Below are 52,676 nucleotides of genomic sequence, written 5' to 3' on the forward strand. Positions count from 1 at the left end.
TCAATCACCGCCGCCTGATGCGCCCCATCGGCGATATCCCGCCCGCCGAAGCCGAGGAGCGCTACTATGCCATGCTGGACCAGGCAGCCATGGCCGCATAACTTAACCCAAAAGGCCTCCGGCGAACCGGGGGCGGTTCACTTTTGCCAAAACGTCCTGGAGCATGGCCTTGTCGAGCGACAGGTCCGCGACGATCCTCTTCAGTCTGGCGTTCTCTTCCACGACCTGCCGCAGCCGCCTCATCTCCGACGGCATCAACCCGGCATACTTCTTCCGCCAATTGTAGAAGGTAGCGTCCGAGATCCCCTCCTTCGGTAGACTTCCGCGATCGGCGCACCGTCCTCCGTATGCTTCAGCACGAAGGCGATCTGCGCCTCCGTGAACTTCGACGTCATCATGGAACTCTCCCCGTCCCCGATCGGGGGCATCAAAAGTGAAAAATTCCAATTCAGACTGGCCTAACAGGCTGGAAGCACGTCACAAACTCAAATCTTCCGGCATTCTCCAGTCGACGGTTGGCGGCTATCGAAACCGGATCGCATTTGTTCTAACACCCTTGCCCGTCGAAGGCTCCAACACCCCGACCGCGAACGATCTGCTCGAAGGCGGCTTTCCCGGGGTCGGAAACCATAGGCATTGGACTGTGCCGTCTTCGTCAACCCGCTCCACCGTCATCGTCGGGCCTCCTGATCTCAGGCGAACCAGATCGCCAACCTGAAAGGGCATCGACATCAGGTTGACTGCTGCCAATATCTAGCTCCTCCGCCCTCGGATCTCGAAGGTTCCGCGGCCAACATAAGCGCCCGCTTCAAGACGGTTGCGTCATGGACCAGCCGAGAGGTTCTCTTGCGGAGCGCCGCGAACTTGCGACGCCATTCGATCATCTGGTCACCAGCTGAGGCCTCATCGTCAAACACCCAAACTAGAAGGAATTCCGCCGCAACCACATCGTCCTCCAGCCAGAGTGTGAAGCGATACTCTTCGCGAAATGAAGCTTGCAAAATCTGACAATTCACCCCGCGCTCGAAGGCCCACGTACCAAGTTCATCAAACATGAACAGCGAGCATACGGAAGAGCCAAAAACCCGAGCTCGGACCCGCAGCCCCAGGTCGTGGTTTCCTTCGGACAACGAAAGCCGAAACCTCAGGCCCGGGAATCTCGAAGGTGAAACGACAAACCGCATCTTGGCAAATCCCCGGCGACGACAACTGCATCAGCAATGAGCCGCCTGCCAAACAACCCTCCAGCGGGTTCGTCCCAACGGATTCAACGGAAAGCAGGCCAAATGCCGCGAAGCATTTTGTGGACGATAGTCCGTGGCGTGCATGCCGACAATCCCATTCCGTCGACGCATGGACATCCGGAAAGTGGTTGCGCGCAATCTCAGGCGAGCTCGCCGAGCCGTTGGCCTGTCGCAAGAAGCGTTGGCCGAGAAAGCAAGCGTCGATCGATCCTACGTCTCACGGGTAGAAACAGGCAAAGTGTCTGTCGGGGTCGATACACTCGCGGAACTCGCGCGGGCCGTAGGCGTCGCACCGAGTGAATTGCTGAGGGACGGCTAGGAGCTCCCGAGCTTCGTCTGCGTGCCGCCTATCCAGCTTATTTAGCCTGGCCTTGACGCCCCCAGCTGGACGAGAACTACGTCATCAACATTGGTCTGGAATCACACAAAGCCCCGGCTGAGCAACCCCGACCAGCTCCGCCGGGGCTTTGTGTTTCGGCTGGTGCCCTCAAAGGGAACACTTTCGTCCGCTCCTAATGGCGATCTTCTTCCGCGGCGGCTACGCCATCCACGGCACCAACATGGTCGGCCGCCTTGGCCAGGTGGATAGCCACGGCTGCATCCGCCTCGCGCCCGGCAATGCCCGCACCCTCTTCGAGATGGTCGCCCGGCAGCGCGGCTCCACCCGCATCGTCATCGAGGGGGCCTCGCCCCGCCAGGCGCCGCCGGCCGCTGTCGCGAGCCGCGCCACCCGCAGCGCCGCCGCCGCGCCCCGCACGGCACAGATGCGCCTTGCCCAGCCGGCGAGCCGCCAGGTGGCGGTGCGAACCGCGGTGCCGCGGACCGTCCAGGGCGGCGCCATCCCCAGTGCCCAGCGTGTCGCCGCCCGCCCGGCGTCCCGCGTCATGGCACCGGCCGGCGCCTCTGATAGCCGCTACTTCACCGAGTGGTTCCTGCGCCGCTGAGCCGCTCCACCGCGGTTCGATCCGGACTGTCCGGCGGCTGCCGGACCGCGGGGTGTCATGCGCTTGCAATTCGGCGGCAGCGCCTTTATGCAGCGCCCTTCGTGGACAGGTGGCCGAGTGGTTGAAGGCGCACGCCTGGAAAGTGTGTATACGGGCAACCGTATCGCGGGTTCGAATCCCGCCCTGTCCGCCACTCAATAGCATCTAAGTCTCTGACGTAGCGACATTTCCCAAAAGTCGCCATCGGCCGAACCCAACATCGGCCCCAACTCAGAGGCTCACATGACCGCTATCAGCCGTCGTTTGACCATCGCCGCCCTTGCGTCGAGTGTCGCCGCTCCCGCCACCATCGCCGCTCCCTTGGACCCGGCCTTAGACCTTGTTCTGCGCTACCGGGCAGGAATGGCCGCATTCAATCAGACGCCGGAAACCTCCGACCACGAGGAGGAAGCACGCATCGTTGCCGCCACCTATGGCGGGCCATGGGATGAGATTGTGACGGACTTCCCGGTCCCCCTGTCGCACGAGGGTGCGCTTGCGACGGCGCGGCTTCTGGTCGAGGAGCAATCAACCTGCCTCGCTTGCTACGGCCAGCGAAACATGACGCTTGCGCTCCTCCGCTACCTTGAAGGCGAAGGCGGGCGCTAGGTCGCGTGCTGTGAGGCTGGTCTTCTCCGACCGCCCGTCGTTCCGAGACCTGGGGTGGTTCGGCTGGCTCCTCGCTGCCGTTGTGCTCGCCATTCTGGGGGCGATGGTCTGGGGTCTTGTGGCACTAGTTGGCTGAGGGGCGCACCCCTCAGCCTGCACCCCGTCAATGCACTGAAATCCTTCGTATAAGCTCTTTTATGGGGGAGGGAGGCGGTCGCCTAAGCTGCCCTAGTTTAGATGCGCTCCCGATAGGGCAGTGTCTGCATTTGCCTGCATTTTTCAGGAGCCGACCGTTTATCGCGCGCGCCTACTGGTCGCAGGGACCTTGGCAGCGTCACGAAATTGCAGCCGGACCATCGAGACAGTCGCTCCTTTTCCGGCTTCCGAAAAATGGGAGGGGCCGCCCGCCATTTGGGGCTTCTGTTGGACCATCGGCGGGTCGGGGAGAGGGTGCCGCAGCCCTGCGGGAGCGCCGTAATTAGATAAATGTAGCTGTGCGCGCCCTCTTTTTGGGGGATGACATAAATCCCACTATTCTGCTGAGATAACAGCGCTTTAACGGACTGACTGCGCTGCCCGCTATGGAGGTTTAGTGTCCTCGATACCGGACTGTCGTGTCCCTCAATCTGGACTGTGCAGTCCGGCCAGAGGGACACAACCCAGCCTCATCACAGGCACGTACCAATTCCGTTTCGCACCTTGTCCGCCCATTCGGGTCCAAGGATTTGCTTGGCGTCGATGGCATTTTCCGCCCCCGGCTCGCCAACCCTGAACATGGTGATGGCCAGGTTCTGATTGTGCCCGCCGGTGACGATGGTGGGACCCGGCACATAGGTAGACGTGCCACTATAGAAGCCGGAACCGCGACCATAGGTAAGCGTGCCGCTGTGCTGGACGTGGCCCGGCATCTGATGAACCTGCACGTTGCTGCCAGCCTGCCCGCCGTTGATGACGTATCGGTCATAGCCTGCCCGCAGGGTTTCCACCGCGACGGTAGCAACCGCGACGCGGGCCGCACCGTCCGGCCCACAGGCAGGCGCGGCGCGAGCCTGAACAACCATCGTATTCCCGGATGTCCGGATTGCTTCGGCGCGTGCGCACGCACCCACAGCGAGCCCCGCCGCAATGACCACAATCGCCCTCATGACAGCCCCCTTTAGACGGCCGCCTGATATGGACGGCTCTTGTCGACACGGCAGCCTATCGGCCTCCCGGCGCTGAACGCAATAGTGGCTCCCATGTCTCGAATTCACGCGATGGTGGTTCGTTGCTTGCGGGGTCCCTGAACATAGTCAGCCGGTAGGTTGTGGGCAGCGGTTTTGCGAAGCGGCTGCGCTCCACGGGCATTATCCAGCCCCTGTCCTCTAACTGCCAAAAAACCGTCGCCGCGGTCGTCTTGCTGCTATCGAGAATGTCAGCGAGGTCTCTAACGGAAAGCTGTACAAGGGGGTTCCTGTCCGGATGGTACCGGCCAAGCACCTCCACAAGACCAACCTTCGCGATGGGCGAAAGGGTCCGCCACGCTGGCTTTGCCAGCCATTTGCGATAGATCCGAACGTGAGCCTCATCCCGAAGCTTGGTCGCTCTGGCCATGAATTTCCGCCCTTTGTTTATTGAGGGCGCCGCCGTGGGTTTGGGAGAGTCACACACGGCGACGGGGCGTTTTGGCTACCTACCCAGCGGGCGGCAGGAGATTGCGGCTCTCAGCCTCTGCCAGAGCCTTGGCGAAGGCATCAGCCAGGGTGCGGACGTGCTCCACGCTCAACGTGATGCCAGCCTTTCCCGGCTTGTAATCGCCATCGGTCGGGTACCACTCCCGCAGTTCGATGGTGGTCCGGCCGTTGAAGGCGTTGAGCCTCACGCGGATGCGGTCACGGCTGTTGCGGGGCCATTCCGCGATGAGGAGCGGCAAGGTCAGGTCGCTCATGCCGCCACCTCATGAAGTACCCGAACAGGGGTCCGCAGCACGTAACGCCCGTGGTGGCCCGCAAAGGGTCCCAAGTGGGCTTGGTGGATCGTCTCGATTGCCAGCCCGGCTTGCCGCAGCTTGAACACATACGCGGACCATCGGGGCGCGGGCCGCTCTAGGGGCGTGATGCCCTTGTCCCCCGCTTCGATGAGGCGGGCCAAGGCCCAGGCCTCGCGGCCATCGAAAACCATGCGCTGCCAGTCGTCGCCAGCCTTCACCTCGATGACGATGCGGGTCACGTCACTCATGGGCCAGCCCTCCGAAGCCGGAGAGTTCCGCGACGACGGCAGCCATGGGCTCTGTCAGCCCGTAACGCCGCGTAAGAACGCGGACACTGAGGGGCGGCAGAGGTGCGGCCGAGGCCGCCCAGTCGAACAGCGGCAGCCCACAAAAGGGCAAGCCGGTATCGGTGGCGCGAGACGCGCTCATTTGATAGGACTGCATGTGTTGGGTTTCCTTAGAATGGTTTTCCGACGCAGCCCGGCCGATGTTCCACCATCGAGCCGGGCATTCTTTTTGCGGGAGCATTACGCGGCCTTGGTCGGCGCGATGGTCGGCAGCCTGTCGAGCCATGCCAACAGGTCGTCGCGGCGGATAAGGGTCCGGCGACCGAGCTTCCGGGCTTTCAGGCTTCCGGACGCGATAGCAGCGTAAAGTGTGGTCCGGCCACAGCCCGCCAGTCGGGCCGCCTCGTGGGGAGACAACGCGACCGTAGTGTTTTGTTCGTCCATTCTTGCGCTCCGTGCATCACGATCCGCTCAGGACCGTGCGTTAACGGGCGCACTCTGGTGGCTCAGGACTGCGATTCGGAGGGCAAGTATTCCAGCAAATTCTTGCACCCCTTCTGCGCATGCTCGATGGCGGCTGCAAGGTCTGCCGGAAGCGAGACGTGTGAGTCCCGCCATAGGTCCCGCGCCATCCGCTTAACGCGCTCGTTTGAGTTCTCATCGAGACCTGGAGCACCAGCCTCGCGGGCGGTGTCCACGAGGGCGTCAAGCCCACGGAAACTGCCGCGCTCTCGTCTGATATCGAAGGCCTTTATTGCTAAACTAAGTTCCCAACGGTCCCGCGTTAGTTCTCGGCGGTCGCGGTCCGTTCGGGGCGTTTCAAGCATCATGATACGAAAGTGTTTAGGCGGGTTCCCTCGGCCGATCGGGTTCCGCAACAATTCGATACGGTAGTCAATGTAAGCCTTGCGAATTTCACCGATCCACCAAAGCCGCCGCCAAGCATAATCGCTCTCGTACTCGCCTATGGCAGCTAGGACATTTGCAGGGTTCGTGTGGTGCGGCATTGCAAGGCGCAGACCCCGTATATGCCCCTGATAGAGCGAATGCTCGTTCATCATGTTTAGGGCTTGGGAGACCGCGAAATCGCGGATTTTGGCAGCCGCGCCACGCCCCTTTAGCTGGTCATACGCTGAGATACCGGCTTGGGCAGCCCAGCGCGCCCAAGCCTCTAGGTCGCCTTTAGGGTCAATACCAACGTCGGGGACCAGCTTAGCCTTGCGCATGTCAGTGAGGCGTGACTCGAAGTGACACCACGTTCCCCTGCGGCGGTTTCTCGATGAAGGCAGCCCACGCATCCATGAGCGCTCGCCGCTTCTGGAAAAGGTCGCCGCGCCGATAGGCGGCTTCCACCTGATTGGCGACGACGTGAGCCAACGCGGCTTCTGAGACCTCATTGGGGAAAGGTGTCGTCTCGCTTGCCCAGTCCTTGAAGCTGCTACGGAAGCCGTGAACCGTTGCCGGGATTTCCAGCCGCCGCAGCACCATCGCAAGGCTCATCTGGCTCATTGGGCCGTGCTGCTTGCGGCGATTGACGCCCCAAAACACGAAGTCGCATTTCCGCGCTTCGGAGAGGGTCTGGATAATTTCGACGGCGCGCGGCGACAGCGGGACGCGGTGCGGCTTGCGGGCCTTCATGCGTTCGGCCGGGACGTTCCACACCTTCTCAGCAAGGTCGAATTCCTCCCAGCGCGCGCCGATGGTTTCCCCCGTGCGGGCAGCCGTCAGAATGGTGAATTCCAGCGCCAAGGCAGAGTGGCTGCCATTCTCTCGCAGCTTCTCGATGAGGCCCGGAACCTCGCTGTAGGGGAGGGCCTTGTGGTGGCCGCGCGACAGCTTGCGAGGCGATGGCAGAAGCTGGTCGAGATTATTCCGCCACGTGGCCGGGTTCTCAGCCTTACGCCAGCCGCGAACCTTGGCCAGTCCCATCACACGCTCAATGCGCCCCCGCAGCCGGGAGGCGGTTTCCGGCTTCTTCTGCCACATGGGCTTGAGGATGCCGAGAACGTCAGCCGTGGTGATATCGGACACGGGCTTTGACCGGATCGGCTTGCAGTAATCCGCAAGCGTCATCCGCCATTGAGCGCGGTGCTTGGGATTGCGCCAGCTACCATCGAAGGACGCCAACAACTCGTCCGCTGCCTGAGCGAAGGTGACGGGCTTCACAGCTTCCGCCTCAGCCTTGCGCCGCTCTGCAATCGGGTCCTTGCCCATGGCGACCAGCCGCCGGGCTTCCTCCGCCATGTCACGCGCGTCGGAGAGGCCAACGGGCGGGCAGGCACCAAGGCCCAGGTCCCGAACCTTTGTCCCCCAACGATAGCGATAGATCCACCTGCGGCGGCTCTTGGCATCAATCGCGAGATAGAGCCCGCCCCCATCGGCATGGCGTCCCGGCTCTTTCAGCGCAGTGACGGCGCGGGCGCTTAGGCGGTGCTTCTCTCGTGACATGGCCAAGGCTCCAACCCAACCTGGGCCCCAACAATAATTCCGACTGTAACGAACATCAATGGACAAGGACGGGCAAACATGCTCCCATTATCCCGCTATTTCAGAGGTCTAGGATTGCCTGTTGGGTCGGTCGCGAACATCGGCGGAAATAAATATGAATCTCGCCCTGTCCGCCATCCCCAGATCTCCGCCATTCGGACAACCGCCACGCGGCGCTGGCGGTCAGGCTGTGGCGCGAACCGCCGCGGCCGCGCGTTCGGCCGATTGAAGCGCGCCCTCCATGAACGAGCGCCACTCCGTCGCCGTTTCGGTTCCGGCGAAATGGATGCGGCCGATCGGCGCAAAAAGGTCCGGGGCCGCCGCCCATCCGCCGGGGCTCCGACGGCTGGCATAGCCGCCCAGCGACCAGGGCTCCGCGCTCCAGTCCGTGGAGCGCCCGGCGATCGGCTCCGGAACGGTCTTGTTGGTCACGGAGCGCAGCCAGTCCATGACGCGTGTCACCCGGTCGGCCTCAACGGTCGTTCGACCGAGCTCCTGCCCGCTGGCCGCTGTCGAGAACAGCACGAGCACGCCGGTGGCTGCGTGGGGCGAGGACGCGTCGAGGGCGGCGTTGCACAGACCGCCGGGAGCGAGCAGCGACCCCGAGAGCCCCTGGTCACGCCACCACGGCGTCTCGAAGACCAGCACTGTCTTGATCACTGAACCTGACCGGTAGCTCGCAATTACCGACCGGCGATGGTCCGGCAGCAGGGGAAGAAGACCCATGGCACCATAGAGCTGCGGCGGCGCCGCGACTATCAGATGGCGCGCCCGGTAAGCCGCCGTCTCCGTCTCGACAATGACGAGGTCCGCGTCCTGTTGCACGCGCCGGACCGGCGCGTTGAGAACCACCGACGATCCAAGCCGGGCCGCCAGATGATCCGCGAGGGGACCAGTCCCTTGCGCAAGGAACCATCCAGCTGAATCCGCCTCCGCCGCGCGCCCGCCGAGGGAGGCGAGCTGCTCCAGAAGCTCGCGCGCCGAGACGGCGTCGGCAGGCGCGCAGAACTCGGCTTCGATGTAGCCCGTCATGAAACGGCGCGCCTCGTCCGTGAAGGCGATCTGGTGCAGGTATCGCGCCGCCGTCACGTCATCGAGGGCCGCCGCGCCGGTGCGACGCAAGTACCGCAGATGGCGGCCGATCCGCCAGTCGATCTGCATCGCGTCGAGTTTGCCCAGGGTCGACGGCGGCGGCCCGTCGTCATTGGCAAGGACGGGCTTCGCATGGTGCGAAGCCAGATAGATGCTCTTGCCGATGCGGCTCCGCTGAATGCGTGTCAGGCCGACTTCCGCGACGAGAGAGGACATCCGTGTGTGGGCATCGCCGATGAACTGCGCCCCGAGATCGATGACCTGACCCCGGCCCTGGGCGTGGTCTGGCGCAAGGCCCTCGGACAGAACGCGGCCGCCGACGCGCGAACGGGCCTCAAGCAAGCGCACCGAGGCGCCGCTCTCCTTCAGCCGCCAGGCTGCCGACAGACCCGCCAGGCCCGCGCCAATCACGATGACGTCCACGCTCGACATATTTGCTCCTCACAGGTCCCGCCAGATGGTCCGAAGCGACGGACGAGAGGCCCGCCTGTCACTTGACAGGTAAGCGGTGATCTGCACCTGTCAAGTGACAGGCAGGGGTGATGGTTGATGACGAACCGAGACGAGGACGCGACCGGAACGCTGGTTGCGGCAAAGCCGACGGCGCAGCGTGCCCTGGAGGCCCTCAAGAGCCTGGCGCAGGAGAAGGGGCTCGATGATGTTTCGATGCGCGATGTCGCGAGGCGCCTCGGACTGTCCCTCGCGGCGCTCCAGTATCACTATCCCAACAAGGCCGCGCTACTGGAGGCCTTCGTGCGTCAGACGGTCGCCTCATATCGCGAGCGGATCGAAACCGTCCTCGCCGTGAGCGCCGAGGGCGAGCACTTCGCCAGCCTTGTCCGGTTCGCAGCGATGGAAACGGTACACTGGGATAACCACGGCGTGATGGCGATGATCGAGGGCCGCGCCAGCCACGATGACGCGGCGAGAAACGCCATTCTGCTGTTCTTTCGATCCTATCTCGACATCATGCGCGACGCCTTGATGGCCGACTCTCCCGGCCTGCCACCTGCCAAGGCACTCCTCACGGCAACCCTTGTCATCTCGATGCTGGAAGGGCTGCCAACGCTGATCGAGCCGGCAGGCGATCTGGGCATCGATCGCGACGCGCTGGTCGATGCGATTATTCGCGCCGCGAAGATGCTGTCCGCCGGCATGATGTAGCGTCGGAACAGCGCGAATCCCATCCCGAGAGATCTCCCGGCGCTTTTCGCGCGTAGACAATGCGGTTGGTCCGGGAGTGACGCCATGCTGGCCGCGACGATGGATGCATTCCGCCGCCTCTGGGCCTATTTCGACGCGCCGACGCCGCGCGGTTCCATTGCCGCCTCGGTGTCCTTCATCATCGTGTCGAACCAGCCCTTCTATCCGCTCTATCTCTACCTGCTGCTCGGCGGCCGGGCCTGGCCGTCGCTGCTCTCCTGGCTCTCGGGCCCCATCTTCGCCGCCGTGCCCTATCTCCTCCGCCAGGGCGAGGCGCGGGGCGCCGCCGCGCTCATGGTCGCCGGCATCGGCAACACCGCGCTCTGCACCGCTGCGCTGGGGCCTGCCTCCGGCGTCGAGCTTTTCTACTTGCCCTGCCTCGTCCTGCCGCTGCTGACCCTGGCGGGGCGCGAGCGCCTCATCGGTCTGGTCGCAACCATCGCGGCCATTGCCGTGCTGATGGCGCTGGTGCGGCTCGTCGGCTTCGAGGGCCTCGTTGCCATCACTGCCGAGGAGACGGCGACGCTTCAGCGCATCAACGCCTTCAGCGTCACCGGCCTGATGTGCGTCATGGCCTTCCTGGCGCGTCGTCTGCGCGAGCCGGCCGTCAGCCCGGCGCCCGTGCCGACACGCGCCGCGCCACCAGCAGTCCGATAACGGCGGAGGCGGCGGTTAGAACCGTGCCCCAAGCGGTGTCGGTAATGACGAGGCTCCAGCTCCACAGCCGCATCGTCGCGTGGTTGGTCAGCTCATAGGTCATGTAGGCGAAGAAGCCGAAGGCCGCGCCGTTGCCGGCGGCAGTCGCCAGCGATCCGTCGGCCAGCGCCGGGCGGATGGCGAAATGCACGATTCCAGCCGGGAAGAGCAGGTAGAAGAGCGCCGCGGGGAGGAGGCGGGCATCCTGCAGCAGCACGTCGCCGAGCACGGCCCGGAACATCGGCACGCCGAAGGTCATGAGATAGGGCACGTCGATGACGATGAAGGCGACGAGGGTGACGAGATAGGCGACGATGAGACGTTGGATCATGGGATGGGGTCCGGGTCTGGCCTTCCGGCCGTTGGGCGTGTGGATCGGATACGGCCCGCCGGCGGCGATGGACCATGACAGGAGCAGGGCGCGGCCGGCTGCCGCAGGAAACAGAACTGCCGGCGTCCGCCAAGCGTAGCTTAACGCAGGACACCCCGGAGAGGTTCGCGATGCCGGACGACATCAAGCCAGCCACCCCCGGGCCGACCGTCTTCTACGACGGCTCCTGCCCGCTCTGCCGCGCCGAGATCGACCTCTACCGCCGTCAGGACGGAGACGGGCGCCTCTGCTTCGTCGATGTCGCGGCGCCGGATGCGCCGCTTGATCCGCGGCTGACGCCCGAGGCCGCCATGGCGCGGTTCCATGTGCGCGAGGCCGACGGCACGCTGCGCTCCGGTGCGGACGCTTTCGTGACGCTCTGGGGCGCGGTGCCGGCCTGGCGCTGGGCTGCGCGCCTCGGCCGCCTGCCGGGCGTGACGCCGGTCCTCGAGCTCGCTTATCGCGCCTTCCTGCCCGTCAGGCCCTTCCTCTCCCGCGCCGTCGCGCGCTGGCAGCGCCGCCGCGGCGTCAGGGCCTGATCCGGCCCGCCACCGCGAAGCCCTCGCCGCGCCGCTCCAGCACGATGCCCTCGCCGGAGGCGGGGAAGATGCCCGTGAGCGCGGTGATGTTCACCTGATGGGTGACGACCACCAGAGCGCCGTGGCCGGTCCAGGCCTTGAGGATCGCCCGGCCCTCGGTGGTCTGGGCCTCTCCACGACCGCGGTCCGAGAAGAAGGAATTGAAGGCCGACGCGTCCGTCGCCCGGCCGGGGAAGGCGAGCGCCGCTGTTTCCCGGGTGCGGCACCATTGCGAGGTGAGAACAGCGCCGATGGCGATGGCCCGCGTGGCGAAGGCGCGACCGATGCGGCCGGCCTGCTCGCGTCCCGCCGCGTCGAGATTGCGCTGGCTGGCGCAGTCGCCGAGCCGCATCCCCGGCGGATCGCCGCCGCCCGGCGCATTGGCATGGCGGAAGAGCACCACGCCGCCCGCGGCGAGCACCTCCCAGGCGCGCGCCTCGTCGGCCATGGCCGGGACAGCGGGGGACGCGAGGGTCGCGGCGATCAGCACCGCCATCATGAAGCCGGCACATGTCCTGCGGTCGATCCGTCGCGTGGCCATCGGCTGCTCCTTTGCGAGGAGCTACGGCGCCGCGCGGCAGGCGGATCGCCGGTTCACCCGTCGCGCCGCTCGAAGCGCGCGCGCAGCGGCTCGGGGATGCCGGTGCAGGTCTTGGCGGCGGGCCGGCGGAAGGTGCCCTCGGTCGCCTTGGCGGGCCGGAGCGCCACCAGCGCCTCCGCCTGCTTCACCGCCGCCTGGATGCCATCGACCAGGGGCACCGGCACGCGGTCCCGTACGCTCTGGGCCAGGCCGGAGAGTGGCGCGCCGGCGAGGATGACGACATCGGCGCCGGCCTCCGCCACCACGCGATTGGCGAGCGCCACCAGCGCCTCCTCCTTCTCCTCCTGCACGTCGGCAATGGAAGCGAAGGCGCCCTGCAGCGCAAAGATGCCGGCGCAGCGGCCGCGTAAGCCATTCCAGTCGAGGCACTCATTGTACCAGGGGACGAGCCCGCCGGAGAAGGTGACGATGGCGAAGGAGCGGCCGAGCATGCAGGCGGTGAGCATCGCCGCCTCGGCCATGCCGACCACGGGAATGTCGAAGAGCTCGCGCGCCCCGCCGAGGCCCGGATCGCCGAAGGCGGCGATGATCGCCGCGTCCACCTCGCCGTGGCGCTCCGCCAGCATCTCCAGCGCAACGGCCGAGCCGATCACCGCATCGGCGCGGGTGGCGATGTAGGGCACGCCGCGCGGCGCGGTCATGGGGAGGAGTTCGGTGGCCGGGGCCTTCACCGCGGTCGCGGCCGCCATCAGGCGCGCGGTCACGGCCTCTGTGGTGTTGGGATTGGCGACGAGCAGGCGCATGGGTCAGGCCCCGAAGGCGGAGAGGGTGGGGCGGGGCTGCCAGGCATCGAGGCCGAGCCCGGCGCGCCAGTGATGGGCGATGGCGTCGCGCCGGGCGAACCAGACGCCGGGTGTCGCCGCCATATGGTCGAGCAGGCGTTCCAGCCCGCCGATGCGGCCGGGACGGCCGATGATGCGCAGGTGCAGGCCGATGGAGAGCATCCGCGGCTCGTCCGCCCACTCCGCCATGAGCCGGTCGAAGGCGCCGATGCAGTAGCGGGCGAAGTCGTCGGCCTGGATAAAGCCGCCGCCCGGCTGGAAGCGCATGTCGTTGGTGTCGAAGGCATAGGGCAGGATGACGAGGTCGCGGTCGCCGTCGCGGTGCATGAACGGCATGTCGTCGTTGTAGGCGTTGGAATCGTAGAGGAAGCCGCCCTGCTCCACGAGCAGCCGCCGCGTGTTCACCGAGGTTGCCGAGCGCGTGTGCCAGCCGACCGGCGGCGTGCCGGCGGCTGCCGCGATCGCGGCGACGCTCTTGCCGATCGCCGCGCGTTCCGTCGCCTCCGGCATGTTGACATGCTTCTCCCAGCGCCAGCCGTGGCAGGAGACCTCATGGCCGTCGGCAACGGCTTCCTCGGCAAGCCAGGGCGAGAGGGCGATGGCGCGGCCGCAGGCGTTCAGCGTTGTGGCGATGCCGCGCTCGGCGAGGGCCTTGCGGATACGCGGCCAGCCGCGACGGGTGCCATACTCGTAATGGCTCTCCATGCAGAGGTCGCGCGAGCCCTCGATGCGCTCCACCGCCTCGTAGATGAACTCGTTGGCCTCGTCCCCGGCGCCGAGCGACAGCTCCGCGCCCTCCTCGATATTGACCACGATGGAGACGGCGAGGCGCGCATCGTTCGGCCAGCGGATGGCGGGCGGCGATGCGCCATAGCCGCGGAAGTCGCGGTCGGTGACGGGCGGGGCGGCAAGGGGCATGTCAGAAATCCGCGAGGCGCCTCAGACCCACCAGCCTGTCGCCGATGATGAGCGCGATCACCGCCAGCAGGATGAGCCCCGTGGAGATCGCGGCGATGACCGGATCAGGGCGCTCCTCAACGAACTGTAGCATCTGGATCGGCAACGTCTTGGTCCAGGCGTCGGTGAAGAAGATGGAGATCGGATAATTGTCCATTGAGGCGAGGAAGGCGAACATGGCCGAAGTCAGGAAGGCCGGCGCCAGGGCCGGCACCATGACCTTGCGCAGGGCCTTGCCATAGGAGCAGCCGAGCGTCCGCGCCGCGTCGATCAGCGTGAAGTCGAAGAGGCTCAGGGCGGCGAGGACCGTGCGCACCACATAGGGCATGGTGATGACGACATGGGCGACGAGCAGGCTCGGCCAGGCCTCGCGCAGCCCCACCGCCTTGAAGCCCTGCAGCATGGCGATGCCGACAACGAGGCCGGGCAGCATCAGCGGCGAGACAAGGAAGGTCGCGATGGAATCGCGACCGGGGAAGCGCCCGCGCACCAGCGCGATGGCGCAGAGCGTGCCCAGCACCAGCGAGATGGCCGTCGAGAGCGCGGCGATCTGCAGCGATGTGGCGAGCGAGGGCCAGAGGCCGCGCGTGTTCGGCAACTGGTTGTACCAGCGCATCGACCAGGCCGGCGGCGGCAGAGTGAAGACCGCCGAGGAGCCGAAGGAGACGGCGACCGTCACCACCAGCGGCGTCATCAGGAAGATGATGGCGAAGATGGCGAAGACCCAGACGAGGGCCGAGGCGACCCGTTCGGTGGCGGTCATTGCGTGCCTCCGAGGCGCTTGGCGAGCCAGGACGAGGCGACGACGATGGAGACGGCGAGCACCAGCAGCACCACCGCCGTGGTCGAGCCCAGCGCCTCGTTGCGCATCAGGAGGAAGGATCGGCCGGTCAGGGTCGCGAGCATCTGGAAGCGGTCGCCGATGAGCAGGCTCGGGATGACGAACATCGACACCGACATGGAGAAGACGAAGGCGATGCCGGAGACGAGGCCCGGCAGGGTCAGCGGCAGGAAGATGCGGCGGAAGCGGTAGAGCGGGCTCGCGCCAAGCGTTGCGCCGGCTTCCGACAGCCGCGGGTCGATGAGCTTCACCACCGAATAGATCGGCAGGATCATGAAGGGCAGGAAGACATTGGCCGCGCCGAGCACGAGGCCGGTTTCGGTGAAGAGCAGCCGTTGCGGCTCGCTCCAGATGCCCGTGCCGACGAGGAACTGCGAGACGACGCCGTCGCGGCGCAGCACGATCTGCCAGGCGAAGGCCTTCACCACCACGCCGATGGAGAGCGGCAGGATGATCGCCACCAGCAGCGCCACCTGCATCAGCCCCTTCGCCCGGGCCATGGCGATGGCGACGGGGAAGCCGATGACGAGGCAGACCAGCGTCGTCAGCAGGCCGATGCGCAGCGTGTTCCAGATCACCCGCCAGGAATAGGGATCGGAGAAGAACTGCACGAAGAGCGAAAGGGTGAAGCCCTCCGGCCCGGTGACGCTGCGCGCCAGCAGGAAGACCAGCGGCAGGGCATAGACGATGGCGAGGTAGCCGACCGCCGGCACTGCCAGCCAGGCGACGCGGTCCTTCTGCCCGCCCGTCGGCGCGAGGCTCGCCGCGGCCGCGCTCATGGCGCCGGCGCCGGATAGAGCAACGTGTCGGCGACGCGCCAGGACAGCGCCATCTCCGCGCCGGGAACGGCGCCGCCGGGAATGCCGGCGACGCTCTCGATTTGGATCGGCCGATCCTCCGGCGCCTCGAAATGCGCCTGGATGCGCGAGCCCTGGAACACGACGTCGGAGAGTGTGGCGCGGATGGTGTTCTCCCCCGCCGTCTCGCCAAAGGCCATGAGCTCCGGCCGGACCGCCGCCAGCACCGGGCTCCCGGCGACGAAGCGGCCGGGCGCGCGGATGCGGCCATGGGTGGTGTCGATGAGAACCTCGCCCTCACCAGAGGCCTCCACCACCGTTCCGGTTAGCCGCGTCGACAGACCGACGAATTCAAGGGCGAAGGGCGTCGCGGGGCGTTTGTAGATGGTGGCGGGGTCGGCGAGCTGTTCGATTCGTCCGCGGTTCATCACCGCGATCCTGTCGGACATCATCAGCGCTTCGTCCTGGTCGTGGGTGACGAAGATCGCCGTGGTGCCGACCTCGCGCAGCAGCCGCTTCAGCTCGATCTGCATGGTCTCGCGCAGCTTGCGGTCGAGCGCCGAGAAGGGCTCGTCGAGCAGCATGAGCTTCGGCTTCACGGCGAGTGCCCGGGCCACCGCCACGCGCTGCTGCTGGCCGCCGGACAGCGCCCGCACCGAGCGGTCGGCGAGCGCGCTCATATGGATGAGGTCGAGGAAGCGCGTCACCGTCGCGCGGATCTCATCCTTCGGCGCGCCCCGCGCCTCCAGCCCGAAGGCGACATTCTCGGCAACGGTGAGATGCGGAAACAGCGCATAGCTCTGGAACACCACGCCGACATCGCGGTGGTGCGGCGGCTTGGCGGAGATGTCGACGCCGTCGAGGACGACGGCGCCGCTGTCGGATGAGAGCAGCCCTGCCACGATGCGCAGCAGCGTGGTCTTGCCGCAGCCGGAGGGGCCGAGCAGCGACACGAACTCGCCGCGCGCGACGGCAAGGTCGACGCCGTCGAGCACGGTCGTGGCGCCGAAGGCCTTGGCGGCCTTGCGCACGTCGAGGAAGGCAGGGGATGCGGTCTCGGTCATGGCTGCGGCCGGGGGCGGCAGGCCGCCCCCGTCATGCTCACATCGACATCTCGCGATCCCAGCGCCGGACCCAGTCGTTGCGGTTGTCGGCGACGAAGCCCCAGTCGATCGTGTGGATGGCGACGCCCGTGGGCATGCCGGGCGGCGGCGGCACGTCGACATTGGTCGGCAGGGCGAAGGTCGGCGGGGCGATCTTGGCCTGGATCTCGGCGCCGAGCAGTTCGTTCACATAGGCGAAGGCGAGGTCCTGGTTCGGGCCACCCTTCACCACGGCGATGCCGGACGGGACGGGGAAGATGCCTTCCTTCGGCGCGGCGAGGCCGATGGGCGCGCCGTCGAGGCGGCGCTGCAGGGCGAAGGAGGAGAGCGCACCGACGATCATATGCGCCTCGCCCTGTTCCAGCAGGCTGAAGGCCTGCGGCATCTGGTTATAGACGGTGAGCAGGTTGGGCTTGAGCGAGACGAGCTTCTTGAAGCCGGATTCCGTGTCGCGGGCGGCCTCGGCCATCGGCTTGCCGGTGGCCAGGTGCGAGGCCATGAACAGGTTGGGCAGGCCTTCCGTGTTCTGCAGCGAGGGGATGATGATGCGGCCCTTGAACTTCGGGTCGTAGGCGTCGTTCCAGGATGCCGGCGGCTCCTTCAGGACATTGGTGTTGTAGGCGATGCCCTGCCAGGGCTGCAGGTAGTTCGCCCACTGGCCGTCCATGTGGATCGTGCCGGGCTTCAGCTTGGCGACATTGGGCGCCTTGGCAGCGGTGATCGGCTCAAGCAGCTGCTCGCGCACCGCGAGGATCATCACCGGATCGTCCATCTGCACGACGGAGAGATAGGGCCGGTCCTTGTTCTTCTGCATCTTCTCGAGGTTCACCAGCGAGCGGGTGCCCTCGAAGGTCAGCTTGGCGTTGTACTTGCGCTCGAAGAGCGGAGCGACATGGGCATCGACCCAGGGCTTATGGCTCGCCGCGCCGCCCACCACGAGCTCCCGCGTCTGCGCCCGCAGCACCGACGGGGCCGAGAGCGTGCCGAGAGCGCCGGCGCCGAGGCCGGCGAGCAGGATGCGGCGGTCGATGCCGTCCTTGATGATGCGGGTCATGCGGAGGTCCTCGCGTTGGGCCGGGAAGCGAGCCCGGGTCTCATCGCGAAGTCAGCAAGACCCATGCCGCCGCGTCGTCACGCCGCAGCCGCCGGGTCGATCCCGGGTTTGCCTAAAATAAGGGCATCAGCGTCGTTTTGTATGCAGCAACGCTCTAGCCGGGTTCGGCCAGAATGGTCTCGATCCAGGTGGCCAGCGCCAGCAGCCGCCGGTCCTGACCGCGCGGCATGACGATCTGCAGGCCGAGCGGTAGGCCGGCCGGATCGAGACCGCAGGGGACGGAGATGGCGGGCTGGCGCGCATGGTTGAACAGCGGCGTGAACACCGCATGGCCGCGCGGGCCGACAGGCACCCCGGCGATGGCCTCGGGGCCGAGCTTCTCCACCGGCCAGGCTGCGCAGGGCGTGGTGGGCCCGATCGCCGCATCGATGCTGTCGGTGAAGAAGCGCGCCGCGGAGGCCGCCACCTGCTCCGACAGGAGCAGCGCCTTGGCGACGTCGGTTGCCGAGAGGGCGAGGCCGGCCTCGATCTGCGCGCCGAGATCGGGGTCGATCAGCTCCGGATGCGCCTTCCAGGCGGCGCCGTGCAGGGCCGCGAGCCCGGCCTGCTGGATGGCGCCAAGCCCGCTCTCGGCCGCGCCCGGCGGCCAGGTGGGGTCGCGGTCGACCACCGTCAGCCCGGCCTTGCGCAGGCGCTGGACGACCTCTTCCATGCGATGGGCGACGGCGGGCTCCACCGGCACGTCGAGGCCCCAGCGCGGCGAGAAGGCGATGGTGAGCCGCGTCGGCGCGTCCTCCCTGACGTCCACCGGCACGGCATGCGGATCCAGCGGATCGGGGCCGGCCAGCACGGCGAAGGCGAGCGCCGCGTCGGACACGGTGCGGGCAATGGGGCAGTGGCAGGAAATGCCGAAGAACGGTTCCTCGAAGCCAGGACCATAGGGAATCGCGCCGAAGGAGGGCTTGAAGCCAACGAGCCCGGTATGGGCCGGCGGCCGCCGCGAGGAGCCGCCGGCATCGGTGCCGAGCGCCAGGGGCACCATGCCGCTCGCCACCGCCGCCACCGGGCCGCCGGAGGAGCCGCCGGGCGTCAGAGCGGGGTTCCAGGGATTGCGCGTGGCGCCGTGGAGCGGCGTCGTGGTCTGGCCCTTGGCGGCGAATTCCGAGGTCGCGGCGATGCCGACGACCACCGCGCCCGCCTGTTCGAGCCGCCGCACCGCCACCGCGTCCTCGGGCGCCACGAAGTCGCGGAAGAGCTTCGACCCCTGGGTGATGGTGCGTCCCTTCACCCAGATATTGTCCTTGATCGCCACCGGCACGCCCGCCAGCGGCATGATCTCGCCATCGGCGATGCGGCGGTCCACCGCCGCGGCGCGGGCGAGCGCATCCGCCGGGTCGACGCTGGTCATGGCGTTGAGCTTCGGATTGAGCGTGGCGATGGCGTCGAGCGCCTTCTCTGTCTCGGCCTTGGCCGAGGAGCGGCCGCCCCGCACCGCGGCGGCGAGGGTCGACAGATCTGGCCAGTGATCGAGGTTTCCGATCAGGGGACGGGCTGCGCGCATGGGAGGCCTCAGCTGGTGGGACGACGAACATAGCAAGAGCCGCGCCGAAGCGGCCGCGCCATCTCGCCGCTCTGTGGGTGAGCCGATGCCCGCGAGGACGCGTATAGTCGTCGCCGGATTCGCGCGGGACCCGCGCCAGGGGGGGTGACTGATGGAACGACCGGACACCATGCCGCCGGTGACGCTGTGGCTCGGGCTCGCGGGCCTCATCCCCTTCGTCGTGCTGGCTGGCGCGCTTGTCGCCGGCCTGACGCTGCCGGTCTTCGGTGGCCCCGGCGCCATCCGCCAGGCGCTGGTTCTCTATGCCCTCGCCATCCTGTCCTTCCTCGGCGGCATTCGCTGGGGCATCGCCATGAACTATGCCGACCAGCCGATCGCCCTGCGCGATTTCGTGCTCTCGGTCGTCCCGCCGCTCGTCGGTTGGGCAGCGCTCATCTTTGCGCCCGGCGCGGCGCTCTGGCTACTGACGGTCGCCTTCGTGCTGCTCGGCCTCTATGACTATGGCCTCGCCTGCCGCACCGTGGCGCCGGAATGGTACGGCCGCCTCAGGCTCGGCCTCTCGGCCGCGGTCTCCGCGACGCTGGCGATCGCCGCGCTCGCCTGAGGTCAGGCGGCGGGCGGCTCGTTCACACGTCCCCGGCGCTTGCCGGCCCCGCCTTGTTCATCCGTCGCGCCCGGTACCTGACATAGAGGGCGCCAGCGCCCATCCCGATGAACAGGGCGGCGATATGGCCAAACTGGTAGGCGATCGGCCAACCGCCGCAGGTGACCCGCTCTCCCTGCCGTTCAGCGCGCCAGCGGCTGTCACGCGAGCAGTGTTGTGAACTTGCCTCCTGCGGCACCGCCACCAGCAGGAACAGCCCCCAGCCGAGGATCTGCAGGAGAACGATGCCGCCCGCGATCAGCTTCTGGTGGGGTGGCAGTCGCTCGAAGGCGGACATGAGGCTCAGCCCTGCTGCGCCCCGACCTGGTCGCCGTCGCCGAGGCTCCGCTGCATCAGCACGCTGTCGATCCAGCGCCCGTGCTTCCAGCCGATGGATGGCAGCACGCCGGCCACGGTGAAGCCGCAGGCGCGGTGCAGCGCGATGGAGCCGTGATTGCCGAGATTGCCGATGACGGCGACCATCTGGCGATAGCCGAGCGCCGCGCACTCCTCGACGAGGCGGTTCACCAGCGCCTTGCCGACGCCCTTGCCCTGCGCCGCCGGCGAGACATAGACCGAGTTCTCGACGGTGAAGCGATAGCCCGGCCGCGTGCGATAGGCGCTGGCATAGGCATAGGCCACGACCGCGCCGTCGATCGTCGCGACGAGGTAGGGGTAGCCGCCAGCGAGGATCGCCGCCTGGCGCTTCGCCATCTCCGCCTCGTCCGGCGGGTCATATTCGAAGGAGGCGACACCCTCCGCGACATTGGGCGCATAGATCGCGGTGATGGCAGGGATGTCGCCGGCGGTTGCCGGGCGGAGAATGACGGAGGATGTGGACACGGCGGGCCTGTGATCGAAGCGATGGGGCCAATGTCCCATCATGGGTGACAGTCGCGCAAGCGACGTCGCACCCCATAAACCCTTGGTCCAGATGAAGGATGTCGCGAAAGAGGGCGGAACGTTTCCGCCCGGGGGCTCAGCTCACGCGCACGAAGCGGCGGATGCGCGAGCGGGGCTTGGCGATGCGGCGCGTCACGGTGACGCCGCGGGTGGAGACCTCGATGCGGCGCTCGCCCTGGGGGACGAAGAAGCGCGCGGTCTCGGAGGCGCCATCGACACGGACGAAGTCGGCATCCACGGCGCGCATGATCGATTTCACCGAACCGAAGGTCATGCGACACTCCTCGCCACAAACGACGCTGTCTTGCAGAAAAATGGAGCGGGAGAAGGGATTCGAACCCTCGACCCCAACCTTGGCAAGGTTGTGCTCTACCCCTGAGCTACTCCCGCATCCGGGTACCCGCCAGCGCCTGGGCGCCGGGGGAGGGCCGCTCTATGCCAAACCGCGCCGATGATTGCAATGGCCTTTGCCGACTTTTTTGATCGGCGCCCGGGACACCCGGCGCCATCGCCGCTTTGACGGGGGCGGGCCGTCTCGGTAATCCCGTGGCGGGCCCGCGGATCGGGCCGCAGGAGGTCATGATGGGGTCCGGCTTTCTCGCGCTGCCCGAGGCGCGGCGGTTCAGGCTGCAGGGGGCGACGCTGCCCGCCGCGCTCGTCGAGGGGCCGGCGACGCTTGAGGCCCGCGACGACCTCGTCCGTGCGGACGTTCTGGTGGTCGACGGTGTCGTCGCCGCCATCGACGCGGCGGGAACGGTCGCCACCGAGCCGGGCGTGATCCGCGTGGTGCTCGACGGCGCCATGGTCTTTCCCTGCTTCGTCGATGCCCACACCCATCTCGACAAGGGCCATATCTGGCCGCGTGCCGCGAACCCCGACGGCACCTTCCCCGGTGCGCTGGCGGCGGTCGGCGCCGATCGTGCCGCCCACTGGACGGCCGAGGACGTGCGCGCCCGCATGAGCTTCGCGCTGAAGGCCGCCTTCGCCCACGGCACGGCGGCGATCCGCACCCATATCGATTCCATTCCCGCCCAGATCGACATTTCCTGGCCGGTCCTTGCCGAGCTGCGTGAGGAATGGCGCGGCCGCATCGACCTGCAGGCCTCCTCGCTCTGCGGCATCGATGTCGCGGTGGAGGCGGGCTATCTCGACCAGATGGTCGCGGCGCTGAAGCGTCACGGCGGCGGCCTCGGCTGCGTCACCTATATGTCGCCGAACCTGATCCCCGGACTTGAAGCCATCTTCGCGGCGGCACGCATGGCCGGCCTGCCGCTCGACTTCCACGTCGATGAAACCATGGACCCCGGCGCCCATTCGCTCCGCCTCATTGCGGAGGCCGCCATCCGCCACCGCTGGAGCGACCAGGGCCTTGGCCGCATCGTGGTGGGCCATTGCTGCTCGCTGTCGACGCAAGAGGACGGCGAGATCCGCCGCACGCTCGACCTGGTGACCGAGGCGGGCCTCGCGGTCGTGTCGCTGCCCATGTGCAACATGTACCTGCAGGACCGCACCGCCGGCCGCACGCCGCGCCGCCGCGGCGTCACCCTGCTGCACGAGATGCGGGCGCTGGGCATCCCCGTCATGGTGGCGAGCGACAACACCCGCGACCCCTTCTATGCCTATGGCGACCTCGACATGCTGGAGACCTATCGCGAGGCGACGCGCATCCTGCATTTCGACCATCCCGTCGGCGACTGGCCGCGCGCCGCCACCGCGGCCCCGGCCGAGGTCTGCGGCTTCGCCAGCCGCGGCCGCATCGGCCCTGGCCGGCCGGCTGATCTCGTCGTGTTCCGCGGCCGCAGCTGGACGGAGCTCCTGTCGCGGCCGCAATCGGATCGTACGGTGATCCGAAACGGCCGCGCCATCGATACGACATTGCCCGACTATCGCGACCTCGACAGGCTCTGGAGCTGATCCCCCATGACCGACGCTGCCGCCCGCCCGCGCTACGACATCGACGGCCTCAAGGCGAAGCTCGCCGGCATCAAGACCGAGGACAATGCCAACCTCGTCCGCCAGAAGAGCCGCGACTTCTACTGGTACTCGCCGACGCTGAAGCGTCAGCTCGACCATGTCACCGGCGACATCATCGTCTCGCCGGTGAGCGAGCAGGAGGTGGTGCGGGTGCTCGCCGCCGCCCATGAGCTCGGCATCCCCGTGACGCCGCGCGGCACCGGAACCGGCAATTACGGCCAGGCCATGCCGCTCTCCGGCGGCATCGTCCTCGACCTGTCCGGCATGAACAAGGTGCTGACCATCCAGCCCGGCCGCTTCGTCGCCGAAGCCGGCGCCATCATCGCCGACATCGACAAGGTGGCCCGGCCGCAGGCGCAGGAGATCCGCATGCATCCCTCCACCTACGCGACCGCGTCGGTGGGCGGCTTCATTGCCGGCGGTTCGGGCGGCGTCGGCTCCATCACCTGGGGCGGGTTGCGTGACGCCGGCAACGTGATCCGGCTCAAGGTCGTGACCATGGAGGCGAGCCCGCGCGTGCTGGATCTGACCGGCGACGACCTCGCCAAGGTCGCCCATGCCTATGGCACCAACGGCATCATCACCGAAGTCGAGATGCCGCTCGGCCCCGCCTATCCCTGGGTCGACCTGTTCTTCGGCTTCGACACGTTCGAGCGGGCGGCAGCCTTCGCCAACCTCCTCGGCGAGGCCGACGGCATCGCCAAGAAGAACATCGCCGTGGTCGCGGCCCCGGCGCCGCAGACTTACTTTCTGCGGCATCAGGATTACATGCCGCCGGGCAAGCATGTCGTCATCGCCGTCATCGCCGACTTCGCGGTGGATGCGGCGCTGAACCTTGCCGGCAAGGAAAAGGCCGAACTGCTGCTGCGGTCCGACCAGCTCGCCGACGAGGAACGCCGCAAGCTGCCGCCCGGCTTCGAGCTGACCTGGAACCACACGACGCTCCGGGCGCTGCGGGTCGACCCGGCCATCACCTATCTCCAGGTGCTCTATCCCTTCCCGAACCAGGTCGAGCTCTCGGCCAAGCTGGAGGAGCGTTTCGGAGACGAGCTCATCAGCCACCTCGAATTCGTCCGCTTCGACGGCAAGGTGACCTGCTTCGGCCTGCCCATGGTGCGCTTCACCACGGAGGAGCGGCTGGAGGAGATCATGAAGATCCACGAGGATATGGGCGCGCCGATCTTTAATCCTCACCGCTACACGCTGGAGGAGGGCGGCATGAAGCAGACCGACGAGGTGCAGCTCGCCTTCAAGAAAGAGGCGGACCCGCAAGGCCTGCTCAATCCCGGCAAGATGATCGCCTGGGAAGACCCGAACTATGACTACAAGGCCGGCGGGACCTTCCTGTTCAAGGGGCTGGCGGCGGCGGACGAGTGACGCCGCGCCATGCGCATCCTCGTCCTCTACTGCCATCCCAATCCCGCGAGCTACGGCGCGTCGCTGCACGAGACCGTCGTCGCGAGCCTGCGCGCGCGCGGCCACGAGGTCGATGATTGCGACCTCTACGCGGAAGGTTTCCAGCCGGTGCTGAGCCAGCAGGAGCGCCTCGGCTACCACGACCTCGCCCGCAACACCGAGCCGGTGGCGGACCATGTGCGCCGGCTGCGCGAGGCCGAGGCGCTGGTGCTGGTTTTCCCCGTCTGGAACTTCGGTTTTCCCGCCCTGCTCAAGGGCTTCTTCGACCGCGTCTTCCTGCCGGGCGTTTCCTTCGGCCTCGTCGATGGCCGCACCCGCGGCATCCTCACCAACATCCGCCGTGTCGGCATCGTCACCAGCTATGGCGCGACCCGCTGGCGCGCCTTTCTCATGGGTGACCCGCCACGCCGCTTCTGCACGCGCGTGCTGCGAGCAGCCACCGGCTTCAAGGCGCCGATAGACTATCTCGCCCATTACGACATGAACCGCTCCACCGACGCGACGCGCGCCACGTTCCGCGATCGGGTCGCTGCCTGTTTCGCGCGGTGGTGAGCCGGCTCGGAGCCGTCATGGTCTCGTCATCAATTGTCGCGAATGATGTGCCGGCTGCGCAACCGCGGCCGGCCGGGACGCTTCGTCCCGCGAGGGGGACGCTATGAGCCGGCAGAAGGACGACCCCAAGGGCGGGCACGAGCCCTATCGCAAGACCATCGGCGCCCATCTCCAGCACGCCGCAAGGCTGCATCGCGCCCTGGTGGCCCGCAAGCTCACCATCCTCGGCCTCTATCCCGGCCAGGAGCAGGTGCTGAAGATCCTCGCCGATGGCGGGGACATGATGATGGGCGAGCTTGCCGCCGCCCTGAAGGTGCGCCCGCCCACCGCCTCCAAGACGATCGGTCGCCTCGCCGCGCAGGGGCTCGTCGAGCGGCGGACCGCCGGCGGCGCCGATGGCCGCCTCGTCCAGGTGGGCCTGACCCAGGCCGGCCAGGACAAGGCCGCCGCCATCGACGACCTGTGGTTCGCTGCCGAGGACGAGATGCTGGCCGACATGGACGCCAAGGAGGCGCGCCGGTTGCGCAAGCTGCTCCGCCGCATCGAGAAGACCCTGCGGCCCCATGCCGAGGACGCGGCCGACGAAGAGGACGAGGCCGAAGAGGCGTGAGCCCTCAGGCCTGAACGATCAGGCCTGAGCCGTCAGTCCTTTTTCGGCGCCATGGCGCGATAGGCCTCGATGACCAGCGCGTCGTCCGCCTTGCCGAGGCCCATGCCGGAGGCGGCGAGAAAGAGCTGGTGTGCCGCCGCGGCGAGGAAGAGCGGCGCCTTCGTCTGGTGGCCGGCATCCAGCACGATGCCGAGGTCCTTGACGAAGATGTCCACCGCCGAGGTGACCGGCGGATCCTCCATCAGCATCCGCGGCCCGCGATTGTTGAGCATCCAGCTGCCCGCGGCGCTGGAGCCGTAGATCTCCAGCAGCACCTTGGTGTCGAGCCCGGCGCGCTCGCCGAGCGCCAGGGCTTCAGCCGCGGCGGCGATGTGCACGCCGCAGAGCAGCTGGTTGATGGTCTTCACCATGGCGCCGTCGCCGGCCTTGGCGCCGACCCTGAACAGCCGCGAGCCCATCACCTTGAGCACTGGTTCGGCCGCGTCCAGCACCGCGGCCGGTGCCGAGGCCATGATGGTGAGCGTGCCGGCTTCCGCCCCGACCACGCCGCCGGAGACCGGCGCGTCGACGAAGCGGCGCTGGGTGGCCTCCACCTTCGCGCCGATGGCGGCGGCCCGGGCGGGAGCGCAGGTGGCGCAGAGCACGACGATGGCGTTCGGCGCAAGCGCATCGAGCGCACCGGCCTCGAACAGCACGGCCTCCGCCTGGTCGGCATTGACCACCATCAGCACCAGCATCTCGGCGCCGGCCGCTGCTTCCTTGGCCGAGAGAAAAGGCGTGCCGCCGTTCTGCTTGAGCCAGTCCAGCGCCGCCGGGTTCACGTCGGTGCCGCGAACAGCGTGGCCGGCCTTGGCGAGATTGGCCGCCATCGGGCGGCCCATGGCGCCCAGCCCCGCGAAGCAGATCGTAGTCATGGAGAGAAGTCCTCAGGCAAGCGTCACTGGCGGCGGGTGATGCCCCGTCGATTGCGGGACATCCAGACCGTTTCCGGCAGAGCGGCCACCCGGCCGGCGATCACTCTTTCACGGCGCCGGTCATGGCCGAGACGTAGTGCTCGACGAAGAAGGCGTAGAGGATGACGAGCGGTAGCGAGCCGACCAGCGCCCCCGCCATCAGCGAGCCCCAGCGGAACACGTCGCCATCGACGAATTCCGAGACGATGGCCGTCGGCACGGTCTTGTTGGGGTTCGAGGAGATGAAGGTCAGCGCGTAGATGAACTCGTTCCAGCACAGCGTGAAGGCGAAGATGAAGGCCGAGATCAGGCCAGGCACGGCCAGCGGGATGATGATCTTGACCATGATCTGCCAGCGGCTGGCGCCATCGATCAGGGCGCATTCCTCCAGCTCGTAGGGAATGGTCTTGAAATAGCCCATCAGCAGCCAGGTGCAGAACGGGATGAGGATGGTCGGATAGGTGAGGATCAGCGCGAAGGGCGTGTCGAACAGGCCATAGACATGGATGATGGTCGACAGCGGAATGAACAGGATCGACGGCGGCACGAGATAGGCGAGGAAGATGAGGCCGCCGACCGTCTGCGCGCCCTTGAAGCGGATGCGGGTGATGGCATAGGCGGCCAGCACCGAGGCGACGATGGACAGGAAGGTGGCGCAGACCGCCACGAACATCGTGTTCCACAGCCAGGTCGGATAGTTCGACTCGAACAGCAGCTTGTAGAAGTGCCGGAAGGTCGGTTCGCCGACCCAGAGCGGGTTGCCGCCGTGCAGGTCGAGCAGGTCCTGGTCCGGTTTGATGGCGGTGATGAACATCCAGTAGAACGGGAAGAGCAGCACCACCATGATGATGGCGAGCGGGATGTAGACCGTCACCGTCTTGCGCGGCAGGCTTTCGAGATAGCTCATGCCCTCGGAATGGTCGTCCTTCGCAACGGACGGGGTCGGCATGGCTTTCGGGGCGGAGGTCGTGGCGGTCATGACGCGGCTCCGGCGGCGGGGGTGGGTGTCGGGGCGGTCGAGAAAAGGCGATCAGTCATTGTTCTCTCCCTGCTGCCACTTGCGGCGCTGCAGGCCAAACCACGAGAACAGGATGGCGGCGAGCAGGAACGGCACCATGGAGATGGCGATGGCCGCGCCTTCGCCGAGGTTCCCGCCGAGGATGCCGCGCTGGTAGGACAGCGTCGCCATCAGGTGGGTGGCGTTGACCGGTCCGCCGCGGGTCATGGCCCAGATCAGCTGGAAGTCGGTGAAGGTGAAGAGCACCGAGAAGGTCATGACCACCGCGATGATCGGGGTGAGCAGCGGATAGGTCACATAGCGGAAGTTCTGCCACTTGGTGGCGCCGTCCAGCGTCGCGGCCTCGTAGAGCGAGGGCGACACGGTCTGCAGGCCGGCGAGCAGCGTGATGGCGATGAAGGGGATGCCGCGCCAGATATTGGCGAAGATGACGACGCACTGCGCCATGAAGGGGTCGCCCATCCAGTTGATCGGCGAGCCGCGGTCGAGCAGTCCCAGCTTCACCAACCCCCAGGTGATGACCGAGAACTGGGTGTCGAAGATCCACCAGAAGGCGACCGCCGAGAGCACGGTCGGCACGATGAACGGGATCAGCACGACCGAGCGGATGAAGGCCTTGAAGGGCAGGTTGTTGTTCAGCAGCAGGGCGAGATAGAGCCCGATGGCGAACTTCACCACCGAGGCAACGAAGGTGAAGACGATGGTGAAGATCAGCGCCCGGACGAAGTCACGGTCCTCGATCAGCCATTCGAAGTTCTCCAGCCCGACGAACCGCCCTTCGCGGCCGATGCGCGCGTCGGTGAAGCTCATCCACAGGCCCTTGCCCAGCGGATAGACCAGGAAGAGCACCAGGAAGGCCATGGCCGGCAGCATGAACCAAAGGCCGAGCCAGTTGCGGTTGACCTTGAGCCTTTCCCACGTCGACGGCTCGCCGGGAGCGGCGGTGGTACGGGCGATGGCGGCATCGGCCATGGGGAACTCCGGAAGCTGGGCCGCCGGAGCCCGTGAGGGGCTCCGGCGGAAGGGAGCCGGCGGCAGGGCCGCCGGTCGGCGTCAGCGATAGATGCGGCGCAGCTGCCGTTCGGCGACGCGGATCGACCCTTCCAGGTCCTCCTTGCCGGTGCAGAAGTTGGCGAAGAGGTCGACGACGATGAAGTCGGCGATGGCGGTCGCCGCCTTCTCGTTGATCGGGCCTTTGTAGCCGGCCGGGAAGGAGCGCTTCGCCGATTCGCGGAACACCCGGTTCTTCGGGTCCGCGGTCCAGACCGGGTTGGAGTCGTAGGCATTGAGGACATGCGTCAGGTAGCCCTGCGCCGCCTCGAGCCACGGATTGAAGTTCTCTGCCTCGAGGATGAAGGCCATGAAGGCCTTGCAGGCGTTCGGGAAGCGCGAATAGGTCATGCCGAACATCGGGAAGGCCAGCTGGATCTCAGCCGGCTTGCCGATCGGGCCGATCGGCCAGAAGGCATGGTCCATGTCCGCGGCGATCTCGCGCTGCTTGGCGTCCTGCGACGCCTTGGCCGCGGCATAGATCGAGATGCCGTTGGCCGTCAGCGAGATTTCACCCGAGAGGAAGGCGCGGTTGTTGTTCGAGTCGTTCCACGCCGCCGTGCCGGGGATGAAGGTGTCCCACAGCTCCTTGGCGTAGCGCAGCGCCGCCCGGGTCTCGGCGGAGTTGATGGTGATGCGCTCCTGCTCATCCACCTGCGCCGCACCATGCGACCACAGCAGCCAGTGGGCGAAGGCATTGCCGTCACCCGTGGCGCGGCCGAGCGGGAAGCCCGACGGCGTGCCCTTGGCCTTCAGCGCCTTGCAGAGCTCGAGGAAGCCCTTGGTGTCCTGCGGAACCTCGTTGAAGCCGGCCGCCTTCACCATCGAGATGCGGTAGTTGATGTAGCCGCCGTTGACGGCGACGGGGATCGAGATCCACTTGCCGCCGGCCTTGCCGTAGGCCTCGGCGAGCGGCACCCAGCCGCCATACTTCTTGCCGAGATAGTCGGCGACGTCGGAGACGTCGATGCACCGCTGAGGGAACAGGTGCGGCACGGAATAGAGGGACCAGATGAGGTCCGGGCCGGTGCCGGTATTGGCGGCGACGGAAGCCTTCGGCTGCACGTCGTCGAAGCTCTCCGACGAGACATTGACGCGCACGCCGGTCGCCTGGGTGAAGGCCGCGACCATGCGGTTGAACTGGGCGTCCTCGGCCTCGACGAAGCGGCGCCAGCGCAAGAGGTTCAGGGTGGCGCCCTGCTCGGGCCGGAACGGGGCGGCTTGCGCCCAGGCCTTGGCCCATTCGGTGAGGCCGGAGCCACCGAGGACGCCGGCGGCCGCCGCGCCCTTCATCAGCGTACGACGATTGAAGACAGTCATGGGTTGATCCTCCCGATCAGGATATCCGGAGCCCCTCTTGTGCGTGGGCTTTGCCGGCTTGTTGTCATGCGGGTTTGCCCCGCTGTTGGCATGCTGACGCGCGCCTCAGTGGCGCGGCAGGGTCTTGCCGCTCTCGGCGTCGAACAGATGCGTCACGCGGCGGTCGGTGCCGAGGCGGATGCGGTCGCCCGGCTTGAAGTTGTGCCGCTCGCGGAACACCGCGATCACCTCCTGGCCGTCGAGCTTGGCGACGACCTGGATCTCCGAGCCGGTCGGTTCGACCACCACGACCTCGGCCTCGGCGCCGGCCTCGTTGTCGATGAGGAAATGCTCGGGGCGGATGCCGTAGACCGCCGGCTTGCCGTCGGAGGCGGCGGGCGCCGCGCCGAGCGGCAGGCGCGCCCCGCCCTCCAGAACGAAGCTCTGGCCGTCCACCTTGCCGCGCAGGAAATTCATGGCCGGCGAACCGATGAAGCCGGCGACGAACATATTGGCGGGATTGTCGTAGAGATCGAGCGGCGCGCCCATCTGCTCGACGATGCCGTCATGCATGACGACGATCTTGTCGGCCATGGTCATGGCCTCGATCTGGTCGTGGGTGACGTAGACCGTGGTGGTCTTCAGCCGCTGGTGCAGCTCCTTGATCTCGGTGCGCATGGCAACGCGCAGCTTGGCGTCGAGGTTCGAGAGCGGCTCGTCGAAGAGGAAGACCTGCGGGTCTCGGACGATGGCGCGGCCCATGGCGACGCGCTGGCGCTGGCCGCCGGAGAGCTGGCGCGGGAAGCGGTCGAGCAGGGCGGTGAGGTTGAGGATCTCCGCCGCGCGCTTCACCTTGGTGTCGATCTCGGCCTGCGGCGCGTTCCGAAGCTGCAGCGAGAAGCCCATATTGGCCGCCACCGTCATGTGCGGATAGAGCGCGTAGTTCTGGAACACCATGGCGATGTCCCGCTCCTTCGGCGGGACATTGTTCACCACGCGATTGCCGATGGCGATCTCGCCGCCGGTGATGTTCTCGAGGCCGGCGATCATGCGCAGAAGGGTCGACTTGCCGCAGCCCGACGGGCCGACCAGCACCACGAATTCGCCGTCGGCGATGGGGACCGTCACCCCATGGATGATCGCCGTGGCGCCAAAAGACTTGCGCACGTCGCGGATCTCGACGGATGCCATACACAATCCTCCCCGGGCCCATGGCCCCTGCCTCGCGCCGCCGGCCCTTGACCCGGGCTCTGCGATCCGGTCCCATGGGGCCGGCGCGGCATCTGGCTGTTTCTCGCAGCCAGTGTGGCATGTCGAAAAAACTGAAATCAAGTGACATCAGAGGGGCCGACGGTTGAAATTCAATCGGTTGAAAATTGGCGTGTGATCGCCAGTCTCACCGCCGCCGCCCCCGAGGAGACGACCATGACGAAGCCCGATCTGCTGATGACCGGTCCGATGATGCAGATGATCCAGGACCAGCTGGCTCAGCGTTTCACTGTCCACAAGCTGTGGCTCGCCGAGGACAAGGAGGCGATGCTGCGCCAGCTCGCTCCCAGTGTGTCGGCCATCGCCTCGGGCAGCCACATGCCCTGCGACCCCGCCCTCATGGGCCGCTTTCCCGGACTGAAGATCGTCTCGTCCTTCGGCGTCGGCTATGACCACGTGGACGCCGCCTGGGCGGGCAAGAACGGCATTGTCGTCACCAACACGCCCGACGTGCTCAACGAGGAGGTGGCCGACACCGCCCTCGGCCTGCTGCTCTGCACGGTGCGCCAGTTCCCGCAGACCGACCGCTACCTGCGCGCCGGCAAGTGGCTGGAGAAGCCCTATCCGCTGACCGGCACGCTGCGCGACCGCAAGGTCGGCATCCTCGGCCTCGGCCGCATCGGCAAGGCCATCGCCAAGCGGCTCGAGGCCTTCGGCGTGCCGGTGGTCTATCATGGCCGCACCGAGCAGAAGGACGTCGCCTATCGCTACTATCCCTCGCTGGTCGACATGGCGAAGGACGTCAACGTCCTGCTCATTGTCGCCCCCGGTGGCGCCTCGACCCATCGCATCGTCAATGCGGAGGTGCTGAAGGCGCTCGGGTCCGACGGCATCGTCATCAATGTCGGCCGTGGCTCGGTGGTGGACGAGCCGGCGCTCATCGAGGCGCTGAAGGCGAAGACCATCCTCTCCGCCGGCCTCGATGTCTTCGAGGACGAGCCCCGCGTCCCGGCCGAGCTGATCGGCATGGACCACGTCGTGCTCTTCCCCCATGTGGGATCGGCCTCGGTCCACACCCGCAACGCCATGGCGCAGCTGGTCGTGGACAATCTGGTGTCCTTCGCCGACGGCAAGGGGCCGCGGACCCCCGTCGCCGAGACGCCCTGGCCGACCGTAGCGTGATCGCGCTGGCAGAGGCGGCTCAGGCCGCCTCGACCACCAGTGTCGCGCCATCGAGCGCGGCCACCCTGACGCGCCGCCCCGCGGCGAGGTCCGGGCCGGTCACCGCCCAGACGGAATCGGCGAGGCGGATGCGGCCGCGCCCCGCCTGGATCGGCTCCTCCAGCACGAATTCGCGCCCGACCAAGGCCTCGGACCGGCGGTTGAGGTCGGGCCGGTCGCTGGGCGTTGTGGTGCTCGCCCGCGCCATCTTGAACCAGCCATAGAGGCTGATGAGGGCGAGGACCGCGAAGACGGCGAACTGCACCTGCCAGGGCGCCGGCACCATGAGGAAGAGCAGGCCGGTGAGCGCCGCGGCGCCGCCGAGCCAGATCAGCACATAGCCGGGCGCCAGGATCTCCGCCGCCATGAGGATGGCGGCAGCGACGATCCAGCTCCAGGCGCCCCAGGAGGCGAGGGTCGTGACGATCATCTCAGCCTCCGGTGCTCGGGACCGACCCGCCACGAACCGGCGGCCGGGCGACGGCGTCTGGCCCGAAGGCGGCCTTGGCGATCTCGCCGATGCCGGCGAGCGAACCGAGGATCTGCGTCGTTTCGGCAGGCAGGATCAGCGTCTTCTGGTTCGGCGAGGTGGCGAGCGATTCCAGCGCCTTCAGGTACTTCTCGGCGATGAAGTAGTTCACGGAGAGCGCGTTGCCGCCGGCAATCGCCGCAGACAGCATTTCCGTCGCCTTGGCCTCGGCCTGCGCCAGGCGCTCGCGCGCCTCGGCGTCGCGGAAGGCCGCCTCACGCCGGCCCTCGGCCTCGAGGATCTGTGACTGCTTCTCGCCCTCGGCGCGCAGGATCTCCGACTGCCGCTGCCCCTCGGCCTCGAGGATCACCGCGCGCTTCTCGCGCTCGGCCTTCATCTGCCGGCCCATGGCGGCGACGAGGTCGTTGGGCGGGGCAATGTCCTTGATCTCGATGCGCGTGACCTTCACGCCCCAGGGCGAGGCGGCCTGGTCGACGACCCGCAGCAGGCTCTCGTTGATGGCGTCGCGGTTCGACAGCAGGGCGTCGAGGTCCATCGAGCCCATCACCGTGCGGATATTGGTCATGGCGAGGTTCATCAGCGAGGCATCGAGCCGCGTCACCTCATAGGAGGCGCGGGCGGGGTCGAGCACCTGGAAGAACATGATGCCGTCCACCGTCACCTTGGCATTGTCCTTGGTGATCACCTCCTGGCTCTGCACGTCGAGCATCTGCTCCATCACGTTCACCTTCTGACCGATGCGGTCGATGAAGGGGATGATGAGCTGCAGGCCGGGGGTGAGGGTGCGCGTGTACCGGCCGAAGCGCTCGACGGTCCACTGATAGCCCTGGGGCACGGTCTTGATGCCGGCGAAGAGGAACAGGACGACGAGGACGACGATGCCGATCAGGGCGATGTCGCTGCCGACGAACGGGAACATCAGGAGGGGCTCCATCAGGGAGAGGGCTGGCGCGCCAGGGGAACCCTCGCACTCCATCACCGTCACATTGCATCGCGATTGCGTCACTGCCGCGGCGGTGTTTCACATCGACGTGTTCTTGCGAATGCCTCGCAATCTTGACAGGAAGGCCCTGCAGCCCCACTCTCTTTGCGAATGAGTTGCAACAGCGGCGCTTGATCGCCCCGCCGAGGTGATGCCATGCAGGCCCTGACCCGACGCCATCTCCTCGCCACCGCGGCCCTCGCGGGATTGGCGCCCGGCACCATGGCCCCGGGTGCCATGGCTCAGGGTGCGCCGACGCGCCTGTCCATCGTCACCACCACCGCGATGCTCGCCGATGCCGTCCGGATGCTCGCCGGCGACCAGGTCCGCGTCGAGGCGCTGATGGGCGAGGGCGTCGACCCGCACCTCTACCGGCCGACCCGCGCCGACATCGTCAAGCTGACCCAGGCCGACATGGTCATCGCCCATGGCCTCGGCCTTGAGGCGCAGTTCCGCGAGACCTTCCGCCAGATCGCCCGTCGCCGCGCGCCGGTCATGGCCGCCGAATCTATTCCGAAGGACCAGCTGCTGAAGGACGAGGAGGTCGCCGACAAGCCCGACCCGCATGTCTGGATGGACCCGAAGCTCTGGATCACCGTGGTGCGCGCCGTCTCCGACGCGCTTGCCGCCGCCGATATCCAGGGCCGCCGCAAGGTGACGCCCGATCTCGCCCCGGCGGTCGCCAAGCTCGAAGCCCTCGCCACCTATGCCGGTCAGGTTCTCGCTTCCGTCGCGCCGGAGCGGCGGATGCTGGTCACCGCCCATGACGCCTTCAGCTATCTCGCCCGCGCCTATGGCCTGGAGGTTCACGGCATCCAGGGCCTGTCGACCGAGAGCGAGGCCGGCCTGCGCGCCATCGAGGCGACCGTTGACCTGATCGTCACCCGCAAGATCCCCGCCGTCTTCGTGGAGAGCTCCGTCTCCGACCGCAACATCCGCGCAGTGATCGAGGGCACGGCCCGCCGCGGCCACCGCGTCACCATCGGCGCCGAACTCTTCTCCGATGCCATGGGCAAGCCCGGCACCTATGAGGGCACCTATCTCGGCATGATCGACCACAATGTCACGGCCATCGCCCGCGCCCTCGGCGGCACCGCTCCCGAAAAGGGCATGTCCGGCCGGCTCACCGGCTGATAGGCTCGGGGGATCTTGGACATGCTCGCCATCACGCCTCCCGCCACCGCCGCCGGCCTCGACGATCGCCTCGCCGTCGAGGGCCTTTCCGTCGCCTATCGCGGCGTGCCGGCGCTGGAGGACGTCACCTGGACCGCGCCGGCGAGTGGCCTCACCGCCATTGTCGGGCCGAACGGGGCGGGCAAGTCGACCCTGCTCAAGGCCATCCTCGGCCTCGTCGCCTCCACGGGACGGGCCACGATCGGCGGCCGCCCGGTCGCCGAGCGGCGCGAGGCCACGGCCTATGTGCCGCAGCGCGCCTCGGTGGACTGGGATTTCCCCGCCACCGCCCTCGATGTCGTGCTCCAGGGCATGGTGCGCGAGGCCGGCTGGCTGCGCGGCTATGGCCGGGCCCGCCGCGACCGGGCCATGGCGCTGCTCGACCGCGTCGGCCTTGCCGACCTCGCCGCCCGCCAGATCGGCCAGATGTCCGGCGGCCAGCAGCAGCGCGTCTTCCTCGCCCGGGGCCTGGCGCGCGACGCCCGCATCCTCTTCCTAGACGAGCCGCTCGCCGGCGTCGACGCTGCCTCCGAGCGCATCATCCTCGATGTCTTCGACGCCCTCGACCGAGAGGGCCGGCTGGTCGTCTGCGTCCACCACGATCTCGGCACGGTGGCCGAGCGCTTCTCCGACGTGCTGGTGCTGAACCGCAAGGTCATCGCCGCCGGTTCCGTCGCCACCGCCTTCACGCCGGAGATCCTGGCGCGCGCCTATGGCGTGCCGCTGGTCGCCCGCCCATGAGCCTCCTCGCAGGCCTTGGCTTCAACACCATCGTCGTGATGATCGGCGTCGCAGCGCTCGGCTGCGCGGCGGGCGCCGCCGGCACTTTCGCCATGCTCCGCCGCAAGGCGCTCGTCTCCGATGCGGTCGCCCATGGCACCTTGCCCGGCATTGCCGGCGCCTTCCTCCTCGCCGCCCTGCTCGGCCGCGCCCCCCGCGAGGCCGCCTGGCTCATGGGCGGCGCAGCGATTGCCGCCATCCTTTCGCTGGCCGCCATCGAATGGCTGGCGCGCCGCCCGCGCATCGGCCACGACACCGCCACCGCCGCCGTGCTCGCCTCCGGCTTCGGCCTCGGCCTCGCGCTCCTCTCCGTCGTCCAGACGCTCTCGGTCGGCAGCCAGGCCGGCCTGGAACAGCTTCTCTTCGGGTCGGCGGCGGGCATGCTGCCGGAAGAGGCCTGGCTGATGGGCGGCCTCGCCGTCCTCGTCCTCGCCGTCATCGGCCTCGTGCTCAAGGAACTCTCCACCGTCGCCTTCGACCCGGATTTCGCCGCCACGATCGGCCTGCCGGTGGCCCGTCTCGACGCGCTGGTGGCTCTCCTCTGCGCCAGCGTCGTGGTTGCGGCGTTGCCCATTGCCGGCTTCGTCCTCGCCGTCGCCCTCGTCGTCATTCCCCCCGCCGCCGCCCGCTTCTGGAGCGATCGCGCCGGCATCGTCGTGGTGCTCGCAGCCGCCATCGGCTCGGCCTCTGCGCTGACCGGCGCCGCGCTCTCCGCCATCCTGACCGATACGCCGACGGGACCGGCCATCGTCCTTGTCGCGGCGCTGTTCTTCGCCGTCAGCATGGTCTTCGGGCGGGCCCGTGGCCTCCTGGCCGGGGGCGTCGCATGAGCGAATTCTGGACCGTCGATTTCGTGCCGCTGCTGGCCGCCAGCCTCTCGGCGCTGGCCTGCGCCCTCGTCGGCAATCTGCTCGTCCTCACCCGCCGCGCCATGGCGGCGGATGCACTCAGCCATGCTGTCGTGCCGGGCGTCGTCATCGCCGTGGCGCTCACCGGCCTTGCCGGCAGCGTCGTGGTGTTGATCGGCGGTGTCGCCAGCGCCTTTGCCGCCTCGGCCCTGGTCGCTGTCCTGGTGCGCGCCGGCCGGGTCGAGCCGGGGACTGCGCTCGGCGTCGTCTTCACCACCTTCTTTGCCTTCGGCGTCCTGGTGCTGGAATGGTCGGGCCTCGCCCGCACCGGCTTCGACGTCCACCACGTCATCACCGGCTATCTCGAAGGGCTGATCTGGGTCGGCGCCGATGCCGGCGAGGGCGGGATCCTCGCCATGGCCGCGACGCTGCCGCCGGTGGTCTTCGAACTCACCCTGGTCCTTGTCCTCGTCGTCGCCATCCTCGCTGTCTTCCGCAAGGAGCTGGCCCTGCTCGCCTTCGATCCCGTCTTCGCCCGCGCGAGCGGCCTGCCGGTCGGCCTGCTGGAGGCGGCGCTCCTCACCGCCACGGCGCTCGCCTGCACCGCGGCCTTCCAGTCGGTCGGCGTCGTCCTCGCCGTGGCGATGATCGTCTGCCCGGCCGCGACCGCCCGGCTCCTGACGCAGCGGCTGTCCACGCAGGTCGCGCTGTCCGCCGCCATCGCGCTCGGGACCGTGTTCGTCGGCTATGGCGCGGCCATCCTTGCCCCCCGCGCCGTCGGCTCGGCCCTCGCCCTCAACGCCGCCGGCACGATCGGCGCCGTGGCGGGTCTTCTGCTCGCCGGAACGGCGGTCCTGCGGGCCCGCGCCTGAGCCTTTCAAAATCCATCGGCCCCGCGGCGGCGTACCTGCTTCCCACACATCCGTTTCGGGCGTATCACGCGCCCAGCGAGATTACCCAGCCGCGAGACCCCATGCGCGAGATGAAACTTCCCGCCGGCCACGTGCCCGTGAAGGCCGGCAAGATCGGTGTGCTCCTGATGAATCTCGGGACGCCCGACGGCACCGACTACTGGTCGATGCGCCGCTATCTCAAGGAGTTCCTGTCGGACCGCCGCGTCATCGAGACGCCGCGCGCCATCTGGTGGCCGATCCTCAACCTGATCATCCTGCAGACGCGGCCCCAGAAGAAGGGCAAGGACTACGCGACGATCTGGAACACCGAGAAGGACGAGAGCTTCCTCAAGACCATCACGCGGAACCAGGCCGAGAAGCTCGCCGCGCATATGTCCTCGGTCAACCCTGACATTCATGTCGAATGGGCGATGCGCTACGGCAATCCGGCGATCAAGCCGGCGGTCGAGAAGCTGATGGCCGAGGGCTGCGACCGCATCCTCGCCGTCTCGCTCTACCCCCAGTATGCCGCGGCGACGACGGCCACCGCCAACGACCATCTGTTTCGCGCGCTGATGGAGATGCGCTGGCAGCCGACCATTCGCGTCGCACCGCCCTATCACGACGAGCCGGCCTATATCTCGGCCCTCGCCCAGTCGGTGCGCAATCACCTCGCCACCCTCGACTTCGAGCCGGAGGTCATCGTCGCCTCGTTCCACGGCATGCCGAAGAGCTACCTGCTGAAGGGCGACCCCTATCATTGCCAGTGCGCCAAGACCTGGCGCCTGCTGCGCGAGGAGCTCGGCTATTCGCCCGAGCGCCTGATGATGAGCTTCCAGTCGCGCTTCGGGCCTGACGAGTGGCTGAAGCCCTATACCGACGAGACGGTCGAGAACCTCGCCAAGCGCGGCGTGAAGAAGCTCGCCATCATCGCCCCCGCCTTCTCCGCCGACTGCCTCGAGACGCTCGAGGAGCTCGACGGCGAAAACCGCCACATCTTCGAGGAGAATGGCGGCGAGAAGTTCACCTACATCCCCTGCCTGAACGACAGCGACCTCGGCATGACGGTCATCACCGACATCGTCGAGCGCGAGCTGAAGGGCTGGGTGTGAGGGCTGCGGCCTGACGAAACATCCGATGCGACGGCGGTGACGCGGAAGGGAAACCTTGGGGGCCGAGACAGCGCCCCTCCCGCGCACCGCGCAGCATTGCATCCGAGGTTTCGATGGCCGCCCTTCTCTTCGTCCACGCTCCCCGCACCATCCTGGCGCTTCTCTTCCTCGTGAGCGCCGTCGACGGTTTCTGGGCCATGGCTACCGGCCAGCACCTGATCCACCCGCCGGTCTCGCCCGCCGGCCTGCTGTTCGAGCAGGGCCTGCAGGCCTCGGGCTTCTTCTGGCCCTTCCTGAAGACGGTGAACCTGGTCGGCGGCCTGTCGCTGCTCTTCAATATCGCGCCGGCCTTCGGCCTCGCGCTCATCGCGCCGGTCATGGCGACGATCGTGCTGTTCCACATCTTCCTCAATCCCCAGGGCCTGCCGCTCGCAGCGATCCTGGTCGTCACCGGCCTGATGCTGGTCGTGGCCTATCGCGACCGCTACGCGCCGATGTTCCGCTGAGGCTGTGATGCGCGGCAGGTCTCAGCCGACCGGCCGCGTGTCCTCGATCACCTTGCCGTCGTTCGGCAGCGAACCGGGCTTCACCGGCTCCACTGCGCCTTTCAGCTTCAGCACGGCCTGCACGCTCTCCGTCACCGCATGGATGAACTCCACGGCGCGGGTCCGCGTTTCCACCTTCAGCGTCATGGCATCGGTCTCCTCGACGCGGCTGATGACGAGGCGGGCGCGGGCGATCTCGGAATGGCGCTTCACCACCTCGGCCACCTGTTCCGGTCGCACGAACATGCCCTTGACCTTGGCAGTCTGGTCGGCGCGGCCCATCCAGCCCTTGATGCGGGTGTTGGTGCGCCCGCAGGGCGACTGCCCCGGCAGGATCGCCGTGAGGTCGCCGACCGCGAAGCGGATGAGCGGATGGTGCGGGTCGAGCACGGTGATGACCACCTCGCCGACTTCGCCCGGCGCCACCGGATCGCCGGTGCCGGGCCGCACCACCTCGAGGATGATGTCCTCGTTCAGCACCAGGCCTTCGCGCGCCTCGGTCTCGTAGGCGATGACGCCGCATTCGGCGATGGCATAGGTCTGGTAGGCATCGACGCCGCGCGCGGCGACCTCCTTCTGCAGGCTGGCAGGGAAGGCGGCGCCGCCGACCAGTGCGCGCTTGATGGAGGAGGCGTCGCGGCCCTTCTCCTTGGCCGCGTCCAGCAGGATCTTCAGGAAATCGGGCGTGCCCGCATAGGCGCCGGGACGATAGGCCTCGATCAGGTCGAACTGGGCATCGGTGTTGCCGGGACCTGCCGGGATGACGGCGCAGCCCACCGCCCGCGCCCCGGAATCGAAGCACCAGGCACCAGGGGTGAGGTGGTAGGAGAAGGTGTTGAGCACGATGTCGCCGCGCTTGAAGCCGGCGGCGGCCATGGCCCGGGCGACGCGCCAGACATCCTGGCCGATGGCCTCGGGCTCGAAGATCGGCCCCGGCGACATGAAGAGCCGGCCGAAGGCGCTGGGCTTGCCCGGCACGAAACCGCCGAAGGGCAGGGACGCCTTCTGGAGCCCCGGCAGCTCCGACTTCCGCTGGATGGGGAGCTGTGCCAGCGCGGCGCGCGAGGTGATCGACCGCGGGTCGATCTTGCCGAGATGACGGCGCCAGGCCGGCATCTTCACCACGGAGGTGAGGACCTGCGGCAGCCGCTTCATCAGGTCCTTTTCGCGAGCGGCCTCGTCGCGCGTTTCGCGCTTGTCGTAATGGGCTGCCATCGCGTGCTCTCCCTTTGCCCCACTATCGCGGCTGTGCGGTGTAGCGCCAAGCCCGCCGCTCGTCCGATGCACCGATGACGTAACGGAAATCAAGCGTAAAGCCGCGTAGGCGGAGTCTTTAAAAAATAGATCTATCCGTCCCAGCCGCAGGAGGTGAGCGCCGCCGTCATCGCGGGCGGCGGTGGGGCCTCGGCAATGATCGCCGGGCGCTTGGGATCGAAGGGGATCACGACGGAGCGCGCAAGCAGGTGCAGGCCGGGTCCATCGCGACGCGGCGCCGAGCCATAGATCGTGTCGCCGAGGATCGGAAAGCCGCTCTCGGCGCAATGCAGGCGCAGCTGGTGGGTGCGGCCGGTGACCGGCTCCAGCGCCAGCCAGATGCGGTTGCCGCCGCGGCCGAGCACGCGGAACCGCGTCAGCGCCGGCTGGCCCTTCGGATCGGCCTTCATCCACCAGCCCCGCTTCGGGTCGCGCGGGCTCATGGCAAGGGCGATCTCGCCCTCGTCGACCGACGGGCCGCCCTCGACCACCGCCCAATAGGTCTTGGCCACCTCGCCGCGCTTGAACATCTGCCCGAGCCGTTCCAGTGCGCGGCGGTGGCGACCGAGGACGAGGCAACCCGCCGTGTCCTTGTCGAGCCGGTGGGCGAGTTCCGGCGCGCGCGGCAGGCCGAAGCGCAGCACGTCGAGCTGGTCGGACAGCGTCACACCGCCGCCCGGCCCCTTGTGCACCGGCAGGCCCGCCGGCTTGTTCAGGATGAGCACGCTGGCATCGCGGTGGAGGAGGCGCGGGATGAGCTCGAGCGGATCGTCGGGGACGGGGTGGGGCGAAGCCGCGCGCATGTCTTTCTCGGACGTCATGGCCCATCCATAGGACCCTGCGCCACGGCCCGCCAGTCGTGCCGGCCCTAGCCAGCGCCCGCCCGGCGGCCTAAATGCGGTGGGCTACGCCGCCCGCCCTGCAGAGAGCCGCCTCATCATGTCCGATCCGACGAAGCCCGACGAACCGAAGCGTCCCGGCTTCTTCCAGCGGCTCTTCGGCCAGGACGCTGCCACCGCCCCGGCCGCGCCCGAGGCGCCCGTCGAGCGCAAGAGCTGGTGGCGCCGCCTCACCGAGGGCCTGTCGCGCACCTCCTCGAAGCTCGGCACCGGCGTCACCGACCTCTTCACCAAGCGCAAGCTCGACGGCGACACGTTGGAGGAGCTGGAGGACCTGCTGATCCAGGCTGACCTTGGCGTCGAGACGGCGGGCCGCATTGCCGGCGCCCTGTCCAAGGGCCGCTTCGGCAAGGACATTTCGCCCGACGAGGTGCGCGCGGTGCTTGCCGCCGAAATCGAGGCCGTGCTGGCCCCGGTTGCGATGCCGCTGGAGGTCAGCGCGGCCAAGCCCTTCGTCGTCATGGTCGTCGGCGTCAACGGCGCCGGCAAGACCACCACGATCGGCAAGCTCGCCGCCAAGTTCCGCGCCGAGGGTCGCTCGGTCATGCTGGGCGCCGGCGACACGTTCCGCGCCGCCGCCATCGACCAGCTCAAGGTCTGGGGCGAGCGCACCGGCGTGCCGGTCGTCACGCGGCCGCAAGGGTCCGATGCTGCGGGCCTCGCCTTCGACACGGTGAAGCAGGCGCAGGAGGCCGGCACAGACGTGGTCATCCTCGACACGGCCGGCCGCCTTCAGAACAAGGCGGAGCTCATGGCCGAGCTGGAGAAGGTCGTGCGCGTCATCCGCAAGGTCGATGCCGCGGCCCCCCATGCGGTTCTGCTCGTCCTCGACGCCACCACCGGCCAGAACGCGCTCACCCAGGTCGAGGCCTTCGGCCGTACGGCCGGCGTCACCGGCATCGTCATGACCAAGCTCGACGGCACGGCGCGCGGCGGCATCCTCGTCGCGGTCGCGGCGAAGACCGGCCTTCCCGTTCACTTCATCGGCGTGGGCGAGGGGATCGACGACCTTGAGCCCTTCGCGGCGCGCGATTTCGCCCGCGCCATTGTCGGCCTCGAGGAGGCCTGACATCGGCTCAGTGCTGCGGCCGGTGCCGATGCGGGTGCCGGTGTGGATGGCCGTGGCGGTGGTGCGGATGCGGCAGGACCTCGGCCGTGCCCGCCGGGGCGAAGTAATAGGTCTTCGGCGTGACGACGGGCCGGTAGATCACCGGGCGGTCCTGTCCAAACCAGCCGGCCCAGAAGGGCGTGGCGCTGGCCGGGGCGGCGGGAAGCAGCAGCGTCGCCGCGATGGCGGCGAGGCGAAGGCGGGGAACGCGGCGGACCATCACGCATACTCCGGGACGAGGCACAAATCCGGTCTGTGCCGCATCATGCCCCATCATGGTCACCAAACCCTTGATGGGAGCGCCGGCATCGCCGCGACCTCGCGGCAGGATGACCCGTCCCCCCGCCATGGGCTAGTCTCCCCCCATGAGCCAGCCCGATGACCGTTCACCGGATGCCCGCCGGCAGGACGAAGCCCGCCGCATCCTCGACCGTGCCCACCGCGATTCCGCGCCCATGATGGAATCCGCGCTCCAGCGCAGCAGCGATTTCTTCACCGCCAAGGGCGAATCCGAAGATCCCGCGGAAATCTGGGGCAAGCGCGTCGGCCGCATCCTCGCCATCGTCGCGGCCATTGGCTGCCTCGTCTGGCTCTATCTCACCTACGGGCGCTGAACCATGGATCAGGCAGCCCTCGCCGCGCTGAAGGCGCCGGACCTCGACGCCTTCGAGGCCATCGCGGCATCATCCTATGAGCGCCTGCCGGACGACTTCCGCGCTCTCTGCAAGGGCCTCGTCATCCGCGTCGAGGACTTCCCCACTGACGAGGTGCTGCAGGAGATGGGGGCGGAAACCGATTTCGACCTGCTCGGGCTGTTCCAGGGGACCGGGATGCCGTTCCAGTCCGTGCAGCATTCGGGCGCCATGCCCAACATGATCTGGCTCTACCGCCGCCCGATCCTCGACTACTGGGCCGAGCACGAGGAGACGCTGGGCGACATCGTCACCCATGTGCTGGTGCACGAGATCGGCCACCATTTCGGCCTGTCCGATGCGGACATGGAGGCGATCGAGAAGCGGGCGGAGTGAGAAGCCGTCAGGCGGGCCCCCCCGCTTCGTCCCTCACTTCTTGCCGAACTGCCACCACTTCTTCTTCGCCTCGGGCATCTCCTCGCCCTCGGCCGGCGGCGCCACGACCTTCGAGAAGCTCTCGAAGAACTCGCCCGCCAGCTTCTTCGCCGTGGCGTCGATCAGGCGCGAGCCGAGCTGGGCGATCTTGCCGGAGATCTGGCTCTTCACGTCATAGGTGAGCAGCGTCACGCCATCGCCCTCTTCGGTGAGCTTCACCGTCGCGCCGCCCTTGGCCATGCCCGCGACGCCGCCATTGCCCTCGCCGGAAATGGTGTAGCCGTTGGGTGGGTCGATGTCGGAGAGCGTCACCTGGCCGGTGAAGCTCGCCTTGACCGGGCCGATCTTCAGCACCGCCTTGGCCGAAAAGCCGTTGTCGCCGATGCGCTCCATGCTCTCGCATCCCGGGATGCACTGGCGCAGCACGTCGGGATCGTTGAGCGCGGCCCACACCACTTCGCGCGGGGCCTCGATGCGCTGCGTGCCGGTCATGTCCATGGGAGGCGGCCTTCGGTCGGGAATGAAATGGGAGCGGGAGACGTTGGAGCGGGAGACTAGGGCGGTGGCGCGGGGCCTGTCGAGCCCGCCTTGCGCAGGACGGATCAGCCGCCCGGCTTCTCGCCAGCGGGGATCTCGATCGCCTTCAGCGCATCGGCGAGGCGCGCCTTGGCGGAGCCGGGCTTCAGCGGCTTCTGCTGGCTCTCGTGTGGCGCCCAGCCGGACAGGGTAATGATCTGGAACGTCGCGCGGATGCGCCCGTCCGGATCGGCGAAACGGTGGTGATAGATCTCCGCCATGCGCAGCAGCGTGCCACGTTTCAGCGGCACCCGGCGGCGTCCGAGCAGCGGATTGGTGGCGCCCATGGCGCGCAGGTCGCGCATCAGCGCGAAGACGTCGCGATAGCGCACCACCACCCGGTCCGTGTCGGTGACCGGCAGGGCAAAGCCCGCCCGCTGCAGCAGCGCGCCGATATCGCGCACATCGGCAAAGGGCGCGACACGCGGCGACAGGCCGCCATCCACCTCGCTCTCGGCCTCGGCGAAGGCCTGCCGCAGCTCGGTCAGCGTGTCGCCGCCGGCGAGCGCGGCGAGGAAAAGGCCGTCGGGCTTCAAGGCCCGCCGCACCTGGACGAAGGCGCCCGGCAGGTCGTCGACGAATTGCAGGCCGAGGGCGGAGACGACAAGGTCGTGGCTGGCATCGGCGAAGGGGAGCATGTCGGGTGCCGCCACCACGACCGGCGCCGCGCGCCGCCGCGCCAGCGCCTCCACCGCCTCCGTCGCGATGACGGGGGCGAGCCCGCGGGCGGCCAGCGCCTCGCGCAGCGCATCCGTCGGGGATGCGAGGTCGGCGATGGCGGAGAACTGGCGCTGCACCAGCGTCAGTCGGTCGGCGAGATCCTCGGCCACCCTCCGCAGCAAAAAGTCCGCCGGCTCTCCGGATGCGGCGCGAACCCGGCGGCGCCCGAGAAGTTGCTGGTCGAAATGCTGCGGTGTCATCGCCGGCATATGGGACCCGCGTTAACGAGCGTCAATTGCGCGCTCTTGTGCCCGGCCCATTCTGTGCCAAATGTCCCGCGACGAAAGGATCTCCGATGCTGATGCCATTCCGGGTGGCGTGGGAAGCCTTCGAGCATTTCCTCGAAGACGACGGCTGGGCCATCTCCAGCCACATCGCCCTTAACGGGCTGATGTCGCTGTTCCCCTTCCTCATCCTGGTGACCGCGCTGGCGAGCTTCGCCGGCGCCCGGCCCTATAGCGAAGAGGTGACCCGCATCCTGCTCGAGGCCTGGCCCGAGGTCGTTGCCCGGCCCATCGCCCGAGAGATCGAGACGGTGCTGACCACCACCCGTACCGACCTCCTCACGATCGGCGCGCTGCTCGCCGTCTACTTCGCCTCCAACGGCGTCGAGGCGCTGCGCGCCGGCCTCAACCGCGCCTATGAGGTGCGCGAGATGCGCTGGTGGTATCTCTGCCGCCTGGAATCCATCGCCTATGTGCTGATTGGCGCGGTGGCGCTGCTCATCACCGCCGTGCTGGTGGTACTCGGGCCGCTGATCTGGGCGACCGCCGTGCGCATCGTCCCCTGGCTCGCACCCTTCGGCTGGGTCGTGCTGTTTCTTCGCGTCGCCGCCGCCTCGGTGGTCATCGTCATCGCGCTCACTGTGGTGCATCTGCTGCTGCCGGCCGGCCGCCGCAGTTTCATCGATGTGCTGCCGGGGATCGTCGCGACGCTGGTGCTCTGGCTTCTCGGCGGCACCATCTTCGGCTCCTACCTCGCCCATTTCGCCCAGAACTACGTCAACACCTATGCCGGCCTTGCCTCGGTCATGGTGACGCTGGTCTTCCTCTATTATTCCGCGGCGATCTTCGTGCTCGGCGGCGAACTCAACGCCGCCATCTGGCGGGCGCGGGGCCGCATTTTCTAGAGCATCATCCCATCAAGTGGGCACCGGTTGATGGATGAGATGATGCGACAAGACCACGAGATAGAGCGGTTTCTGATCTGATCCAGTCAGATCGGCCGCTCTAGACGCGCCTCAGACCGTCCGGAGCGCAGTGATCGGGTCGAGCCGGCTCGCGCGCCGTGCCGGATACCAGCCGAAGAACACGCCGACGAGGCCGGAGAACAGCACCGCGCCGACGATCGACTGCGGTTCGACGAGCAGCGGCCACCCGAAACGCGCCGAGACGCCGAGCGCCGCGCCGAGCCCGGCCATGATGCCGACCACGCCGCCGATGGCGGCGAGCGCCGTCGCCTCGATGAGGAACTGCCGCATCACGTCGCGCCGCCGCGCGCCGACGGCAAGGCGCAACCCGATCTCGCGGGTGCGCTCGGTCACGCTCACCAGCATGATGTTCATGATGCCGATGCCGCCGACCGCCAGCGAGATGGCCGCGACCGCCGCCAGCAGCAGCGACAGGGTCGTCGCCGCCCCCGCCGCCGTGTTGGCGATCTCGGTGAGGTTGCGGATCTGGAAATCGTCCTCCTGGCCCGGCTGGAGGCGATGGCGCTGGCGCAGGAGCTGGCGCATGTCGTCCTCGGCCTGGGTCATGCTCTCGCCCTCGCGCACCTTCACGTGGATGACACCCACGGCGCGGGCATTGGCGCGGTTCACGCCGACGAGGCGCTGGCGCAGGGTCGGCAAGGGCACGAAGCTCGTGTCGTCCTGGTCCTGGCCCATCATCGACTGGCCCTTGCTCTCCATGACGCCGATCACGGTGAAGGGCACGGCGCGGATGCGCACCGTTTCGCCGATCGGGTCGACGCCCTCGCCGAAGAGATTGCGCGCCACCGTCTGGCCGAGGATCACCACCTGCCCGCCGCGCGCCGTCTCCTCCGGCTCGAACAGGCGGCCGGACGATATCGTCCATTCACGCGCCTCGAACCAGCCGAGATCGACGCCGACGACCTCCGTGAACCAGTTGTTGCCGCCGGCGACCACCTGGGTGCGGGTGCGGCTGTTGGGGGCGGTGACCTGCACGGCCGGGATCTCGGCCTCGATGGCCCGCGCGTCGTCCTCGGTCAGCGAAGAGGAGGCGCCAAGGCCGAGGCGGACGCCGCCCTGCGTGACGTTGCCCGGTAGCACGATGAAGAGATTGGCGCCGAGCGACTTCACCTGGGAGAGAACGCGCTCCCGCGCTCCGCCGCCGATGGCGACCATCGCAATGACCGCCGCGACGCCGATGACCATGCCAAGCATGGTCAGCGCCGAGCGGAGCTTGTGGGCGCGTAGCGCCGACAGCGCTTCGCGGATGGCTTCCATGAGGCTCATGCCGTTTCTTAGCACGTTGCCTCCGCGATGGTCATGAAAGCTCTGTCATCTTGGCCCGAACGGGCGCATGGCATTACACAGGATCGAGACGTGGTGTTTCCGATTCGGTAAGAGGTTGACGGTAGGCCTTACGGAAGGACACGTCTGGCGCGCATGATGACCGACCCGCAGGACCTTCGGACGCCGGCCACCGTGCCTTCGGGCCGCGGCCTGACCTGGTACCTGACCGGGCTTGTGCTGGTGGCCCTGCTGCCGACCATCGGCGCGGCCATCCTTGCCGTCTTCCTCGCCGGTCGTGCCTTCGAGGACGCCCAGTCCGGCCGCCTCCTTGAAACCGCCAACACCCTTGCGCGCGCTGCGGAATCGGAGTTGGAGCGCGGCATCGCCCTCCTCAATGTTCTCTCCGTCGTGCCGACTCACCCTGCTGCGAGCCTTATCGCCGACCCTTGGGCTGCTGCGGCAGAGCGGCGGATCGGCGGTCGCCTGATCGAGGAGATCTTCGTCTCGGGCCGCGTGCCCGAAGGTGATGGGCTGTCGCCCCGCGGCGTCCCGCTGGAAACCTTGCGCCGGGCGGTGGAGACCACGCGCCCCGCCGTGTCGAACCTCTTCGTTGATCCGTCGACACGCGAGCTCCGCATCGCCGTCGCCGCCGCAATATCCCACAATGACGAGGAGACGCGGCTCATCGCCGTGGTCGTGCCTCCGGAGCGGCTTGTCCAGGTTCTGAAGCGCTCGCGGCCAACGAGCGACGACCTGATCATGGCGATTGTCGACGGCACCGGGCGCTTCGTTGCCCGCAGCGTCGATCCGGAACAGCATATCGGTGAGCAGGCGCCCGGCTGGGCCGATCGCATGGCTACCGCCCGGGAAAGCGGCACCTTCACGACCATGGCGGCCGACGGCCGGCAGGCGATCTTCGGCTTCAAGACCATCGCCAACAGCGCCGGCTGGGTGCTGGTGGTCGGCGAGCCTCTCTCGGCCTTCCGTGCCCGCGCCACCGGCCCGCTGCTCGGCCTGGTCGCCGCAGCGGCGCTGGCCGTCATCGTCGCGCTGCTGGCCGCCTCGCGCCTTGGCCGTACGATCCTCAGGCCCGTCACGGCCATCGCCGCTCGCGCCCGGCTCATCGCTGCCGGCGCCGAGCGTCCGCCGACCGCGGCGGAATATTCCCACATCGCGGAGTTCGAAGCCCTGCGCTTGTCCCTTGAGAGTTCGGAAAAGGCTCTGCGGGCGCGTGCCGTCGCCGAGGCTGAAGCAGCCCGATCCCTCGCCGATGCCGAGCGACGCCAGCATCTCCTGGCCACGACGGGGACGCTGGTCTTCTGGCGGGTCAACTCCGACGGCCAAGCGACCTCGACCGGCTGGAGCGAGTTGACGGGTCTCGACGCGCGATTGGATGGCGACTGGTTTGCCAACATCCATGCGGACGACATGCGCCGCGTGAAGTCCCTCTGGCGGAAGGCCTACGAGACAGGCAGTCCCTATGACGCGGAGTACCGTATCCGCGTCGCCGACGGCAGCTGGCGCTGGGTGCGCGCCCGCGCGACCCGCGCCGCCGCTGCGAATGGGGAGGGCTACGAGTGGATCGGCCTCACCGAGGACATCGATGCCTATCGGGCCGCGCAGACCCGCATGGAGCACATGGCCTCCCACGACGCGCTCACCGGCCTTGCCAACCGCGCCAGCTTCAACGAGCGGCTGGCGAACCTCTGCGGCGAGGGTCGCGGAGGGGAGGTGGCGATCCTCTGCCTCGGCCTCGACCGCTTCAAGGCGCTCAACGACGCGCTCGGCCGTGCCATCGGCGACGAGATGCTCAAGCAGGTGGCAGCCCGCCTCGCCGGGGTCATCTCCCCCGAGGACATGGTGGCCCGCCTCGGCGGCGATGAATTCGCCATCGTCCAGACCGCCGGGCCGCAGCCGCGCGCCGCCTCGCTGCTGGCGCAGGAGGTGATGGCGGCGCTCGAGGCTCCCTTCGTCGTCGGCAGTGACACGATCGTCGTCACCGCCAGCGTCGGCATCGCCCTCGCCGGCGGCGATCCGGCTGAACTCGCCATGCAGAAGGCGGACATGGCGCTCGACCGTGCCAAGGGCGACGGACGCGCCCGCATTTGCTTCTTCGAATCTGCCTTGGACGCCCGCATGCAGGAGCGCCACCGCCTCGAACAGGACCTGCGCCGCGCCGTCGCCGAGGGCCAGTTCCTGCTCCACTATCAGCCGGTGGTGGCCGTGACCTCGCGCCGCCTTGTCGGTTTCGAGGCGCTGGTGCGCTGGCGTCATCCCGAGCGGGGGATGGTCTCGCCGAACGAGTTCATCCCCATGGCGGAGGAGATTGGCCTGATCGTGCCGATCGGTCGCTGGGTGCTGGAGCGCGCCTGCGCCGATGCCGCGGCCTGGGGCCACGACCTCAAGGTCGCGGTCAACGTCTCGCCGAAGCAGCTCGCCGATCCCGACTTCCCGGCCGTTGTGCAGGCATCGCTGGACGGCGCCGGCCTGCCCGCCCGCCGGCTGGAACTCGAGATCACCGAGAATGCCCTCATGGCTGACATCGACGGCGCCATGAGCATGATGATGCGCCTGAAAACGGTGGGCTGCGCCATCGCCATGGACGATTTCGGCACCGGCTATTCCTCGCTCGGCTATCTGCGCACCTTCCCCTTCGACAAGGTGAAGATCGATCGCTCCTTCCTCCAGGACTTCGCTTCCGCCCGCGAGAGCAGCGCCATCGTCCGCGCCGTCACCAGCCTGTGCGGCAGCCTGCGCATCACCAGCACGGCGGAAGGCGTCGAGACGGAGGAGCAGCTCGCCCTGCTGAAGGCTGAGGGCTGCGACGAGGCCCAGGGCTATCTCTTCGGCCGCCCGACGCCGCTTGAGGACATGGCCGCCGTGTTCGAACGGTTCGGCATCCTCGGTGCCGCCTCCGCGGCGGTCGCCGACGCCGCAGCGTGAGCGTTTGGGCCTCCATGCGGGTGGGCCGTCTTTTCGCCGTGACCCGGTTGGGCTAAGGGCTGGCCGTTCGCCGACGTCCGAGAGCGGCAGACCCGAGGAACCGCCATGGCCAAGTTCGTGCCCCCCGTCTCCCCCCTCGCGCCGAAGACGGTGCCGGTCCTGCCCCCCATCGATGGCGTCACCATCGCCACCGCCGAGGCCGGCATCCGCTACAAGGGCCGCACCGACGTGCTCGCCGTCGGCCTCGCCAAGGGCACCACGGTCGCCGGCGTCTTCACCCGGTCCAAGTGCCCCTCCGCACCGGTGGACTGGTGCCGTGGGAACCTGGCCGGTGGCCAGGCCCGCGCCCTTGTCGTCAATTCCGGCAATGCCAATGCCTTCACCGGCAAGAAGGGCCGCGATGCCGTTGCGCTGACGGCGAAGATTGCCGCCAAGGCGGCCGGCTGCAAGCAGTCCGAGGTCTTCCTCGCCTCCACCGGCGTGATCGGCGAGCCGCTCGACGCCACCAAGTATGACGCCGTGCTCGACAAGACCTTCGCCGCCGGCAAGGCCGATGGCTGGCTCGACGCCGCCAAGGCCATCATGACCACCGACACCTTCCCGAAGGTCGCGACCGCCACCGCCACGATCGGCGGCGTCACCGTCACCATCAACGGCATGGCCAAGGGCGCCGGCATGATCGCGCCCGACATGGCGACCATGCTGTCCTTCGTCTTCACCGATGCTCCCATCGCCGCTCCGGCCCTGCAGGCGCTGCTGTCGAAGGGCGTGAAGACGACCTTCAACACCGTCACGGTCGATAGCGACACCTCCACCTCCGATACGCTGATGCTCTTCGCCACGGGTGCTGCCGGGACGCGCGGCGCCCCGCGCATCACCGAGGCGAACGACCGCCGCCTTGCCGGCTTCCGCAAGGCGCTCCACGCCGTGCTCGCCGACCTTGCCGAGCAGGTCGCCCGCGACGGCGAGGGCGCCCGCAAGCTGGTCCATGTGGTGGTGAAGGGCGCCGTCTCGGCGGCTTCCGCCTTCCGCGTCGCCAAATCCATCGCCGATTCGCCGCTGGTGAAGACCGCCGTCGCCGGCGAGGACGCCAACTGGGGCCGTGTCGTCATGGCTGTCGGCAAGGCCGGCGAGCCGGCCGAGCGTGACCGCCTGTCGATCTTCTTCGGCGACATCCGCGTCGCCCACGAGGGCGAGCGCGACCCCGCCTATGACGAGGCTGCGGCCAGCGCGGTGATGAAGAAGGACGTCATCACCATCACCGCCGATCTCGGCCTCGGCCGCGGCACGGCGCGGGTCATGACCTGCGACCTGACCAAGGACTACGTCGCCATCAACGGCGATTACCGCTCCTGAGCTGTGGCATTACGACCCAAGGTTTCAAGCGGTTGCCGTCGGCAAGCGTTAACTTCTGTCCGCTAGAACGGGAATGCCATGTCGTTGAAGCTCGTCTTCGTGGCCGCCTGCGCCCTTGTCGACCCGGATGGCCGGGTCCTGCTGGCGCAAAGGCCCGAAGGCAAGCCGATGGCGGGGCTTTGGGAATTTCCCGGCGGCAAGGTTGAGCCGGGCGAGAGGCCGGAAGAGACGCTGATCCGCGAGCTTCGCGAGGAGCTCGGCATCCGCGTCGAGGAGCCCTGCCTCGCGCCACTGACCTTCGCCAGCCACCGCTACGAGACCTTCCAGCTGTTCATGCCGCTGTGGCTCTGCCGGAGGTGGGAGGGGACGCTCCAGAGCCTCGAAGGCCAGCAGCTCGCCTGGGTCAAGCCGGGCAGGCTCAGGGACTACCCCATGCCGGCGGCCGACGAGCCGCTCATTCCCTTCCTCACCGAACTCTTGGGTGAGGCACGCGACTGACAGGAGAGGCCAGGATGGCTCGCACCCTTCGCCGCATGATCGACCAGGGCCGCAGCTTCGCGTCCGACCGGTCTGGTGCCACCGCCATCGAATATGCGCTGGTTGCCAGCGGCATTGCCGGCGTTGTCATCCTGGCCGTCTACGCTCTTGGCGACAGCGTGCAGAACAACCTCTACGCCAAGATCGCCAGCGCCTTTAACTGAGGCGAGGCCGCCGCGCCCTGCACGGCGGCCGCTGAGCCATCAGGTGATGTACTGGCCGCCATTGACGGTCAGGGTCGAGCCCGTGATGAAGCCCGCTCCGTCAGAGGCGAGGAACACCACGGCGCGGGCGATCTCCTCCGGCTCGCCGAGGCGGCCGACCGGGATCTGCGGCAGGATGCGGGTCTTCAGCACCTCAGGGTCGATCGCCGCCACCATCTCCGTGCCGATGTAACCGGGGCAGATGACGTTGACGGTGATGCCGGACCGCGCGCCTTCCTGGGCGAGCGCCTTGGTGAAGCCGATATCGCCCGCCTTGGCGGCCGAGTAGTTCACCTGGCCGGCCTGGCCCTTCTGCCCGTTGATCGAGGAGATGGTGATGACGCGGCCGAACTTGCGGTCGCGCATACCGTTCCACACCGGGTGGGTCATGTTGAAGACGCCGGTGAGATTGGTGTCGATCACCTCGCGCCACTGCTGCAGCGTCATCTTGTGGAACATGCCGTCGCGGGTGATGCCGGCATTGTTCACCAGCACGTCCACCGGCCCGAGCTCAGCCTCGACCTGGCGGATGCCCGCGGCGCAGGCCTCGTGATCGGCCACGGACCACTTGAAGACCGGGATGCCCGTCTCCGCCTTGAACTTCGCCGCCGCCTCGTCGTTGCCGGCATAGTTCGCCGCCACCTTGTAGCCG

The 52,676-nt window shown here is 67.9% G+C and carries 60 protein-coding genes, 2 tRNA genes and 2 pseudogenes (1 of these 64 running past the window's edge); 27 read left to right on the forward strand and 37 right to left on the reverse strand.

Annotated features, from left to right (window positions below):
- Positions 1 to 144 precede the first annotated feature (144 nt).
- Both O9344_RS04400 and O9344_RS20120 read right to left on the reverse strand, forming a co-directional pair.
- Positions 145 to 398 (reverse strand): annotated as a pseudogene (locus tag O9344_RS04400) (transposase); the annotation flags it as partial.
- Positions 399 to 522: 124 nt separating this feature from the next.
- A complete protein-coding gene (locus O9344_RS20120) occupies positions 523 to 732 on the reverse strand; it encodes a DUF2158 domain-containing protein (protein WP_363321924.1) in 210 nt (69 codons plus the stop codon).
- 621 nt (positions 733 to 1,353) lie between these two features.
- Here O9344_RS20120 and O9344_RS04405 point away from each other — a divergent pair.
- The 4 genes from O9344_RS04405 to O9344_RS04420 all read left to right on the forward strand — a co-directional run bounded on the left by O9344_RS04405 (position 1,354) and on the right by O9344_RS04420 (position 2,836).
- Positions 1,354 to 1,563, forward strand: a complete 210-nt coding sequence (locus O9344_RS04405) for a helix-turn-helix transcriptional regulator (RefSeq protein WP_298473294.1) — start codon at positions 1,354 to 1,356, stop codon at positions 1,561 to 1,563.
- A 196-nt stretch (positions 1,564 to 1,759) separates the two neighbouring features.
- The gene (locus O9344_RS04410; RefSeq protein ID WP_298473297.1) at positions 1,760 to 2,188 is read left to right on the forward strand and encodes a L,D-transpeptidase; all 429 of its coding nucleotides are present in this window, start codon (positions 1,760 to 1,762) and stop codon (positions 2,186 to 2,188) included.
- Between the two features lie 103 nt (positions 2,189 to 2,291).
- A tRNA-Ser gene (locus tag O9344_RS04415) sits at positions 2,292 to 2,381 on the forward strand.
- Between the two features lie 89 nt (positions 2,382 to 2,470).
- Entirely contained in the window at positions 2,471 to 2,836 is a 366-nt protein-coding gene (locus O9344_RS04420; protein ID WP_298473300.1) for a hypothetical protein, read from the forward strand.
- Positions 2,837 to 3,504: 668 nt separating this feature from the next.
- Here the strand turns inward: O9344_RS04420 and O9344_RS04425 are convergent.
- The 8 genes from O9344_RS04425 to O9344_RS04460 form a co-directional block, all read right to left on the reverse strand.
- Positions 3,505 to 3,981 (reverse strand): hypothetical protein, encoded by a 477-nt coding sequence (locus tag O9344_RS04425; protein ID WP_298473302.1) that lies wholly within the window; start codon positions 3,979 to 3,981, stop codon positions 3,505 to 3,507.
- A gap of 527 nt (positions 3,982 to 4,508) precedes the next feature.
- The gene (locus O9344_RS04430; protein WP_298473304.1) at positions 4,509 to 4,763 is read right to left on the reverse strand and encodes a transcriptional coactivator p15/PC4 family protein; all 255 of its coding nucleotides are present in this window, start codon (positions 4,761 to 4,763) and stop codon (positions 4,509 to 4,511) included.
- Positions 4,760 to 4,996 (reverse strand): hypothetical protein, encoded by a 237-nt coding sequence (locus O9344_RS04435; RefSeq protein ID WP_298473874.1) that lies wholly within the window; start codon positions 4,994 to 4,996, stop codon positions 4,760 to 4,762. The genes O9344_RS04430 and O9344_RS04435 overlap by 4 nt, the downstream gene beginning before the upstream one ends.
- A 49-nt stretch (positions 4,997 to 5,045) precedes the next feature.
- Positions 5,046 to 5,249, reverse strand: coding sequence for a hypothetical protein (locus tag O9344_RS04440; RefSeq protein ID WP_298473305.1), 204 nt, complete (start codon positions 5,247 to 5,249; stop codon positions 5,046 to 5,048).
- 83 nt (positions 5,250 to 5,332) lie between these two features.
- A complete protein-coding gene (locus O9344_RS04445; RefSeq protein ID WP_298473308.1) occupies positions 5,333 to 5,536 on the reverse strand; it encodes a helix-turn-helix domain-containing protein in 204 nt (67 codons plus the stop codon).
- 62 nt (positions 5,537 to 5,598) lie between these two features.
- A complete protein-coding gene (locus tag O9344_RS04450) occupies positions 5,599 to 6,318 on the reverse strand; it encodes a hypothetical protein (protein ID WP_298473310.1) in 720 nt (239 codons plus the stop codon).
- A 1-nt stretch (position 6,319) separates the two neighbouring features.
- Complete coding sequence (locus O9344_RS04455) at positions 6,320 to 7,540, reverse strand: site-specific integrase (RefSeq protein WP_298473312.1); 1,221 nt, start codon at positions 7,538 to 7,540, stop codon at positions 6,320 to 6,322.
- A gap of 222 nt (positions 7,541 to 7,762) precedes the next feature.
- Positions 7,763 to 9,103: an NAD(P)/FAD-dependent oxidoreductase gene (locus O9344_RS04460; RefSeq protein ID WP_298473314.1), complete on the reverse strand. Its 1,341-nt coding sequence runs from the start codon at positions 9,101 to 9,103 to the stop codon at positions 7,763 to 7,765.
- 117 nt (positions 9,104 to 9,220) lie between these two features.
- On the opposite strand from O9344_RS04460, the gene O9344_RS04465 reads away from it, so the two are divergent.
- Positions 9,221 to 9,835: a TetR/AcrR family transcriptional regulator gene (locus tag O9344_RS04465; RefSeq protein ID WP_298473316.1), complete on the forward strand. Its 615-nt coding sequence runs from the start codon at positions 9,221 to 9,223 to the stop codon at positions 9,833 to 9,835.
- 84 nt (positions 9,836 to 9,919) lie between these two features.
- The gene (locus O9344_RS04470; RefSeq protein WP_298473319.1) at positions 9,920 to 10,531 is read left to right on the forward strand and encodes a hypothetical protein; all 612 of its coding nucleotides are present in this window, start codon (positions 9,920 to 9,922) and stop codon (positions 10,529 to 10,531) included.
- Here the strand turns inward: O9344_RS04470 and O9344_RS04475 are convergent.
- Complete coding sequence (locus tag O9344_RS04475; RefSeq protein ID WP_298473321.1) at positions 10,482 to 10,901, reverse strand: DUF2177 family protein; 420 nt, start codon at positions 10,899 to 10,901, stop codon at positions 10,482 to 10,484. The two genes, O9344_RS04470 and O9344_RS04475, sit on opposite strands and share 50 nt — an antisense overlap.
- 170 nt (positions 10,902 to 11,071) lie before the next feature.
- Here O9344_RS04475 and O9344_RS04480 point away from each other — a divergent pair, with 170 nt between their 5' ends.
- Complete coding sequence (locus tag O9344_RS04480; RefSeq protein WP_298473324.1) at positions 11,072 to 11,479, forward strand: DUF393 domain-containing protein; 408 nt, start codon at positions 11,072 to 11,074, stop codon at positions 11,477 to 11,479.
- Here the strand turns inward: O9344_RS04480 and O9344_RS04485 are convergent.
- The 8 genes from O9344_RS04485 to O9344_RS04520 form a co-directional block, all read right to left on the reverse strand.
- On the reverse strand, positions 11,469 to 12,059 hold the full coding sequence (locus O9344_RS04485; RefSeq protein ID WP_298473325.1) for a histidine phosphatase family protein: 591 nt from the start codon (positions 12,057 to 12,059) through the stop codon (positions 11,469 to 11,471). The two genes, O9344_RS04480 and O9344_RS04485, sit on opposite strands and share 11 nt — an antisense overlap.
- Before the next feature lie 53 nt (positions 12,060 to 12,112).
- On the reverse strand, positions 12,113 to 12,862 hold the full coding sequence (locus O9344_RS04490; protein ID WP_298473327.1) for an aspartate/glutamate racemase family protein: 750 nt from the start codon (positions 12,860 to 12,862) through the stop codon (positions 12,113 to 12,115).
- 3 nt (positions 12,863 to 12,865) lie between these two features.
- Positions 12,866 to 13,819: a polysaccharide deacetylase family protein gene (locus O9344_RS04495; RefSeq protein ID WP_298473329.1), complete on the reverse strand. Its 954-nt coding sequence runs from the start codon at positions 13,817 to 13,819 to the stop codon at positions 12,866 to 12,868.
- 1 nt (position 13,820) lies between these two features.
- A complete protein-coding gene (locus tag O9344_RS04500; protein ID WP_298473332.1) occupies positions 13,821 to 14,621 on the reverse strand; it encodes an ABC transporter permease in 801 nt (266 codons plus the stop codon).
- Positions 14,618 to 15,478, reverse strand: coding sequence for an ABC transporter permease (locus tag O9344_RS04505; RefSeq protein ID WP_298473335.1), 861 nt, complete (start codon positions 15,476 to 15,478; stop codon positions 14,618 to 14,620). The genes O9344_RS04500 and O9344_RS04505 overlap by 4 nt, the downstream gene beginning before the upstream one ends.
- Positions 15,475 to 16,560, reverse strand: coding sequence for an ABC transporter ATP-binding protein (locus O9344_RS04510; protein WP_298473338.1), 1,086 nt, complete (start codon positions 16,558 to 16,560; stop codon positions 15,475 to 15,477). Before O9344_RS04510 ends, O9344_RS04505 begins: the two co-directional genes overlap by 4 nt.
- A gap of 37 nt (positions 16,561 to 16,597) precedes the next feature.
- Positions 16,598 to 17,653, reverse strand: coding sequence for an ABC transporter substrate-binding protein (locus O9344_RS04515; protein ID WP_298473340.1), 1,056 nt, complete (start codon positions 17,651 to 17,653; stop codon positions 16,598 to 16,600).
- Between the two features lie 154 nt (positions 17,654 to 17,807).
- The gene (locus O9344_RS04520) at positions 17,808 to 19,214 is read right to left on the reverse strand and encodes an amidase (protein WP_298473342.1); all 1,407 of its coding nucleotides are present in this window, start codon (positions 19,212 to 19,214) and stop codon (positions 17,808 to 17,810) included.
- Positions 19,215 to 19,365: 151 nt separating this feature from the next.
- Here O9344_RS04520 and O9344_RS04525 point away from each other — a divergent pair, with 151 nt between their 5' ends.
- Entirely contained in the window at positions 19,366 to 19,818 is a 453-nt protein-coding gene (locus O9344_RS04525; RefSeq protein WP_298473344.1) for a DUF3429 domain-containing protein, read from the forward strand.
- Positions 19,819 to 19,840: 22 nt separating this feature from the next.
- Here the strand turns inward: O9344_RS04525 and O9344_RS04530 are convergent, their stop codons facing one another.
- The 4 genes from O9344_RS04530 to O9344_RS04545 form a co-directional block, all read right to left on the reverse strand.
- The gene (locus tag O9344_RS04530) at positions 19,841 to 20,155 is read right to left on the reverse strand and encodes a hypothetical protein (RefSeq protein WP_298473346.1); all 315 of its coding nucleotides are present in this window, start codon (positions 20,153 to 20,155) and stop codon (positions 19,841 to 19,843) included.
- 5 nt (positions 20,156 to 20,160) lie between these two features.
- Complete coding sequence (locus O9344_RS04535; protein ID WP_298473349.1) at positions 20,161 to 20,700, reverse strand: GNAT family N-acetyltransferase; 540 nt, start codon at positions 20,698 to 20,700, stop codon at positions 20,161 to 20,163.
- 136 nt (positions 20,701 to 20,836) lie between these two features.
- Positions 20,837 to 21,034 (reverse strand): hypothetical protein, encoded by a 198-nt coding sequence (locus O9344_RS04540; protein WP_108178845.1) that lies wholly within the window; start codon positions 21,032 to 21,034, stop codon positions 20,837 to 20,839.
- A gap of 41 nt (positions 21,035 to 21,075) precedes the next feature.
- A tRNA-Gly gene (locus O9344_RS04545) sits at positions 21,076 to 21,150 on the reverse strand.
- A gap of 192 nt (positions 21,151 to 21,342) precedes the next feature.
- Between O9344_RS04545 and O9344_RS04550 the strand changes: the two genes are divergently transcribed.
- From O9344_RS04550 to O9344_RS04565, 4 genes are all read left to right on the forward strand, one after another.
- Positions 21,343 to 22,674 carry a cytosine deaminase gene (locus O9344_RS04550; protein ID WP_298473877.1) on the forward strand — a complete coding sequence of 444 codons (1,332 nt, stop codon included), beginning with the start codon at positions 21,343 to 21,345 and terminating at the stop codon, positions 22,672 to 22,674.
- A 6-nt stretch (positions 22,675 to 22,680) separates the two neighbouring features.
- The gene (locus tag O9344_RS04555) at positions 22,681 to 24,111 is read left to right on the forward strand and encodes an FAD-binding oxidoreductase (RefSeq protein ID WP_298473355.1); all 1,431 of its coding nucleotides are present in this window, start codon (positions 22,681 to 22,683) and stop codon (positions 24,109 to 24,111) included.
- Positions 24,112 to 24,120: 9 nt separating this feature from the next.
- Positions 24,121 to 24,702, forward strand: coding sequence for an NAD(P)H-dependent oxidoreductase (locus O9344_RS04560; protein WP_298473358.1), 582 nt, complete (start codon positions 24,121 to 24,123; stop codon positions 24,700 to 24,702).
- 103 nt (positions 24,703 to 24,805) lie between these two features.
- Complete coding sequence (locus tag O9344_RS04565) at positions 24,806 to 25,312, forward strand: MarR family winged helix-turn-helix transcriptional regulator (protein WP_298473361.1); 507 nt, start codon at positions 24,806 to 24,808, stop codon at positions 25,310 to 25,312.
- 32 nt (positions 25,313 to 25,344) lie between these two features.
- On the opposite strand, the gene O9344_RS04570 is transcribed toward O9344_RS04565, so the two are convergent.
- From O9344_RS04570 to ugpC, 5 genes are all read right to left on the reverse strand, one after another.
- Positions 25,345 to 26,226 carry an NAD(P)-dependent oxidoreductase gene (locus O9344_RS04570; protein WP_298473364.1) on the reverse strand — a complete coding sequence of 294 codons (882 nt, stop codon included), beginning with the start codon at positions 26,224 to 26,226 and terminating at the stop codon, positions 25,345 to 25,347.
- Between the two features lie 100 nt (positions 26,227 to 26,326).
- On the reverse strand, positions 26,327 to 27,244 hold the full coding sequence (locus tag O9344_RS04575) for a carbohydrate ABC transporter permease (RefSeq protein WP_298473367.1): 918 nt from the start codon (positions 27,242 to 27,244) through the stop codon (positions 26,327 to 26,329).
- A 51-nt stretch (positions 27,245 to 27,295) separates the two neighbouring features.
- Positions 27,296 to 28,255, reverse strand: a complete 960-nt coding sequence (locus O9344_RS04580; RefSeq protein ID WP_298473370.1) for a sugar ABC transporter permease — start codon at positions 28,253 to 28,255, stop codon at positions 27,296 to 27,298.
- Between the two features lie 81 nt (positions 28,256 to 28,336).
- Positions 28,337 to 29,653, reverse strand: a complete 1,317-nt coding sequence (locus tag O9344_RS04585; protein WP_298473373.1) for an ABC transporter substrate-binding protein — start codon at positions 29,651 to 29,653, stop codon at positions 28,337 to 28,339.
- A gap of 105 nt (positions 29,654 to 29,758) precedes the next feature.
- Entirely contained in the window at positions 29,759 to 30,823 is a 1,065-nt protein-coding gene (gene ugpC / locus O9344_RS04590) for a sn-glycerol-3-phosphate ABC transporter ATP-binding protein UgpC (RefSeq protein WP_298473376.1), read from the reverse strand.
- 234 nt (positions 30,824 to 31,057) lie between these two features.
- On the opposite strand from ugpC, the gene O9344_RS04595 reads away from it, so the two are divergent.
- Positions 31,058 to 32,023, forward strand: a complete 966-nt coding sequence (locus O9344_RS04595) for a 2-hydroxyacid dehydrogenase (protein WP_298473379.1) — start codon at positions 31,058 to 31,060, stop codon at positions 32,021 to 32,023.
- A gap of 19 nt (positions 32,024 to 32,042) precedes the next feature.
- On the opposite strand, the gene O9344_RS04600 is transcribed toward O9344_RS04595, so the two are convergent.
- The gene (locus tag O9344_RS04600; protein ID WP_298473382.1) at positions 32,043 to 32,492 is read right to left on the reverse strand and encodes an NfeD family protein; all 450 of its coding nucleotides are present in this window, start codon (positions 32,490 to 32,492) and stop codon (positions 32,043 to 32,045) included.
- Position 32,493: 1 nt separating this feature from the next.
- Positions 32,494 to 33,471, reverse strand: a complete 978-nt coding sequence (locus O9344_RS04605; RefSeq protein WP_298473385.1) for an SPFH domain-containing protein — start codon at positions 33,469 to 33,471, stop codon at positions 32,494 to 32,496.
- Positions 33,472 to 33,690: 219 nt separating this feature from the next.
- Here O9344_RS04605 and O9344_RS04610 point away from each other — a divergent pair, with 219 nt between their 5' ends.
- The 6 genes from O9344_RS04610 to O9344_RS04635 all read left to right on the forward strand — a co-directional run bounded on the left by O9344_RS04610 (position 33,691) and on the right by O9344_RS04635 (position 38,846).
- Entirely contained in the window at positions 33,691 to 34,668 is a 978-nt protein-coding gene (locus O9344_RS04610; RefSeq protein WP_298473387.1) for a zinc ABC transporter substrate-binding protein, read from the forward strand.
- Positions 34,669 to 34,689: 21 nt separating this feature from the next.
- Positions 34,690 to 35,448, forward strand: a complete 759-nt coding sequence (locus O9344_RS04615; RefSeq protein ID WP_298473389.1) for a metal ABC transporter ATP-binding protein — start codon at positions 34,690 to 34,692, stop codon at positions 35,446 to 35,448.
- Positions 35,445 to 36,317, forward strand: coding sequence for a metal ABC transporter permease (locus O9344_RS04620; protein ID WP_298473392.1), 873 nt, complete (start codon positions 35,445 to 35,447; stop codon positions 36,315 to 36,317). Before O9344_RS04615 ends, O9344_RS04620 begins: the two co-directional genes overlap by 4 nt.
- Positions 36,314 to 37,207 (forward strand): metal ABC transporter permease, encoded by an 894-nt coding sequence (locus O9344_RS04625; RefSeq protein WP_298473397.1) that lies wholly within the window; start codon positions 36,314 to 36,316, stop codon positions 37,205 to 37,207. Before O9344_RS04620 ends, O9344_RS04625 begins: the two co-directional genes overlap by 4 nt.
- Positions 37,208 to 37,308: 101 nt before the next feature.
- The gene (hemH, locus tag O9344_RS04630; RefSeq protein ID WP_298473400.1) at positions 37,309 to 38,340 is read left to right on the forward strand and encodes a ferrochelatase; all 1,032 of its coding nucleotides are present in this window, start codon (positions 37,309 to 37,311) and stop codon (positions 38,338 to 38,340) included.
- 113 nt (positions 38,341 to 38,453) lie between these two features.
- Positions 38,454 to 38,846 (forward strand): hypothetical protein, encoded by a 393-nt coding sequence (locus O9344_RS04635; RefSeq protein WP_298473403.1) that lies wholly within the window; start codon positions 38,454 to 38,456, stop codon positions 38,844 to 38,846.
- Between the two features lie 21 nt (positions 38,847 to 38,867).
- Here the strand turns inward: O9344_RS04635 and O9344_RS04640 are convergent, their stop codons facing one another.
- On the reverse strand, positions 38,868 to 40,100 hold the full coding sequence (locus O9344_RS04640; RefSeq protein ID WP_298473406.1) for an AMP-binding protein: 1,233 nt from the start codon (positions 40,098 to 40,100) through the stop codon (positions 38,868 to 38,870).
- Between the two features lie 131 nt (positions 40,101 to 40,231).
- The gene (locus O9344_RS04645) at positions 40,232 to 40,960 is read right to left on the reverse strand and encodes an RNA pseudouridine synthase (protein WP_298473408.1); all 729 of its coding nucleotides are present in this window, start codon (positions 40,958 to 40,960) and stop codon (positions 40,232 to 40,234) included.
- A gap of 223 nt (positions 40,961 to 41,183) precedes the next feature.
- On the opposite strand from O9344_RS04645, the pseudogene ftsY reads away from it, so the two are divergent.
- Positions 41,184 to 42,107, forward strand: a pseudogene (gene ftsY / locus O9344_RS04650) (signal recognition particle-docking protein FtsY); the annotation flags it as partial.
- A gap of 7 nt (positions 42,108 to 42,114) precedes the next feature.
- Here the strand turns inward: ftsY and O9344_RS04655 are convergent.
- Entirely contained in the window at positions 42,115 to 42,366 is a 252-nt protein-coding gene (locus O9344_RS04655) for a hypothetical protein (protein ID WP_298473410.1), read from the reverse strand.
- A 145-nt stretch (positions 42,367 to 42,511) separates the two neighbouring features.
- Here O9344_RS04655 and O9344_RS04660 point away from each other — a divergent pair, with 145 nt between their 5' ends.
- Positions 42,512 to 42,760: a hypothetical protein gene (locus O9344_RS04660; RefSeq protein WP_298473413.1), complete on the forward strand. Its 249-nt coding sequence runs from the start codon at positions 42,512 to 42,514 to the stop codon at positions 42,758 to 42,760.
- Positions 42,761 to 42,763: 3 nt separating this feature from the next.
- Positions 42,764 to 43,174, forward strand: a complete 411-nt coding sequence (locus tag O9344_RS04665; protein WP_298473416.1) for a metallopeptidase family protein — start codon at positions 42,764 to 42,766, stop codon at positions 43,172 to 43,174.
- 33 nt (positions 43,175 to 43,207) lie between these two features.
- Here the strand turns inward: O9344_RS04665 and O9344_RS04670 are convergent, their stop codons facing one another.
- Entirely contained in the window at positions 43,208 to 43,711 is a 504-nt protein-coding gene (locus tag O9344_RS04670; protein WP_298473419.1) for a carbon monoxide dehydrogenase subunit G, read from the reverse strand.
- A 104-nt stretch (positions 43,712 to 43,815) separates the two neighbouring features.
- Positions 43,816 to 44,718 (reverse strand): methyltransferase domain-containing protein, encoded by a 903-nt coding sequence (locus O9344_RS04675; protein WP_298473422.1) that lies wholly within the window; start codon positions 44,716 to 44,718, stop codon positions 43,816 to 43,818.
- Between the two features lie 86 nt (positions 44,719 to 44,804).
- Here O9344_RS04675 and O9344_RS04680 point away from each other — a divergent pair, with 86 nt between their 5' ends.
- Positions 44,805 to 45,638 (forward strand): YihY/virulence factor BrkB family protein, encoded by an 834-nt coding sequence (locus tag O9344_RS04680; protein WP_298473425.1) that lies wholly within the window; start codon positions 44,805 to 44,807, stop codon positions 45,636 to 45,638.
- A 111-nt stretch (positions 45,639 to 45,749) separates the two neighbouring features.
- Here the strand turns inward: O9344_RS04680 and O9344_RS04685 are convergent, their stop codons facing one another.
- Positions 45,750 to 46,985, reverse strand: a complete 1,236-nt coding sequence (locus O9344_RS04685) for an ABC transporter permease (protein WP_298473427.1) — start codon at positions 46,983 to 46,985, stop codon at positions 45,750 to 45,752.
- 153 nt (positions 46,986 to 47,138) lie between these two features.
- Here O9344_RS04685 and O9344_RS04690 point away from each other — a divergent pair, with 153 nt between their 5' ends.
- The 4 genes from O9344_RS04690 (at position 47,139) to O9344_RS04705 (ending at position 51,985) form a co-directional block, all read left to right on the forward strand.
- The gene (locus O9344_RS04690; protein WP_298473432.1) at positions 47,139 to 49,928 is read left to right on the forward strand and encodes an EAL domain-containing protein; all 2,790 of its coding nucleotides are present in this window, start codon (positions 47,139 to 47,141) and stop codon (positions 49,926 to 49,928) included.
- A 105-nt stretch (positions 49,929 to 50,033) separates the two neighbouring features.
- Complete coding sequence (argJ, locus tag O9344_RS04695) at positions 50,034 to 51,284, forward strand: bifunctional glutamate N-acetyltransferase/amino-acid acetyltransferase ArgJ (protein WP_298473435.1); 1,251 nt, start codon at positions 50,034 to 50,036, stop codon at positions 51,282 to 51,284.
- A 78-nt stretch (positions 51,285 to 51,362) separates the two neighbouring features.
- Complete coding sequence (locus O9344_RS04700) at positions 51,363 to 51,782, forward strand: (deoxy)nucleoside triphosphate pyrophosphohydrolase (protein ID WP_298473438.1); 420 nt, start codon at positions 51,363 to 51,365, stop codon at positions 51,780 to 51,782.
- Between the two features lie 14 nt (positions 51,783 to 51,796).
- Positions 51,797 to 51,985 (forward strand): Flp family type IVb pilin, encoded by a 189-nt coding sequence (locus O9344_RS04705; RefSeq protein WP_298473440.1) that lies wholly within the window; start codon positions 51,797 to 51,799, stop codon positions 51,983 to 51,985.
- A gap of 39 nt (positions 51,986 to 52,024) precedes the next feature.
- Here O9344_RS04705 and O9344_RS04710 read toward each other — a convergent pair whose 3' ends face one another.
- Positions 52,025 to 52,676: the 3' portion of a beta-ketoacyl-ACP reductase gene (locus tag O9344_RS04710; protein ID WP_298473445.1), read on the reverse strand. The gene runs 74 nt beyond the window's last position; 652 of the gene's 726 nt are visible here — the last part of the coding sequence; the start codon falls outside the window, past its right edge; its stop codon occupies positions 52,025 to 52,027.

The organism is Phreatobacter sp. (assembly GCF_027532945.1).
Lineage (GTDB): Bacteria > Pseudomonadota > Alphaproteobacteria > Rhizobiales > Phreatobacteraceae > Phreatobacter.

Excerpts from the sequence above, each read along its gene's own strand:
- O9344_RS20120 (WP_363321924.1), bottom strand. The coding sequence starts at position 732 with ATGTCGATGCCCTTTCAGGTTGGCGATCTGGTTCGCCTGAGATCAGGA.
- O9344_RS04405 (WP_298473294.1), top strand. The coding sequence starts at position 1,354 with ATGGACATCCGGAAAGTGGTTGCGCGCAATCTCAGGCGAGCTCGCCGA.
- O9344_RS04410 (WP_298473297.1), top strand. The coding sequence starts at position 1,760 with ATGGCGATCTTCTTCCGCGGCGGCTACGCCATCCACGGCACCAACATG.
- O9344_RS04420 (WP_298473300.1), top strand. The coding sequence starts at position 2,471 with ATGACCGCTATCAGCCGTCGTTTGACCATCGCCGCCCTTGCGTCGAGT.
- O9344_RS04425 (WP_298473302.1), bottom strand. The coding sequence starts at position 3,981 with ATGAGGGCGATTGTGGTCATTGCGGCGGGGCTCGCTGTGGGTGCGTGC.
- O9344_RS04430 (WP_298473304.1), bottom strand. The coding sequence starts at position 4,763 with ATGAGCGACCTGACCTTGCCGCTCCTCATCGCGGAATGGCCCCGCAAC.
- O9344_RS04435 (WP_298473874.1), bottom strand. The coding sequence starts at position 4,996 with ATGGTTTTCGATGGCCGCGAGGCCTGGGCCTTGGCCCGCCTCATCGAA.
- O9344_RS04440 (WP_298473305.1), bottom strand. The coding sequence starts at position 5,249 with ATGCAGTCCTATCAAATGAGCGCGTCTCGCGCCACCGATACCGGCTTG.
- O9344_RS04445 (WP_298473308.1), bottom strand. The coding sequence starts at position 5,536 with ATGGACGAACAAAACACTACGGTCGCGTTGTCTCCCCACGAGGCGGCC.
- O9344_RS04450 (WP_298473310.1), bottom strand. The coding sequence starts at position 6,318 with ATGCGCAAGGCTAAGCTGGTCCCCGACGTTGGTATTGACCCTAAAGGC.
- O9344_RS04455 (WP_298473312.1), bottom strand. The coding sequence starts at position 7,540 with ATGTCACGAGAGAAGCACCGCCTAAGCGCCCGCGCCGTCACTGCGCTG.
- O9344_RS04460 (WP_298473314.1), bottom strand. The coding sequence starts at position 9,103 with ATGTCGAGCGTGGACGTCATCGTGATTGGCGCGGGCCTGGCGGGTCTG.
- O9344_RS04465 (WP_298473316.1), top strand. The coding sequence starts at position 9,221 with ATGACGAACCGAGACGAGGACGCGACCGGAACGCTGGTTGCGGCAAAG.
- O9344_RS04470 (WP_298473319.1), top strand. The coding sequence starts at position 9,920 with ATGCTGGCCGCGACGATGGATGCATTCCGCCGCCTCTGGGCCTATTTC.
- O9344_RS04475 (WP_298473321.1), bottom strand. The coding sequence starts at position 10,901 with ATGATCCAACGTCTCATCGTCGCCTATCTCGTCACCCTCGTCGCCTTC.
- O9344_RS04480 (WP_298473324.1), top strand. The coding sequence starts at position 11,072 with ATGCCGGACGACATCAAGCCAGCCACCCCCGGGCCGACCGTCTTCTAC.
- O9344_RS04485 (WP_298473325.1), bottom strand. The coding sequence starts at position 12,059 with ATGGCCACGCGACGGATCGACCGCAGGACATGTGCCGGCTTCATGATG.
- O9344_RS04490 (WP_298473327.1), bottom strand. The coding sequence starts at position 12,862 with ATGCGCCTGCTCGTCGCCAATCCCAACACCACAGAGGCCGTGACCGCG.
- O9344_RS04495 (WP_298473329.1), bottom strand. The coding sequence starts at position 13,819 with ATGCCCCTTGCCGCCCCGCCCGTCACCGACCGCGACTTCCGCGGCTAT.
- O9344_RS04500 (WP_298473332.1), bottom strand. The coding sequence starts at position 14,621 with ATGACCGCCACCGAACGGGTCGCCTCGGCCCTCGTCTGGGTCTTCGCC.
- O9344_RS04505 (WP_298473335.1), bottom strand. The coding sequence starts at position 15,478 with ATGAGCGCGGCCGCGGCGAGCCTCGCGCCGACGGGCGGGCAGAAGGAC.
- O9344_RS04510 (WP_298473338.1), bottom strand. The coding sequence starts at position 16,560 with ATGACCGAGACCGCATCCCCTGCCTTCCTCGACGTGCGCAAGGCCGCC.
- O9344_RS04515 (WP_298473340.1), bottom strand. The coding sequence starts at position 17,653 with ATGACCCGCATCATCAAGGACGGCATCGACCGCCGCATCCTGCTCGCC.
- O9344_RS04520 (WP_298473342.1), bottom strand. The coding sequence starts at position 19,214 with ATGCGCGCAGCCCGTCCCCTGATCGGAAACCTCGATCACTGGCCAGAT.
- O9344_RS04525 (WP_298473344.1), top strand. The coding sequence starts at position 19,366 with ATGGAACGACCGGACACCATGCCGCCGGTGACGCTGTGGCTCGGGCTC.
- O9344_RS04530 (WP_298473346.1), bottom strand. The coding sequence starts at position 20,155 with ATGTCCGCCTTCGAGCGACTGCCACCCCACCAGAAGCTGATCGCGGGC.
- O9344_RS04540 (WP_108178845.1), bottom strand. The coding sequence starts at position 21,034 with ATGACCTTCGGTTCGGTGAAATCGATCATGCGCGCCGTGGATGCCGAC.
- O9344_RS04550 (WP_298473877.1), top strand. The coding sequence starts at position 21,343 with ATGGGGTCCGGCTTTCTCGCGCTGCCCGAGGCGCGGCGGTTCAGGCTG.
- O9344_RS04555 (WP_298473355.1), top strand. The coding sequence starts at position 22,681 with ATGACCGACGCTGCCGCCCGCCCGCGCTACGACATCGACGGCCTCAAG.
- O9344_RS04560 (WP_298473358.1), top strand. The coding sequence starts at position 24,121 with ATGCGCATCCTCGTCCTCTACTGCCATCCCAATCCCGCGAGCTACGGC.
- O9344_RS04565 (WP_298473361.1), top strand. The coding sequence starts at position 24,806 with ATGAGCCGGCAGAAGGACGACCCCAAGGGCGGGCACGAGCCCTATCGC.
- O9344_RS04570 (WP_298473364.1), bottom strand. The coding sequence starts at position 26,226 with ATGACTACGATCTGCTTCGCGGGGCTGGGCGCCATGGGCCGCCCGATG.
- O9344_RS04575 (WP_298473367.1), bottom strand. The coding sequence starts at position 27,244 with ATGACCGCCACGACCTCCGCCCCGAAAGCCATGCCGACCCCGTCCGTT.
- O9344_RS04580 (WP_298473370.1), bottom strand. The coding sequence starts at position 28,255 with ATGGCCGATGCCGCCATCGCCCGTACCACCGCCGCTCCCGGCGAGCCG.
- O9344_RS04585 (WP_298473373.1), bottom strand. The coding sequence starts at position 29,653 with ATGACTGTCTTCAATCGTCGTACGCTGATGAAGGGCGCGGCGGCCGCC.
- ugpC (WP_298473376.1), bottom strand. The coding sequence starts at position 30,823 with ATGGCATCCGTCGAGATCCGCGACGTGCGCAAGTCTTTTGGCGCCACG.
- O9344_RS04595 (WP_298473379.1), top strand. The coding sequence starts at position 31,058 with ATGACGAAGCCCGATCTGCTGATGACCGGTCCGATGATGCAGATGATC.
- O9344_RS04600 (WP_298473382.1), bottom strand. The coding sequence starts at position 32,492 with ATGATCGTCACGACCCTCGCCTCCTGGGGCGCCTGGAGCTGGATCGTC.
- O9344_RS04605 (WP_298473385.1), bottom strand. The coding sequence starts at position 33,471 with ATGTTCCCGTTCGTCGGCAGCGACATCGCCCTGATCGGCATCGTCGTC.
- O9344_RS04610 (WP_298473387.1), top strand. The coding sequence starts at position 33,691 with ATGCAGGCCCTGACCCGACGCCATCTCCTCGCCACCGCGGCCCTCGCG.
- O9344_RS04615 (WP_298473389.1), top strand. The coding sequence starts at position 34,690 with ATGCTCGCCATCACGCCTCCCGCCACCGCCGCCGGCCTCGACGATCGC.
- O9344_RS04620 (WP_298473392.1), top strand. The coding sequence starts at position 35,445 with ATGAGCCTCCTCGCAGGCCTTGGCTTCAACACCATCGTCGTGATGATC.
- O9344_RS04625 (WP_298473397.1), top strand. The coding sequence starts at position 36,314 with ATGAGCGAATTCTGGACCGTCGATTTCGTGCCGCTGCTGGCCGCCAGC.
- hemH (WP_298473400.1), top strand. The coding sequence starts at position 37,309 with ATGCGCGAGATGAAACTTCCCGCCGGCCACGTGCCCGTGAAGGCCGGC.
- O9344_RS04635 (WP_298473403.1), top strand. The coding sequence starts at position 38,454 with ATGGCCGCCCTTCTCTTCGTCCACGCTCCCCGCACCATCCTGGCGCTT.
- O9344_RS04640 (WP_298473406.1), bottom strand. The coding sequence starts at position 40,100 with ATGGCAGCCCATTACGACAAGCGCGAAACGCGCGACGAGGCCGCTCGC.
- O9344_RS04645 (WP_298473408.1), bottom strand. The coding sequence starts at position 40,960 with ATGACGTCCGAGAAAGACATGCGCGCGGCTTCGCCCCACCCCGTCCCC.
- O9344_RS04655 (WP_298473410.1), bottom strand. The coding sequence starts at position 42,366 with ATGGTCCGCCGCGTTCCCCGCCTTCGCCTCGCCGCCATCGCGGCGACG.
- O9344_RS04660 (WP_298473413.1), top strand. The coding sequence starts at position 42,512 with ATGAGCCAGCCCGATGACCGTTCACCGGATGCCCGCCGGCAGGACGAA.
- O9344_RS04665 (WP_298473416.1), top strand. The coding sequence starts at position 42,764 with ATGGATCAGGCAGCCCTCGCCGCGCTGAAGGCGCCGGACCTCGACGCC.
- O9344_RS04670 (WP_298473419.1), bottom strand. The coding sequence starts at position 43,711 with ATGGACATGACCGGCACGCAGCGCATCGAGGCCCCGCGCGAAGTGGTG.
- O9344_RS04675 (WP_298473422.1), bottom strand. The coding sequence starts at position 44,718 with ATGCCGGCGATGACACCGCAGCATTTCGACCAGCAACTTCTCGGGCGC.
- O9344_RS04680 (WP_298473425.1), top strand. The coding sequence starts at position 44,805 with ATGCTGATGCCATTCCGGGTGGCGTGGGAAGCCTTCGAGCATTTCCTC.
- O9344_RS04685 (WP_298473427.1), bottom strand. The coding sequence starts at position 46,985 with ATGAGCCTCATGGAAGCCATCCGCGAAGCGCTGTCGGCGCTACGCGCC.
- O9344_RS04690 (WP_298473432.1), top strand. The coding sequence starts at position 47,139 with ATGATGACCGACCCGCAGGACCTTCGGACGCCGGCCACCGTGCCTTCG.
- argJ (WP_298473435.1), top strand. The coding sequence starts at position 50,034 with ATGGCCAAGTTCGTGCCCCCCGTCTCCCCCCTCGCGCCGAAGACGGTG.
- O9344_RS04700 (WP_298473438.1), top strand. The coding sequence starts at position 51,363 with ATGTCGTTGAAGCTCGTCTTCGTGGCCGCCTGCGCCCTTGTCGACCCG.
- O9344_RS04705 (WP_298473440.1), top strand. The coding sequence starts at position 51,797 with ATGGCTCGCACCCTTCGCCGCATGATCGACCAGGGCCGCAGCTTCGCG.